The following is a 57,671-nucleotide window of genomic DNA, read 5'->3' as shown; positions in this document are numbered from 1 at the left end:
TGCAAAGCCCATTTCATGGGTGACACACATCATGGTCATACCTTCTTTAGCAAGCTGACTCATGACTTCGAGTACTTCACCTACCATTTCAGGGTCAAGTGCAGAAGTTGGTTCATCAAACAACATGCAAACAGGATCCATACATAAGCCACGTGCTATGGCTACACGCTGTTGTTGTCCACCTGAAAGTTGACCTGGGAACTTATCTTTATGTGCAGATAATCCGACACGATCTAGATATTGTAGTGCCTTCTTGCGTGCTTCTTCGGTAGAGCGTTTAAGGACTTTAATTTGACCAATGGTGAGGTTATCTAAAACAGTCATATGTGGAAATAATTCAAAGTGTTGAAAAACCATACCTACACGTGAACGGAACTTTGCTAGATCTGTTTTTGGATCTTTAAGAGCTGTTCCATCAACAATGATATTTCCTTTTTGAAATGGCTCTAGTGCATTGACTGTTTTAATAAGCGTCGATTTACCTGAACCTGAAGGTCCACAAACTACAACAACTTCACCTTTTTCGATAGAGGTCGTACAGTCAGTTAAGACCTGAAAATCTCCATACCATTTTGAGATGTCTTGAATTTCTATCATTGGCATATTGATTCTCCTTATCGAATAATGGCTATTTTTTGATGTAAACGCTTCACTAAACGAGATAGTGCGAAAGATATAACAAAATAAATGACTGCAACGAGCAGGTAGAATACAGCTTTAGTTTCAGAACCATAGGTGTTGGCGAGTGTGTTTGCATTACCTAAGAAGTCAGGTGCACTAATCACATAAACTAAAGATACGTCTTGAAAAAGAACAATAGACTGCGTCAAAATCACAGGAAGCATATTGCGGAATGCTTGTGGTAATACGACATTTGACATGGTTTGACCGTAGGTAAAACCAAGCGCATAGCCTGCATTCACTTGTCCTTTAGAAACCGATTGAATACCTGAACGTACAATTTCAGAAAAAAATGCGGCCTCAAAAATAGCGAATGTGACCACACTTGAAAATAGTGGGCCATAATAGGTGTGATATTGAAAATCAAAAAACTTTGGCAATAAGAAGTAGAAAATAAAAATGACTTGAATTAGTGGAACACCACGGAAGAAGTCAACGTAGAATTTGGCAAAACCACTTGCAAGTTTATTATTCGAAAGTCGCATCATTGCCAATGGGGTACCAATCAAAATACCACCGATGATCGAAAGTACAGTCACGGTAATGGTAAATTTGAAACCTTGAATCAGTGTGGTAATGACATCTTCATTTTGTAGAATACTAAAATCCATGCTTATTTACCTCCTGAGCCAAGACCGGGTACGGCCATACGTTTTTCGATCCAACCCATTAAGTATTTAATCGCATAAGTAATCACGAGATAAACTGGGGTGGAGAGGATTAAAATCACAATATCTTGTGAAGTTTCTTCTCGCATTGTTTTGGTATAAGCAAAGAAATTTAAAACGCTTAAAGCAAATAAGACGGCAGAGTTCTTAAATACATTCATTGCTTCAGAAGTCAGTGTCGGCCAAACAATACGGTAGGCAACAGGTAAAATGACATAACGATAGCTTTGGTTTTGAGTCAAGCCAATCGCAAAAGCAGCATTTTTTTGACCTTGTGAAACGGTACTAATCCCTGCGCGAACCTGTTCTGCGATACGTGCAGCGGTGTAAAGTCCTAATGCAAAAACACCAATAATCGCAGGATTATCATTAAGAATATTTTGCCACCAACCGCCTGCAACCATTTCTCCACTGCCTGTACTCATGCTGAGTGGTAAAAGTTGTGGGAATACAAATGCCCAGAAGAAGAGTTGAACGATGAGCGGGATATTTCGGAATAGTTCAACGTAGCATGTGCCTATAAAAGCCAAAGGCTTACTTGGCAGGGTACGTATGATTCCAATTAAAGAGCCAAGTAAAAAGGCAATTATAAATGCAGCAAATGCTGTCCACAGCATTGTCCATACACCAGAACCGAGTATTTGTAACCAAGTCGGTGCATCTGCAATAGGAGAATAACTTTCACCACCAATCGCTTTACAGATGGATTCAGCCCAAGCGGCTTTATCTTCCCCATATTCGTTTGATGCTAAACAATAAGCAGTCCAATTAAGTGAGCCAACTGACATGTGTGCTCCTTGAGTAAATTATTTTTTATCATTAAATAAGCCAAAGCATAGAAAATGCTTTGGCTCTATTGTTAAATTAAGAAAAGATTAATTAATCCCTTTATCGTTCGGTGCTGCTTTTAATTTATTGTAAGAGGTACTCATTGGCATATTGAGGTTGATATTTTTTGGTGGAATTGGAGATTGGAACCATTTTTTGTAAAGGGCTGCCATTTGACCATTTTTCCACATACCCGTCACGACTTTATCTGCAATCGCTTTGTATGCGGCATCGCCTTTAGGTAGCATAATGCCATAGGGTTCTGAAGACAGAACTGGACCAACAATTTTAAAGTCTTTTGGTTTTGAAGATTTTGCGATTAGTCCTGCAAGAATATTGTCATCCATGACAAAGGCAGCGGCACGACCAGAGGCGACCATTGCAAACGAGTCTGAGTGATCTTTACCATAAACATTGGTGACTTTAACTTGCTCGCCTTTAGCACCCATTTTGATGTATTTATCAGAAGTTGTACCTTGGGTTGTAGCAACGGCTTTCCCGTTTAAGTCACCTAAATCTTTGACAGTTGAATTGGCTTTAACCGCCATACGTACTTCAGTTGCATAGTAGTTGGTTGAGAAACTAACTTGTTGCTGACGTTGAATCGAGTTTGTGGTTGTACCACATTCCATATCGATATTACCTGCTAACATTTCAGGTATACGCGTTGATGAAGTAACGGCTTTATATTCAACTTTTAAGTTTGGAAGTTTTAAATCTTTTTTTAGTGTATTGGCGAAGTTATTACAAATATCAATCGCATAACCCATTGGTTTACCACCAACGATATAAGAGATTGGATCGGAAGATTCGCGATAACCAATGACAACTTTACCTGATTGCTTAATTTTAGCGATGGTATCTGCTTGAACTGTGGTAAATGCACCGCCTGCCAAAATAACACCTAGGGTAGAAGCAAGTACTTTGGTCGATAATTTTTTCATCATGAAATCTCCATTTCTAATACTGATGTATAACCGTGATTATTAAATTTTTCGCTTAATCTTTATTCAAAATTCATACCATATTCAAAAAAAGGTGTATATAAAATAACCCTATAGTTGTTTTATACCGTCCTTAAGAATAAGTAAAGCTAAAAAAAGACTGAGTGAATGCCATCCAATTGCATTCATAATTTCTTTATTCTGAATTTATTTTATTTGAAATCGTTCAATTGAACAGGGGATTTGGCATTTATTCATTTGATAATATTTTGAGATCTATTTTTAAAAATGATATGTGAACACGTTTAAATGGTGCTTCAAAAGATTGATAAATCAGAAAAACAAAAAATAATTTAAATTTTGTTAAATTAAAGTTATTGAAAATAATAAATATATTTCAGTTTTATTAAAAATATATATTTAAATAACTTCTTTTCAATATGGGGTAGTTATGTTATAAAAATATCAGGCACGTTTTTTGCTTAATAATTACACTGCTGAGGGGATGTTGTTTATGAAGTTATCGCTGGGACTTAAAGTATCGAATTCTTTGTCCTTAACCCCTCAATTGCAACAAGCGATTCGTCTATTACAGTTATCCAGTTTAGAGTTGGAACAAGAAGTTCAATTACAATTAGAAAGTAATCCGCTGCTTGAACAAGTAGAAGAAGAGACACCGACTCAAAGTCTTGAACAAATCATTGATCATCCAACAACAGATTTAACGCATGAACTAAATGCAGATCATCTACCGAATGAATTGCCTGTAGATACAGATTGGGATGACGTTTATACCCATCAATCCTCTGCAATGGAAATGCCTGAATTTGAAGAGCGAGAAGACAATCGACAAGGTCATACCAGTTTAAAGCAACATGTTTTAGAGCAAGTAAATTTACTCAATTTTTCCCAAATTGATCGTTTGATTGCGCACTGTATTGTAGATGCATTGGATGATAAGGGTTTTCTTGATGAGACTTTGGACGAGGTGCTTGAAGCAGTACAGCATCTTTTAGATCAAATGGATTATGAGGAAGAGGTTGAGTTAGATGAGGTTGCTGTTGTCTTGAAACACATCCAGCGCTTAGATCCTTTGGGTGTTGGAGCACGAAATTTGGTTGAATGTTTATATATTCAATTGGATGTACTGCCTCAACATACTTTTGCACGTCCAGAAGCGTTGATGTTGCTCAAACATTACGAACTGCTGATTGCGAATGATTTAAACAAGCTGATTAAACAAACTGGATTTAAATTGGAGCAGCTTAAATCAGGGATTGAACTTCTAAAGACTTTACAAGCTTATCCTGGTTTGGCATTTGAAGAAAAAGAATCTGATTATCAAATTCCAGATGTGGTTGTTTCGAAGAAAAATGAGTCATGGCATGTCCAACTTAACCCAGATATTTTGCCAAAATTAAGAATTAACTCTTTTTATTCAAATATGATTCGTCGTGCAGATCAAAGTGCTGATAATCAGTATTTGCGTAATCAAATGTTAGATGCGAAAAACTTTATTAAAAGCGTCGATGAGCGCCATAAAACATTATTAAAAGTTGCGACGTGTATTGTTGAAAATCAGCGTGAGTTTCTAGAAATCGGCGCGGAAGGCATGAAGCCACTGGTTCTTCGTGATGTTGCCGAGGAAGTTGAATTACATGAATCGACAGTTTCTCGTGTAACCACCAATAAATTTTTACTCACACCCCGTGGATTATTTGAGTTGAAATATTTCTTTTCAAGTCATGTGGGGACGACGACAGGTGGGGAAGCATCTTCAACAGCGATTCGTGCAAAAATTAAAAAATTGATCGCAGATGAAAATCCGCGTAAGCCATTGTCAGATAACTCATTAGCTAAAATGTTGAATGAAGATGGAATTGATGTTGCGCGTCGTACGGTGGCAAAGTACCGAGAATCGTTACATATTCCAGCATCTTCTGATCGAAAAGTCTTGATCTAAATTTTGAAGTGTGATTATTTTAGAGATTCATTATGACGAAATAATGAATCTTTTTTATTCTACTTTTTATTGTATGAGGCAAGTCGAAATGGTTTCATGAATGTAATGTAGCGCATCCCGAATTGATCGCTCTGTCATGTCATATTTCGACTTTGACTGGTTCACATCCTATAACGGAGAGGGAAAGACGTATGCAAATTACAATTCGCGGACATCATTTAAGTATCACTCCAGCTATTGAAGAGAGTATTCGAGGTAAATTTTCTGAAATGACCAAACACCTTGATCAGGTGAATAGTATGCAGGTGAAACTTACTAAAGATCATCAAGTGGATAAGCGCTCTAAAAAGGGTAGTGCGAATCATATTGCGGAAGCGATTGTGCGCTTACCGGGTGTGGAATTATTTGCCCAAGCCTCTGGTGATGATATGTATGCTTCAATTAAAAAGTTGACTGAAAAAATTAAAAAACAACTTACGCGCTATCGTAAAATGCAGATGGAATACCAACCATTAGCAGTTTGAGAATGAATCCTATAGAATTCTAAGGAAGAGGTTGATAAACCTCTTTTTTATTATTCAAATTTTATAAAAAAACGGATGTGTAGTTATGTTTGTTGAGGGGATTGTTAAAACCTACAATGTAGAAAAAGGTTTTGGTTTTATTAGTGTTGAAGGGGAAAATAAAGACATCTTTTTTCATATAACAAATTGTCCTAATAAGCATGTTGAACCGAAGCAAGGGGAGCGCTTCAAATTTAGAGTTATTAATGAAAATGGCAAGCCTAAAGCGGATAATATTATTCGATTGGATTTAAAGGTTGAAAGTGTAAGGCATACCCCACAAAGTCGTGCTTTATCTAGAGAGCAAGGATATCGTAAAAATAATGATGATAAAAGTAATTCAGGCAGTGGCTCTGGATTTATGATCCTTGGGCTGTTGGTAATCATTGGGTTGGTTTATGCTATTTATAATAAATATCAACGAGTAGATTTGGCAGGACAGGTCTCGAACCCTATTGAAACAATTGCAGAACTATCTACAAACTCTAATCCAAATGGATATCGCTGTGATGGTCGTGTTCATTGTTCAGAAATGAACTCAAGAGAGGAGGCTCGTTGGTTTGTTCGTAACTGTCCTGGAACAAAAATGGATGGGAACAATGATGGTGAGCCATGTGAAAGAGACTCTCGATGGTAGTAAATAAGTATTATTGGATATGATTAACCTCTTTTTTTATAGATTAATTGTATGTCCTAATGAATTAAATTACCGACTTATAGTAAAATAGGCGGTTTTTACACTAATGATCGTCCCATAAGAGGTCTTTGCAATGAATAGTGAACAGCTCACTGAAATTTTAACAGCTGCTTTCCCTGCTGCTGATGTTGCTGTAAGTGGACAAGGTGGGAAGTTTGACCTCCGTATTGTAGATGATCAGTTTGAAGGTAAGAGAACTGTTGCACGCCAACAGTCTGTATATGCTCCGCTGAATGAATATATTAAAAGTGGCGAAGTTCATGCAGTGACAATTCGCGCAATGACAAAAGAAGAATGGCGCAAAGCTAGTCTTTTCGGAGCTTAAGGTTTAATGGATAAGTTTTTAATTACTGGTGGTGCGAAGCTTGAAGGTGAAGTTCGTATTTCTGGGGCAAAGAATGCAGCACTTCCTTTACTCGCTGCAATGATCTTGGCTGATAGCCCGATTACACTGCGCAATGTACCAAATTTAAAAGATGTAAATACATTGGTGAAATTGATCAGTGGATTAGGCGTAACGATGACCTATGAAGGTGATACGGTAACGGCTGATGTATCTACTCTAGACAATCAATTTGCGCCTTACGAACTTGTAAAAACCATGCGTGCATCTATTTTGGTGCTTGGTCCATTATTAGCGCGCTATGGTAGTGCACAAGTATCACTTCCAGGTGGTTGTGCAATTGGTTCTCGCCCTGTAGATCAGCATTTAAAAGCTTTAGAAGCTTTGGGTGCACAGATTGAGGTCGAAGCGGGTTATGTACATGCTAAAGTCGACGGTCGTCTTAAAGGTGGCGAAGTTGTCTTTGATATGGTGACGGTTGGCGGTACAGAAAATATTCTGACTGCTGCAGTACTTGCAGATGGTGTAACCACAATTCGTAATGCAGCACGTGAACCTGAAATTACTGACCTTGCGCAAATGCTCATTAAAATGGGTGCGAAGATTGAAGGTTTAGATACAGATACACTCGTAGTAACGGGTGTTGAGAGTCTACATGGTTGTGAATATTCAGTTGTAGCAGATCGTATCGAAACAGGTTCATACTTAGCTGCTGCTGCGATTACGGGTGGTCGTGTAAAAACGACACATACAGACCCATTATTGATGGAAGCTGTACTTGATAAATTCGAAGAAATGGGCGCGGAAGTGACCCGTGGTGACGATTGGATCGAACTGGATATGATGGGCAAGCGTCCGAAAGCTGTGAGCTTTCAAACCCTTCCACATCCAGAGTTTCCAACAGATATGCAAGCTCAATTGATGGCAGTGAATGCGATTGGTCGTGGTTTTGCAACGATTTCTGAAACGATTTTTGAAAATCGTTTTATGCATGTACCTGAATTGTCACGTATGGGTGCGAACATTCAGGTTGAAGGTAATGATGCAGTGGTTACAGGCGTGGAAAAACTTTCTGCTGCACCTGTGATGGCGACAGATTTACGTGCTTCTTTCTCTTTAGTTCTAGCAGCATTAGCGGCTGATGGAGAAACTTTGATTGATCGTATTTATCACATCGATCGTGGTTATGAAGATATTGAAGCAAAATTACAAGGTATTGGTGCCCAAATTAAGCGAGTAAGTTCATGAGCGATATGAGAAACGATGATCCGAATTTTGATGTAATGGGAAATTTTGATCATGGTTTAACATTGGCTTTAAGTAAAGGTCGTATCTTAAAAGAAACACTTCCTCTACTTGAAACCGCTGGAATTAACTTACTGGAAGATCCAGATAAATCACGTAAGTTAATTTTTCCGACAACACACAAACACGTACGTATTTTGATTTTACGTGCATCTGATGTACCGACCTATGTGGAAAATGGTGCAGCGGATATTGGTGTTGCAGGTAAAGATGTGCTGATGGAACATGGCGCGCAAAATGTTTATGAGCCTTTAGACTTGAAAATTGCTGTATGTAAGTTGATGACAGCAGGTAAAGTTGGCATGGTTCGTCCGAAAGGTCGTTTAAAAATTGCCACTAAATACGTGAACTTAACCCGTCAATATTATGCAAGTTTAGGCGAGCAAGTAGATGTGATTAAGCTTTACGGTTCAATGGAACTTGCACCTCTAGTGGGTTTAGGTGATTACATTGTAGACGTTGTGGATACAGGTAATACCTTGCGTGCCAATGGTTTAGAACCGCTTGAAGAAATTTGCAAAGTGTCTTCACGTTTAATCGTGAACAAAGCGAGCTTTAAACGTAAGCAAGCTTTACTTAATCCGATTCTTGCTCAGCTTGAACAGGCTGTTGAAGATCGTGAAAATGCGAAAAAAGCTTAATCTGTATTAAGTTTTTATAAGCCGTCCGAAAGGGCGGTTTTTTTATCACTGTTTTAGGGTAATACAGTAAGATTGAATTTTGATGATTTGGGATGCTTGATTAAACTCGTAAATGTCACAAGCGGAGATCTTTGTGGTTTGATCACTAGATTGAAAGCTCGCTTGTCCTTGTATAATAATAAATGGATCTGTTAAATGAATCTGATCCAATTCAAAATGATGAGTAACACTTTGAAAATAACTTTCTATTTTTTGTGTTTGCTCTATTACAGCAAGCTTGCCTGAAAAAGTACTCTCTCCAATAACATTCCAGAGGATTTCATCATCTAGATATTGAAAAATTTGACTAAATTGACCTAAAGAGAAGTGCTTTGCGATGTCGATATTATTCATGATAATCACTTTTTATTGGAACTTTTGGAATTATTCTAGTGTGCTTACTAGTGAGTTTATCAATAAAATCAAAAGTAAATATTCATTAAACTAGCATGATTGAACGTTGAATCTTATCCACAATAGCAAGGAAACAAGGTAAACTAAAGCTACCCTTTATTATTCATTGTGGATAAATTGATGCGACGTTTATCGACTCAAGATCAAAATTTCAAACAAGTCTTTGCTGACTTATTGGCTTTTGAAACTGTGAGTGACCCAGAGCTTTTAAAAACCGTAGATCAAATCATTGCAGACGTACGTCAGCATGGTGATGCTCATGTTCTTAAACTTACTCAACAGTTCGATCGACATCCAGCGCATCAATTCTCAGACTTAGAGTTGACACAAGAGCAACTGAAAGCAGCATTTGAAGGATTAACCACGGAAGTGCGTGAAGCTTTGGAAATGGCTGCGAATCGTGTTCGTGAATTCCACCAAGCTCAAAAACAAGATGGCTGGACCTATGTCGATGCACTCGGCAATACACTAGGTCAAAAAGTAACGCCATTAGATCGTGTAGGTATTTATGTTCCGGGTGGTTTGGCTTCTTATCCATCTTCAGTTTTGATGAATGCCATTCCAGCTCATGTTGCCGGTGTGCCTGAAATTATCATGGTTGTACCGGCACCAAATGGTGATCTCAATCCATTGGTTTTAGCAGCAGCTCATTTAGCAGGTGTGAGTCGTGTCTTTACGATTGGTGGTGCGCAAGCAGTTGCGGCATTGGCTTATGGTACGGAAACGATTCCTTCAGTTGATAAAATCACAGGTCCGGGTAACCGTTTCGTTGCTGCGGCAAAACGTGCAGTGTTCGGTCAAGTCGGCATTGATATGATTGCTGGACCTTCTGAAATTTTAGTCTATGCGGAAGGTGACAATAATGCAGAATGGTTGGCAATGGATCTATTGTCACAAGCTGAGCATGATACTGTTGCACAAGCGGTATTCATTACACCTGATGAGCAACTGCTAAATGACGTTGCACAGTGGATTGAAAAGCATTTAGAAGCTTTACCAAAGGCAGATATCGCACGTACTTCAATTGAGAATCGTGGTGCATTGGTTTTAGTTAAAGATCGTGCGGAAGGTGTAGACTTAATTAACCAAGTTGCGCCTGAGCATTTGATGTTGTGTTTAGATGAAGCTGAAGCAATGTCAGAAGACATCCGCCATGCAGGTGCAATTTTCATGGGGCGTTTTACACCTGAAGCCATTGGTGATTATTGTGCAGGTCCAAACCATGTCTTGCCAACCTCGGGTACTGCACGCTTTTCATCTCCATTGGGTGTTTACGACTTCCAAAAACGTTCAAGCTTGATTATGTGTTCACAACAAGGTGTGAAAACACTTGCTAGAACAGCGGATATTTTGGCGCAACAAGAGAACTTAGATGCTCATGCGCGTTCAGCACGCTACCGTTATCAATAAGCATTCAACATGACACGAGGGCTGATTGATCAGCCCTTTTTTGAGACAAAATTTGAGCCAAAATTCGAGATAATAAAATGAATATTAGCACTGAACAGATGCGTTTTTGGAGTCCTGAAGTACGAGAATTAGACCCGTATACACCAGGCGAACAACCAAAAATTCAAAATATTTTAAAATTGAATACCAATGAAAATCCATATCCGCCGTCACCTAAAGTTGTAGCAGCGGTGCAAGCGGTTTTGGAAAATTCAGCAGATGTATTACGTTTATATCCAGATCCAGATGCGACTGAATTAAAACAAGCCATTGCAAAACAACAGCATGTTCCTGTGGAAAATGTCTTTGTTGGAAATGGATCAGATGAAGTATTAGCACATATCTTTAAAGCATTTTTTGTACAAGATAAGCCGATTCTTTATCCAGATATTACCTATAGTTTCTATCCTGTTTACAGCCAATTTTTTGGTCTAGTAACGAAGACTAAAATTATTCCATTGAATGATGATTTTGAAATTAATGTTGCGGATTATAAGCAACCAAATGGCGGAATTATTATTACCAATCCGAATGCGCCAACCAGTATTGCATTAGGATTATCTGCGATTGAGGAAGTACTTCAAGCGAATCCAGATTCAGTTGTGGTGATTGATGAGGCTTATGTTGATTTTGGTGCAGAATCAGCGGTGTCATTGGTTGAAAAATACGACAATTTAGTCGTGTGTCAAACAACGTCAAAATCACGTTCTTTAGCAGGGCTACGTGTTGGCTTTGCAATCGCACAACCACATTTGATTGCAGCCTTAGAAGCGGTGAAAAACAGCTTTAACTCATATCCAATTGATCGTTTTGCGATAGCCGCTGCCGTAGCTTCATTTGAAGATCAGGCTTATTTTGAAGCACAAAATAATAAGGTGATTGCTAGTCGTGAAAAGTTAGTGGCTCAACTGACTGAAATTGGTTTTAAAGTATTACCGTCGAGTGCAAATTTTATTTTTGCTTCATTGCTAAATAAAGATGCAGGTGAATTAGCCGCTCAATTACGTGAACATGGGATTATTGTGCGCTATTTCAATAAGCCACGTATTAATCAATTTTTAAGAATCACAATTGGTACTGATGAGCAAAACCAGCGTTTGGTTGATACCTTAAAAAATTCAATTTTAGCTTAATTTAGAGTCTAAAATACTGATAGTTAGGGTATCTCAAACCACTAACTCCTAAATTGTGATTTTGAGTTAATTATAAAAAAGCGAATCAAGAGATTCGCTTTTTTATTACACTGATAAAGTATCAATGCTATTGGGAGTTAGATGCATAATAGGTGTTGATTAAATCTAATAGTGCCGAAACTTTATCAAAGCATTCTTGGTATTCAGCTTCACACTCAGAGGAAATTGTAATTCCACCACCTGCCCAGATTGAAACATTGTCAGCTTGTTTTTGAATGGTACGAATCAAAATATTCCAAGAACCTGTTCCATCATAATTAAAATAACCCATTGAGCCACAATACGCACCTCTAGGTGAACCTTCTAGTTCTTGAATGATTTGCATGGCTCTGATTTTGGGTGCACCTGTGATTGATCCACCTGGTAAGGCAGACATGAGAACCTCAAATGGATGTGCTTCTTCTTTTAATGTCGCACGAACCTCACTGACCATATGATGAACTTGATTAAATGATTCAATATCAAAAAGTTTTGTAGTTTTAACAGAGCCAATCTCTGCATACACACTTAAGTCATTTCTGAGTAAATCCACGATCATCACATTTTCAGCTTGATCTTTTTTTGAGTCGATCAGTTTTTGCTTGGATATTTGATCTAGCACTGGATCTGCACAGCGAGGCATTGTGCCTTTGATGGGTTTAGTAATGATTTCGCGATTCGGCTTAAAATCAATAAACAGCTCAGGAGAACAACTCAGTACTTCAAAATCATCTAATTTTAAATAACCAGAATAGGGCGCGTTGGTTAATGCCCAAAATTGTTCTGCTGTTTCAATCAATAAGCCTTTTGCTTGCGCTCGAAATTCTTGAGTTAAATTAATTTGATAGCAGTCGCCTGCCAAAATATAGTCTTGAATTTTTTGAAAGGCGGTCTGATATTCTGTTTTTGACCAACGTGCTTCACATGGTGTGAGCATTTGAAATACTTGATGATCTGTTTTTGTACTAGAGTGAAGTAAGTCTATTATGAGCTCAAAAATTGATTCGGCATTTATCTCGTGACTAACAAAAATCCATGATGAATTTTCATATCGAATAAAACTGTCATATTGACCAAGATAAAATTGAGGTTGAGACTTTACTTCACTTTTCACTGATTGTTCAGCAGCATGGTTATAATCTACAAATCCAATGTACCCACCTTGAAATAGGTTTGATGATTGAATGGTTTCAGCTTGACGAAATTGAACAAAATGTTGAATCGAATTGATCGTTGAATTTTTATGATAATAGTGAAGTTCATCTCGTTTGAAACACGTTAATTCCGACTCACTCATCAACAAATATTGATGAGGTAAAAAAGCAATCACAGGATTTGAATCATTTTCTAGGTAAACCAGACCCAATAATGGACTTAATTTTTCTAAAATTTGTGCTTTAGAATAATGGTCTATTCTTAAGTTTTTTGAAAATAAATAAGAGCTTAGAGAGTGTGAGATGTTTTGCATTATCTCGGGAGATGCTACCATAAAGTTACTACCAAATCACATAATCGCCGTTTATCGGGAATGGGTCATATTTTAAAAAGAGTGGTTGAACATAAGATAGCATAAGGTTAATTTAATAATGCAAATCGGACTGCTCAAGGATAGAAGTTTCAGCTGTACAAAAAACAAAAAACAGTCGAAGCGCGGAGAGTGGTTAAAAATGAAAAAAAATGCTCTTGGGAGAGTACAAATGAAATTATTTACTAAACTTGCTTTGGTTTCATCTATCGCTGTTAGTGCAAATGCTATGGCTATGCAAGCAATGGATGATGCTTCTCTTAGTTCTACGACTGGTCAGGATGGTATCAATATTGGTATTAAACTTGATGGTGGTGAAATTACAGTTGATCAACTTTATATCCATGATAATGACGGTTTGGCTGCTGGTACCAATGGCGGTACGGGTTTAGCAGGTACGATTGTAGTGGGTAATGGTACTGGTCCAGGTGTAAAAATCACGCAAACTGATCCGAATACAAATTTATTGGATCTTGTGATTGACTCTGACGCTGGTACAGGTGCGAATGGTGCATTTATTAACGTTGCCGCAGCAATCACTGGATTAAAAGCTGAAATTGGTTCAATTGGCGTTGCTAAAGCTGGTGCTAAAAATGGTGTAGTTCGTGGTGTTGTTGAAGGTAGTACGAACGAAATTTTGACAGGTTTAACGTTAACACTGGGCTCAGTAGGTGCAAACATCCAACTAGGTGCTACACCTCAAGGCGCAATGATCGATCTTAAGTCTGAAATTGCCGGTGGTTTGCAGTTGTCTAATTTAGGTATTAAAGATAATGCAGGCGGCGGTACAATTCACTTAGGCGATATCCAATTAGTGACTACGGGTAAAACTTCTTTATCTGCTGATGCTAAAATTAGCGTAACACCTACTGGTCTAGCTATTAAACCTGCTGCTCAGAATATGAGTGCTTATATCACTGGTATTCATTTAGGTTCTAAAGATGTTGCTTCAATTGGTGATGTTGAGATTAAAGGCTTAAATATGGGTGGTTCTACCATTACTATTACTGGTCACTAAGATAGATTAAGTCAAAAAACGCGTGTTGATCACGCGTTTTTTTTTCAAAAAGATCAATAAATGGATTTAAATTACTGTATTTTTCTAGAAAAAACGGTATCTTATCAAATAATAAAAAATGCTTTTAAATGTTAAAGAAATACAACGCTAAACATTGGCAATGATTGCCTAAACTAGAAAAGTAAAAAAATATGATAGAAATTACTTTAGGCTCGGTAATTATGTACTACTTTGCCAGCCATGCACTCGATATAAAAGAGAAACCTGCTGAAGCAGTCTATTATTCTGAAATTGCCGATCCTAGAGAAAAATCATTCGGTAGATACCATCGTGAACCAGTCATGATTAAGCCAGCGTTAGAAGATCAATTTAGAGGAATTGTACGTCAAGCTTATGATTATAGTTGTGGGTCAGCTGCATTAACGACTGTTCTAAATGGACATGCTGGACTAAAGCTGACTGAGCAACAAACGATGGAAGGATTATTGCGTTTTGGCGAATATGAACGAATCGTTGAGCGACGTAGTTTTTCTTTACTCGATATGAAACGCTTTGTGACGGCTTTAGGGTATGAAAGCGGTGGTTATAAGGGTGAATTTGACGATCTGATTAAACAGAAACAGCCTGCGATCATTCCTATTCACTATGCAGGATTTAAGCATTTTGTTGTATATAAGGCTTTTAAAGATGGTCGTGTATATGTTGCAGATCCTGCATTGGGTAATATTAGTTTCGATCAAGAACGTTTTAAACAAATTTGGGAAAACAATACTTTATTCTTAATTAACGTTCCTACAGAACAACAACAAAATCTTTTGGCACTACAAGACTCGGATATGAGGCACGTTGAAGATGCCACAATCAACCGCTATGCCTTAGTAGATGCACAGTTTTCAACAGATTATATGAATCGTATTGCGGATAAAGCATCGACTATGCGTAAAGTAATTGACCGTGATCCTAATTCACCTACGTACAATCAGCCAATTACAACGTTTATGCGACTCTATTATAAACGTAAGTAGGAATCTAAAAATAATTCAAATAATAATGGGTAGGACCAAATGAATAATCAATGGATGAGAAAAACACTTTTAGCAGTTAGTATTAATGTGGTTATTGGTGGGGCTTATGCAGCTGAAACCATCGTTACAGACGTCAACGTTGAGGATACTACAGCAAGCGCTGCTGAAGAACTGAGCTCAACGGAAGTTACCGAAGCAGTAGCAAATACTGACGCAATACGTGAATCGGTAAGTAGTAGCACTGAAGTGAGCCCGACTGATGAAACTGCAAGCGATGAATCTAATCAAGTAGTGCAACCAGTATCGCCTAAGCAAGCTGAAGCTTCGATTAATAAAGATGAAACCCCTTCTTTAAAACCTCAAGGCGAAGGGCAGGCAGCCAATGCATTACAACAAAAAGAAGGTGATGCAACACAAGAAACCAACTTACAAGAAGTATTTACTTCAAATGAACGTCAATACTCACTGATTAAGAAGGGTGAAATCACGACTTTTTATGACCTTGATTATTCATATTATCGAGATTCTCAGATCAATGCCTCGATGGATGAAGGTCAGCTGTATCAACTGCGTGTTGATGAAGATGCAAGTCATACCATTACCAATACATTTACAGCGCAGTACGGTGTTCTAGATAACCTGACTCTGAGTGCCTCAGTACCTTTGGTAGCGAAGTCCGATAATCTTAAAGATGCAACGACGGCAGGGCTTGGGGATATTAACTTAGGTGCTCGGTGGGAACCCTTCCCACTAAAGGCCGGTCGTTTACCTCTCATTTTATTTGGTAGTGTTTCTACTAAAACAGGTGACAGTCCTTACGAAATTAATCCAGAAACAGATCTCTCTACAGGTAAAGGTTATTACTCTGTAGGGGTGGGGGCAAGTACACGTAAATATATCGATCCAGTTGTATTATTTGCCTCAGTATCTGCGAACTACGGTTTTAAAGAATCAGGTCTAAATCAAATTCGTGGTGGTGGTAATGGTCAGGGTGAAGGATTAACAGGTACAAATCGAATTTTAGATACATTTGAACCTGGTATTACCGGTGGTTTTTCTTTTGGTTTTGCATACTCGTTTAACTATGACGTTTCTCTCACAATGTCATATCAACAGTCTTTCAATACCAATACATCCTTTACCTATAACACGGGTGAAAAATACAAAGCAGCAGATCAAACCAGTTCAGTATTTGCGATTGCTCTGGGTGTTCGTGTAAATCCCGAAACGATTGTTAATGGAACACTAGGTATTGGTCTTACTGAAGATGCTCCAGATGTATCTCTAGGTTTGTCATTCCCACTCGATATTTTAGGTTTTGCAAAGAAAAAAGCGAATTAATGGAGTTGCGGTATGAAATACCATCGTATACATCCATTAGTTGCCGCAATTGTACTAACGGGATGTAGCACACAAGTTTTTGCTCAACTTGGGCAAAACTTATCAGTCGACGTTCGCTCACTATCTATGGGGAATGCTGTTACAGCAGATCCTCCTGGTATTAGTGCTGTGCATTTTAACCCTGCAGCTTTAACTAAGCTCAAGGGTTTACAGACTGATGTTCAAGGGTTGATTGCAAACTTTGATGTTCAGCGTGAGTTCTCTGCTCCAGGTGGATATGAGGTTTTTGGCTTCTCTGATGATCCTTTGGTTTGTAATGATTCACCAGACAATCCGTCAAGCTTGTGTACAGATTTTAAAGGAACTGTAAGTGGTGATGTGGAATATGCAAGTTTGTATATTCCGATACTGAAGAAGGTGGTTGATCTGGGAGAGGGCTTCCCTGTCGCTGCGCCTACTGCAGGTATTTCCTATAATCCTCCAGGTTCTAAGCTGACCTATGCAACTTCGGTTTATGCACCGATGGTTGCAGGATTTGGTTCAGAAGATGGTAATCCAGGGAACTACATGGGTCAGCAAGTGGCCATGGAGCGGATTACCTATTTATCACCGACTATTGCCTATGAAGTTAATGATGAGCTTTCAATCGGTGGTGGTGTGGGGATGTCATATCAAGCCATTGCACTAAAAACTGATTTACGAATGCCGAATGAGCTCATTGGTGTTTTGCGAATGGTCGATGAATCTGTTTGTGCGCCATTTCGTCAAAATTCAAATATTATTACTGACTTAATGCTTTTTGGTATGTGTAATGCTGATGAAGCCATGAACCCATTTAGTAGTTTTGGTAAAATGGAAGTAGCGCTTGAGCAAAGCTTGAGCCCGAGCTATAACTTGGGTGTTTTATGGGAGCCTACTGACGAGTTCGGATTAGGATTGGTTTACCAAAGCTCGGCAAAAATGCGTTTAAAAGGCAAATACAATATTCAAAATGCCAATGCGCCACGTGAGTTAATTAAAGGTTTAAACTCTTCAGCTACAGGTCAAATTCTTGCTGCTATTTTAGGCTTTCCAAGTTATATAGGTCCAAGCGAGTCGGGCTTATTATCCATGGATTTAGAATATCCCGCGCATTTTCAAGCAGGGATTAAATATAAAATTTTGCCCGATTTACAAGTCAATTTCGACGTTGGTTGGACTGATTTCGCAGCATGGGACAAGTTTAAGTTCGAATTTGATCGTCAAATTAATGCTTTAAAAATTGCTAAACTTTTATCAGCAGATGTAACAGATAAGAGTCTTTCTTTTCCGTTAGGCTTCCAGTCATCTTGGAACTGGGGCATAGGCTTTGAGTATTCAGCCAATGATCGATTAAAGCTTCGAGCTGGATATGAACCTCGAACCAGTGCTATTCCAAACGATAAGCGTAATACCATGGTCCCGATCAATAACGCACAATTGTTTGGTTTGGGTGTTGGATATCGTTTTGATGAAGATACTGATATAGATTTGTCGATTGCTTTTCTAAGAAGCCGTGACAATATTCCTGCTGGTTCGAGTTCGCTTGCAAATGATACGAGTATTAATAATTTACTCTATAACCCTTATGCAGGACTCAATGTATCAACCAATACAAAAGTCACCATTTTAGGCTTGAACTATAGAACGAGATGGTAATGGATAAAAGAAAAAGGATTTTTGCATATTGTTCATTTGTCTGCCTAAGCTTTGGAATTGTTCAGGTTTATGCTGCAGATTTTTATACGATCATTGGTCCAGATGGTCGTCCTATGATTGTTCAGCAAAAAGAAACTAAATCAACCCAAAAAGAATCACCTCGTACGAAGAAAACTGATCAAGCTTATTCTATTGTTGACCAAGATAAGCAGGTTAAGGTAATTGAAGGTAAAGAAAATGCTGAAGAAAAAAATCCAACAAATAGTGCTCAAAAATTAGAAAGTAAAAACGTATCTAAATCACAAATACTATCTAATCCTGCTTTATTAACACCGAAAGAATCCACCACTTATTCTCAAGTTAATACGGACAAGGTGAATCAAGAAAAAACGAATACAACTACTGATGTTAAAGAATCTATGAAAATTGCAGATCATCAGCTGAATCATACGACTCAACAGGAGACGAAAGATAAGCAATCTGAAATGAATTCTAAAAAAGAAAATTCAATAAAATTATCATCTCCGTCAATAAATAAAGATGCTGAAAAAGTTCGAGATCAAGGGACAAGCTCTAAGATTACAATAATTGATGGGATTGAATACGTTGATAACGAATATTTAGAAGATCGTGAATTTAACTTGGAAGGTAAGAAACGTTTTTATATCATGCCTGACTCAAGCGTCGGAGGTACTAGACGTTTTGAAACTGTTGAACGGGAGAAAGGGATATCTAAATCAATTTTTTCTAAATTTTCTAAAAATTCATCTTCAAAAATTGAACCTGTTGTATTGGCTTCAACCTACTACCGCTTGCCTAAGAGTGAAGTTGTACAATCATTAGAACAAACTTGTTTTCAAGGTAAAAAGCTTAACAAGGCTAAATTATTAAGTTTCGATAAGAATGAAATGGGTATTTGGCCAGTTCCTCCAATAAAAGAAAAATTTGTTTATGAAGTAATTAAATTAGATAGTCCAGTAGAGAATATTCATTTTACGTCTTACGCATCTTCACAAAAATCCCCAAGTTATTATTGGCCTTTGGTTGTATTTTTAGATCAGCAAGGATGTGTGATTGAAGGAGTGAGCGGATTTAAAAATGAAAATATTAATTCGACTTCTGTAAGCTATTCAGCTTTAGAAGGCGTGCTGAAGAAACCAGCAGATGCTATGTATTTATTTATGACGCCATTGTCAGAAGCAGTAGATGTTCAAAATGTTCAATTAACCAATAAAGGCCAAATAAAACTCAGTGTTTTACGATAGTTTAGAAGAGTAATAAAAATGATAAATAATTTAAAATTAAAAACAATAATTCCATTTTCATTGTCGGCAATGTGTTTGGCTTTGTCTGCATGTGGCGGTGAGAGTGCAACGATCAATGAAGATCCAAATGCAGGATTTAGTGTTGCCTCCAATGGTTGTAATTGGAATAGCTCACAATGCCAGCCTTTCGTTGTAGCATATCCTGTAGATGGTTTAAATTTTGACTGTAGCTCGGATAAAAATAACCATTTTGCAACCAAGTTTGAAACGAATGTATCTACAGGCGGTTGTAGAATTGGTGATAGCGTACAATTTTATATTAATGGTGTTGATACCAATAAACGAATAGAGCTAGGAGCTGTTAATCTTAGTGAGTTAATGCCTAATAAAGTAAGTCCTCATGCAGTTCAAATTAGTTTGATGGATATTGCAAAAGGCATGACAGGAAAGAGTATAACCAGTCAAAGTAGTACAGATAATACTTATAAGGTTTTATTAGGACTTATCACCATATTACAAGATATCAGTAAAGATGAAGGTACTGCCACGACTAAAACAGATATTCAACTTGTTAAATTAGATGATTTCTTGAAAAATTCAGGTTCATCATCCCAAGCCGTAAAAATTAAAAAAGATTTGGATAAATTAGCTGCTAATGTCACTGTAGCAGACTTTATCGATGGTACGTATATTTCTGATCTCGCAGTTTGGCGAAGTATCGACGCTAATGAGTCAGATGCGATTGTTGTAGCGACTCAATTGTTGAATATTAAAAATGCAGGAACCTATGTAGCTAACTTTTTTGCTTTTCCTACCCCACAAGGGTCATTAGAAGGTTTCAATGGTAAGGATACATCAAATTCGGATATAAAAACCGTCGCTAACCTATATGCGATTACTGATAGAAATGGCTATTCTTTGGGCTACACTATTCAATGGGTAGGTACACCAACAGATAAAGAAGGTTTTGGACGCCTTCAGTTACTTACACAAGTTTCACCGAATAAGCTAGACACGAATTTGAATGAAAGTGATTTAAGTGTTAAAGATTGGATTGATCCTTTAACGAATAAGATTACTAATCCTTTAAAATTTTATAGCGCAACAACTACTTCAGATTCACTAGATATTAATAAAGGCCAGTTATTTAACCAGTTAACAATCCCTGGAAATAAATTTGTTTATAACGGCGTGACTAATACAACGCATGATCCTAGTGATAGTGTATATGGAGCTTGGATCCAAAAAAATGGAACGAGAAACTATAGCGGATCGATTGATATTTCAAAGGTATCACCATTAACTTATCTTGATGGGCGTGTTTTTCAAGATAATGCTCAATATAAATTTCCATTATATTTAAATCTAACATTTGGATTTGATCATGTAGATTTGAAAAATGATAAAATCATATTGGGTATTGTGATTGATAAAAATGGAAATATAAAAACTAATCTTGCTAGCAATGCTAAGTTAGAAAAGAACAATATAGCCCCAAGTTGTCCAAATAACCCAGTTCCGCAATATCGCATTGGTACATTGGGAACTTCTAATCCAGACGATAACTCTATAACTGTTCGAATGATTCTTGCAAATAAAGTGTTTGGAGCACTTGATGGTGCAATTATTGGATTGAATACAGATTTACAGAATACTAGCGGTCTTACAACTCAGAATATGGCTTATAGTTCAGGTGTTAAGATCAATTTACCTAAATCTAGTAACGGTAATTTTACGATTACAGATTTTACCCAAGGGTCGACGCAAGCATCTTGGTTAAATATGTTTGCATCTGCCCAAGCTATTTATAATGCAGGTAAGAACAATACTACGCTTACTTCTGACCAATTGAATTTAGCTAAATTAAATTCAGGTAAAATTACAGCAATTGAAAAGCTAAACTGTTCTTAATCTATGAGTTTTAACTTTCTGTTCAAATAAAAAATCCCTCAAATGAGGGATTTTTTATTTGAACGAGTATTAACCTGTATGATCCAATCGTGTACCCAATGTTTCAAGATGATTTGGAAATGTATTGGTTTTACGATCTTCAAAATAATGCTTAAGTGTACGTTCAACGCTTGGGAATGCTAAATCATCCCATGGAATTTCGTGTTCTTCAAATAGTTTACTTTCAATGGTTTCATCACCAGCGCCAAATTGACCTTCGATTAATTTGGATTTGAATAATACGTAAATCTGACCGATACGAGGGATATTGTACATACAATAAAGTTGTTCAATCTCAACTTCTGCCTCTGCTTCTTCTCGTGTTTCACGAGCAGCACCTTGTTCCATGGTTTCAAACAATTCCATGTAGCCTGCTGGAAGTGTCCATAGACCATAACGTGGTTCGATTGCACGTCGGCAAAGCAACACTTTATCTTCCCAAATGGCCAAAGCACCACAAATCACTTTAGGATTAACATAGTGAATCGTTTTACATTGCGTACAGACTTGTCGAACTTTGTGATCGCCTAAAGGGATTTCTTCTTGGGTAGGTTGTCCGCAGGCAGTACAGAAACGCATAAGCTTCATTGAAATGATGAGATAACTCAGCATAGCTTAAAAAAATGAGTTACGCATCATTTATAGCCTTGTGTATAAAATTTCATATATGATGTTAAAACAACAAAAAAGAGATTTGAGTTATTGAGAATGACGGATCAACCTTTAACGCAACTTCTACAACAACGACTACGTTTTGCAAAACGTGTGCAAGATGCACATGCAGCTGTACTTATCGCGATTACCAACGAAGATGATCCTAAAATTTTGCTGACTCGCCGTTCGATTTACATGAATAATCATGCTGGAGAAGTATCTTTTCCAGGTGGAAAACGTGATCCGAACGATACCAGTAATATTGTCGTAGCTTTACGTGAGGCATGGGAAGAAACAGCACTTAATCCATTCGATGTGACCTTGTTGGGGGATCTTCCGATGGAGCGTTCAAAGACAGGTATTTTAGTTAAACCTGTAGTTGGACTGATTCCGCCTACCGTTAATTTAACAGCACAACCGAGTGAAATTGATCGGATCTTTTTTGCCTCACTCAAAGATATGATGTATGCCAATCCGATGCCTTATGAAGTACGTTTGGCTAAACAATCGATCTATTTCCCAAGTTTAAGAATTGAAAATGAAATCGTGTGGGGGCTTACCGCTCGTATTTTGATTTCGTTATTTCAATATGGATTGGATTACAAAAAGAGTTGGCCGTTTTTATTGAATTCGCCAAACTTTAAATCATCACTTTTTAAGCCAAAGTAAGATATTTGAAATTAACGTTTAAATATCAAAAAACGAATAATAAGCTAAATGGATAAAGCGGCGAGAGCCTATTTAAAATCATCATAAGGAAAAAAGAAAATGATGTACACCTTTCAAGGAATGTCACCAAAAGCCATGTATGAACCGTGGGATGGATGGGTTGCTGAGAATGCAACGGTGATTGGTCAAGTCGAACTTGGACAACAGGTGAGTATTTGGTTTGGTGCGGTAGTTAGAGCAGATAATTGTAAAATTAAAATCGGTGATTTTAGTAATGTCCAAGAAAATGCCGTACTGCATACTGATCATGGGATTGAACTCAATATTGGTGAATACGTGACGATTGGACATCAGGCGATGTTGCACGGTTGCACCATCGGAGATAACTCTCTGATTGGTATCAATGCTGTGGTACTGAATAAGGCAGTGATTGGTAAGAATTGTATCATTGGAGCCAATGCACTTATTCCCGAAGGGAAAGTAATTCCTGATAATTCTTTGGTGATGGGGTCTCCTGGGAAAGTCGTGAAGAGTTTAGATGAGTTTGCAGAAACCAAACTTAAGATGAGTGCATTGCATTATGCAGCACATTATAAAAATTTTATTCATCTCGAAAAATTTGAGTTTTAATCTCATCGCAGATAAATCTTATTTAAGCTAAATTTTTTCAGAGGGTTTGAAATATTTATAAATATCGTTTGTGGAAAATGCTGATTACTTTTTATTTCTAAGTGAATGAGAAGTGTAAATATCAGCATTTCGTCGAATAGAATCACTCGCTTGAACAAAATGAGTGGAGTATCATAGCGTCATTTTAACGATGTATAGGTTCATGCATGAAATTGCTTGCACTAGAAACTGCAAATGAGCAGTGTTCGGTTTCGTTAATAGATGATAGCCAAACATTATTTTTTCAGCATGATGCTCGTGCCAAAGCTCAGACTCAAACCATTCTCCCAATGATTGAGCAAGGTTTTAAAACAACTCAAATTTCTGTGTCTGATTTGACCGCAATTGCATTCAGCCGCGGACCGGGTTCATTTAGCGGTGTGCGAATTAATGCTGCTGTGACGCAGGCTTTGGCATGGTCAAATGATTTGCCTGTTATTCCTGTATCAACTTTGCAGGCTCTTGCACAAGCTGCCTATCGTGAGCAAGGATTGAATCAAGTCACCGCCGTAATTGATGCACGTATGCAAGAAGTGTATATCGCCAGTTTTAAATTGGACGATCAACAGATCATGCAAGCGGAAGATGAAGAAAAGCTTTTAAGCTACAGCGATGCAGAACAATATCAACAATATACGCTCATCGGTTCTGGTGCGACATTAGTGGATGCACAAGCGACTGAATATAAAAGTATTGCAGCATCGGCAGAAGATATTGCAACGATTGCAAGACAACATGCGCTGAAAGAAAATTGGGTCAGTGCTGAACTGGCTTTGCCAGTGTATTTACGAGATGATGCATGGAAAAAGATTGCGGATCAAAAGAAACAATAATTTGGTTTGTTTAATATGAGCCAAGCTCATTGATCCAATGATGATGAAGAAAAGTTAAAATCAAATAAGTGATAAAAAAGGGTATCTATGGATATTTTACTGCTGCTGAAAGCGGCGATTATGGGTATTGTTGAAGGTATAACCGAGTTTTTACCCATCTCAAGTACAGGTCACTTGATTCTTGCATCCGAGTTAATGAACTTCTGGACCAAGGACAAGAGCGATGTTTTTGTTATTGCGATTCAAATGGGCGCGATTGCAGCAGTAATTTATGAATATTGGTCTCGTCTTTGGGGCGCTGCGACTGGTATGTTTACAGGTGAAGAGCAGGGCAAAAGATTGGGCATTGGCTTGATCTTGGCATCGATTCCTATCGTTTTGGTGGGGTTAACTTTTGGTCAAACCGTTAAAGCATTTTTATTTAATGATGTTGCGATTGCGATTGGTTTAATCGTTGGTGGTTTGATCATTATCTGGATTGAAAAGAATCCACCTGTTGTTAAAGCCGAAGAAGTTGAAAATATGACTTATAAAGACATGATCTGGGTGGGTTTAATCCAAGTCCTGTCTTTGATTCCAGGAACTTCGCGCTCTGGTGCTACCATTATCGGTGCAATGTATTTAGGTGTTTCACGTAAAGCTGCGACAGAGTTTTCGTTCTTTTTGGGTATTCCTGTGATTATTGGTGCAGGTCTACTTGATTTATATCAAAGTTATGATGTGTTTGAAACGAGTCAAGATTGGGCGGTTTTAACAACCGGCTTAGTGGTGTCATTTGTTTCAGCATTGATTCTGATTCGCGTTTTAGTCGCGTATGTTGCGAAGCGTGATTTTATTATTTTTGCATGGTATCGCATCGTTTCTGGTTTGGTTATTTTATTGTTTGCATATACAGGTTGGAAGTTATGGTAAGCGAAATGCGCTTATTTGTAGAACAAGACTTTCAAGAGAAAGCACAGCAGTTTTCTGCTGTGCTTTCTTCTCGTGGGGTGTCTGTTAATTTAGAAGTTGTTGAAAAACTCAATGCACGTTTTTTTCGACTCAATCCTGAGTTAGCACTCTGTGTTGATCAAGATGGACTGTGGTTATGTGCCAATGGCATGAAAATGCAACCTGATTGGCAAGCAGAAGTAGGGCGTTTAAAACGTGCAAGTTTAAAATCTGAAATGATCGCACGCGCCTGCAATTTAGCTGAAAAGCCCAAGCTGATTGACGCAACAGCTGGATTGGGACATGACAGTTTATTAATGGCATATCTAGGCGCAGAAGTAACCTTAGTGGAGCGTCACCCGATTTTATTTACATTATTGGAATCGACCAAAAGCCAAGTTGAAAATGATCCTGTATTGGCAAGCACGGTTGCACGCATTCACTTAGTTTTTTCTGATTCAGCTGATTATTTAGAACATCAAATTGCACAGCAGCACGAAGTTGATGTGGTTTATCTCGATCCGATGTTCCCGCAACGTGATCAAAATCAAAATGCAATCAAGAAACAAGCTCAAGTCAAAAAACAAATGCAATTACTGCACATGTTATTACCAGAAGATGGTGAAATGGATTTGGGTGATAATTTACTTAAACTTGCACAACAAATGGCGAAGCGAGTCGTGGTTAAGCGCCCAAGGTTGGCGGTATTTTTAGATGATCAAAAGCCTGATCATCAGTGGCAGGGCGATGCGTGTCGATTTGATGCTTACTTTAAGACTAAAGTTTCTGAGTAGTTTGGTAAACGATCAAATAACAGACTTAAATCTGTTATATAGTTGAAATAGCATTGATAAAATTTTAACCAAGCATAAACTAAGCATGCTGATACAGGCACCTGCATAATAGATATCCATGATAGATCTAAAACCTTCAATCAATTTTTGGCATGATTTCAAAAGTAACCAACGTGCAGGGATGTGGTTATTCTTAGGCTCAAGGAAGTCTTTACAAATCGTACGCCCATCAATTCCACAACTGATTTTTTGGGGGATTTTAGGTGGTGTTGCCAATAGTTTATTTAGCTGGTTGATTGCAGGTGATCTGGGTGAATTTAATAAGCAAGGCTTAGTCAGTTACGCGCTTTGGCCATTTATTGCATTGATTGTTGGTATCTTTCTTTCTCAGCGAATTAACAATCCACGAATGATGTTGGTTCCAGCACTACTCTGGTTGGTTCTCGATACACATATCGCTATTCTACAAAGTTTTATTCAGTATTTAGGTATCCTAGATTGGTTGCCGAATTTTACTTATGATTATTTGCCCATTTTATTTATGGTGCTTTTTGTTTGGCAAAGTTTGGCCGTGGTTTGGGTATTTGCACGTGAGTTAAAGTGGCCGTGGTGGGAGCGAGCACTGATTATGCTCACTACATTATTTACACTTGTGGTTTGGCAGATGGCGGTGAAAGACCAACCAATTTGGAAAGTTGAAGCTGTACCACCTACCGTGTCTGAACAAGTGTTATATAGCCAACCCAAGTTACTGAGTAAAGCCTTAGATCAAATTCAATTTGGTGAATATGCTCAATCCCATTGGTATTTCATGGGAGTTGCAGGTGTCAGTTATCAAGATGTTTTTAAACTTGAAATCGAACGTATTAAAGAACAGTTTGATGCACGTTTTGGAACGTTTGGTCGTTCAATTGCACTGATTAATAATCCTGCAACAGGTACAGAATTTCCGATCGCATCTAAGACCAGTATGGAATTGGCATTACAGCGTATCGGTTCACAGATGAATCCTGAAAGTGATGTGCTATTTTTATATATGACGTCGCATGGTTTACCCAATCAGTTTGAGATCGAAAATAATCCGATAGATCTGGATGATGTCGATCCGAAATGGTTAAGAGAGAGTTTGGATAAATCTGGAGCTCGTTGGAAGGTCATTGTCATTTCGGCATGTTATTCAGGCAGTTTTGTTCCTGCATTGCAATCTCCAGATACCTTGATCATTACCGCCTCAGCAGCAGATCGTTCATCTTTCGGTTGTTCCAATGAAGCCGATTACACCTATTTTGGACGTGCTTTCTTTGATCAAGCCATGCGTGAAAAAAACAGTCTGAAAGCCGCGTTTGATGAGGCTTCGGCAACTGTAGCAACATGGGAACAAGCTCAAGGTTTTGAGCCTTCTGAGCCACAGTGGGTGATTGGTAAAAATATGGAATTGATGTTACCTCAGCTTGAAAAGCGTTTATTTCCACAAGCCCAGACTTTACCTAATACACAGACGCTAGGTGCTCAAAACATCCAACAAAATGATTTAAATCAATTGAACTTCAAGCCTGAAACAACAGTTCAAACTCACTAAGATATTAATGCGGGGATGCTATGCAACTGATTCAAAAAAATAAATGTTTTGAAGGTGAACAACGGACTTATCAGCTTGAATCTGAATGTTTGAAAGGTAATTCCAAGTTTTCTATTTTTTTGCCTCCCCAAGCTTTAGCGGGTCAATCATGTCCAGCGGTGTATTATTTGGCGGGATTGACCTGTACCGAAGAAACATTTGTGATAAAAGCACATGCGCAACGCTTAGCGGCACAGTTGGGCTTAATTCTTATATCTCCAGATACATCACCACGAGGTGATGATGTTGAGCAAGGCGATAGCTGGGATATCGGGCAAGGTGCAGGCTTTTATATCAATGCAACCCAAGTGCCGTGGCAGCAGCACTTTCAAATGGAACGTTATCTGATAAATGAGTTGTATCCATTGGTGTTAAAAGAATTTCCAATTCAAACGGATGCGATTGGAATATTTGGGCACAGTATGGGGGGGCACGGTGCGCTCACTTTAGCGTGGAAGTATCCTGACAAATTTAAATCCGTGTCAGCATTTGCACCGATTTGTACACCAATTGATTGCCCTTGGGGACAAAAAGCGTTTAGTCATTACTTAGGTGATGATCAAGCGCAATGGAAGGCACATGATGCGACCGAATTGGTACTTGCGAAAGGTGCATTATTTCCAGAGGTTTTGATTGACCAAGGCTTAGAAGATCAATTCTATAGCCAGTTAAATCCTGCAAAAATGAATCAAGTGTGTGAATCTGTGGGGCAAAAATTAAGCCTGCGAGAACATGCTGGCTATGATCATGGGTACTTCTTTATTCAAAGTTTCATGGATGATCATCTGCAATTTCATGCACTTCAATTGCAAAATTAATATATAAAAGTAGATATTGAGGCTTTCAATATCTACTTTTTTAGCTTTAAATATGTAGTGTAAAAAATATACATTCAGTGTTTACTTTTTTTGACGAATTTCGTCATGTTTAAATGTATTTTCCAAATATAAATTGAGAATAATAATGCAGCATCAACATTCTGATCTTCCACCGATTCCATCCAATTTTTCTGAAATTGATTCACCATTTTCGCCAACCAATGAAAGTGAACATCGTCCTGTATATATGGGGCGCGAGTTTCGTTTTAGATTCCATGGCAATGCTATGGAGTATTTTGGCATTTGGATTGTAAATATTTTACTGACGATTGCGACACTGAGCTTGTATGCACCATGGGCCAAAGTAAGACGCTTACGTTATTTTTATAACAACACCGAATTTTTTCATCGCTTTTTTGATTTTACAGGTGTACCGACGAAAATCCTGATTGGTCGAATTATCGCACTCAGTATTTGGGGATTGTTTGCTTTAGCCAGCTACATGGAAATGACTATTGCAGCTTTTGGTGGTTTATTTATTTACTTGGCTCTGCCGTGGCTTGTAAGAGCAACGATTCGATTTACGTCTAGAAATAGTAAGTTTGGCAACAGTCGATTCTATTTTGAAGGCACCAATAAAGAAGCCTATAAGCAGTTCTTTTTTGCCGCGCTGATCGTAATTTTTACTTTGGGTATTTTCACGCCTGTCGCAATTTGGCTGTATAAGCGTTATACCCTAAATCATCTTTATGCAGGACAGCTGAAGTTCAAGTTAAATGCGGATTGGCCAAGCTATATGGCGGCAATTTATATTCCTATTTTAATGTTTATGGGCGTGTTATTGGTCTGCGGGATCTTATTTGCCTTTGCCGTTCCTATGCAAGATTTATTGCTAGGCTCGTATATGTTGTATCTGGTTTTTATTATTTATCTAGGCGGGTTACTGTTTCTAGGACCACTCATGCAAGCACGTCTATTTATTACCACTTGGAACAACACCAGTTTAAGCAGTAGTCAATTTAAAACGGATTGTAATCAATGGCGCTATGCTTGGATCGTAGCGAGTAACTGGATTGTCAAAATTCTCAGTATTGGATTAATGTCTGCTTGGGCTGCTATTCGTTTATATCGCTACCAAATTGAAAATATGAGTTTGCATCTTCAGGACGATCCTAATTTAATGATGAACATCGCGCAGCAAGATCATAATGCGATTGCAGAAGAAATTAGCGATATTTTTGATCTCGATATTTCACTCTAAGTCTGGATAATAACGATGAAATCTATTCCGATTATTTATTATGATGGCGTTGTTTCTAAACCTCACCACGCGACTTTACATCCATTTGATCAAGAGTCTGTTGTGGTGCGCTACCATGATGTTGTTGAAAAAAGTCATCGTTATCATGAAGACCAGATGAATTTTATTGGTTCAATTGGACAACGTAATCCTGTGATTGAGTTGGAAAATGATGCACGAATCGAATTACAAAGTCGTGAAGTTCCAGATTGGATTCCTGTTGATCACACTAGTTTTCACTCTAAAGTGTGGAAACTAGAAAGAACGCCATCGCTGATTTTATTTAGTGTGGTGTTTATTCTTGTCCTTGGTTTCTCTGTGATTAAGTGGGGTATTCCTTCAGCGGCGAAAATGATCGCTTTTCAGTTACCTGAAAATACCTTGTCACGTATCGGAAGTCAGGCTGAAGAGTATGTGAATGGTTATACTAAGCCGACCAAATTATCAGCTGAACGACAAGAAAAAATCAAATCTGATTATCTTAAAATTGTTGCAGGCAATCAGCCTGCACATCTCAAGTTTAGAAAAGGTGAGGACTTGGGAGCGAATGCATTAGCATTGCCGAACAACACTATTATTCTGACAGATGAGTTGGTTGAAATGGCGCACAGTGATCAAGAGATCATTGGTGTCTTAGCACATGAACAGGCGCATTTATTAAAACGACATAGCTTGCAACAAGCGATCTCCAGTTTAGGTTTTAGCATTCTCTATGTTGCAATTACAGGGGATAGCTCTGATTTAGTTGCAACATTGCCGATTGCGGTTGTAGGAGCGGGATATTCTCGTGAGTTCGAACGTGAGTCGGATATTTATGCTTTGTATTTGATGAATGATAAGAATATTGAAACAGGGCACTTTGCCAATTTACTTCAACGAATGAGTGAAGAAGCGGGTGAAGACGTTTCTCAAGATGAAAAATCGAGTCAGTTTCCATCTGTTTTAGATGCGCTTTCAAGCCATCCTGCGACAGCTGAACGAGTGAAAACTGTTCGAGATTTCGAAGCTAAACACCAAACAAATCTTCAATAAATTTCCTTTTAGATAGGCTTTTATTCACCTCAATCATCATCTCCATGTGCATTAGAACGAGCATTACATTACTTATGGAGATGAATCGGCAACTTTTATCTTCAATTGTTTATCAATAAACAGCGATTAAAGTGTGTTAAAACTAAATTTTAATATTCTACAGTTTTAAATATTTTCATTTGAATGTTGCCACTCAACATCAAATTGTTGTTGCGCCATACGGTTTAAATGATCAATCACCACATTTTCAAGCATCATATAATCTTCACGTTCAGTGATAATGTCTACTTTTAAAGCATCTGTAAAAGCGTTTAATTTGACCGTAGCTTCAGGCATGAAGATTGAAAAAATAGTGTGTTCTTGCTGATCTTGAGATTCATTAACTTCAAATTTATGCTTCCAATGATTCAGTAATCGTTTTGCAATTCTATGAGCTTCATGAGTCGGAATATTAGTGGAACTTTTCATTAGGCTTAAACCATATTATTGAATAATTCTCATTATCATATCATTGATTAATTCATTCTAAAGTTTCATTCATAGAACGCTGTGTTGAATTTTATAAGTGAGTTTGATAAATGGCTAAATGAATCAGCTTTATTTGAAAAACGATAGAGAATCGAAATTATTCAGTCGGATTAGTTTGGTATAATTCATTATTAACTAATTTTTTGAGCCAGGTTCTCCCATGTCCAAGCCATATCTTATTGCTCCTTCAATTTTATCTGCTGATTTTGCGCGTTTAGGTGAAGAGGTTGAGAATGTTTTAGCGGCTGGTGCAGATGTCGTGCATTTTGATGTTATGGATAATCATTATGTACCTAACCTGACTTTTGGTGCTGGTGTATGTAAAGCATTGAAAAAATATGGTATTCAAGCGCCGATTGATGTGCATTTGATGGTTAAGCCTGTTGATCGCATGATTGGCGACTTCTTAGAAGCAGGTGCAGATATCATCACATTCCACCCTGAAGCCTCGGATCATATCGACCGTTCATTGCAATTGATCAAATCGGGGGGGGCTAAAGCAGGTTTAGTGTTTAACCCAGCAACACCATTGCATTATCTTGATTATGTTATGGATAAAGTTGACCAAGTTTTATTGATGAGCGTAAACCCAGGTTTTGGCGGTCAAAAATTTATTCCAATGACTTTAGATAAACTTCGCGAAGCGCGTAAGTTGATTGATGCTTCAGGTCGCGATATTCGTTTAGAAGTAGATGGTGGTGTGACACCTGCCAATATTCGTGAAATCGCGGAAGCAGGGGCGGATATGTTTGTTGCAGGTTCAGCAATTTTCGGGAAACCTGATTATAAAGCTGTGATTGATGAAATGCGTGCTGAATTAGCGAAAATTGGTACTGTCAGTCTATAAGAATTGTGTTTAAGTATTGATCGTATTGTGGATAAGTTTGTGGTTAACACTGTGAGTATCTATGTTGATAACAGGGTGGATATCTAGGCGAATTACTAAGCGATTGATACTAAAGAGATCAAGATTTAGACAATAAATGTATAAAAAGAATCCAGTTGGATTCTTTTTTACTTTAGAAAGATCTTTGAAAATAAAGAGAAGAATGTCTCAATAATAGAAAAATATGTTGTTTGATATTTAAACTTTTAAATATTATTTCATAGTTAATATTTTGAAGTTTAACTACGTATTTACTGTGAAGTAGAATGTGTATAACTTCGCTATGAAATTGAAAAATAGGTAGAGATTCTAATTAAACAAATCATTCAATTTTGATTGTTTTATCTATCAAGTTACCGAATTAATCTTAAAGATTGATAAGTATTAGCAAAGATACTTTTCTATTTTTGTGACATAGGTTGCTATCATCAATATCTTTATTACATCGCCAATCAAAAAAATCATTCTATAAAATTCAATACATGCCCATGCATTGTGTATGGGGGCAGGACAGCAAGGGCTTAGTTTTCATATATAGACTTCTATTGGATGTTGCAAATCATTCAGAAAATGCTCACTTTAAATGCAAAGTAAAGCGATAAAAACTCAAGAGCGTTTAATGAGATGGAAAACTTAGAATCATTCACAATCTATTCTTTTTTTCAGGGTTTGGTTTTTACCCATTTGAAAAATGTTTTTTTCTGTAATTTTTCATAATAGTTTCATGCAATCATAATATGAATGCGGGTTAATTATTGATCTTTAATTTTAATTTAATAAAGATTTAACTTTTTTGAATAATTCGGTTCTTTCATTTTGTAGATTTTAAGCATGAGATTTTTATCAGACAATAAAGTTCATTTATCATTTTGGATAGTTTTTCTTCTTATTCAGTCATTAATTTGGTTCAACTTTTATCAGCAAAATATTAGTCTAAATGCGGATGGTGTGATCACGCTGAGTATCTTCTTTACTGCAATCTGGTTGTGGGTATTTTCTAAAGTGGATGATACTTATATTGCACTGCTTGCTGTGATTTCGCTGGTTTTCATGGGCGTAATTGACGAGGCAATTATTTATCAGTCCTTAGGGCAAGATTTAATTTGGTTACTCATCGCAGCATTTATTTTAACCGCGGGCTTAACTCAGTCAGGACTTACAGCTAAATTTGCAGGTCGAATTGTGCAGTTTGCACATACACCTCGACAACTTTTTTATTATTCTAGTACTTTACTTATTCTCTCAGCATTCGTGATTCCAGCAACGTCTGGGCGCGCAGCATTTTCCTTACCTATATTTTTAGGGCTTGCGCTTGTATTAAAAAACTATCCGAGATTAGTCATTGGTTTAGGATTATTATTCCCTTCAGTCATTTTATTGTCCGCTGTAGGTTCTTATCTGGGAGCTGGCGCTCATCTGATTACCAACCAAATTTTGTCACAAGCGAATCATGCTACTTTTTCTTTCTTGCAATGGTTTTTATTCGGATTTCCATTTGCTGTTGTTTCAAGTCTTCTATGCACGGAACTGATTTTACGAGTGTTTACCACACATTCAGATCGTAATATAAAAATTAATATACTGCCTCAGGCTATTCCTGATTCATCACAAGCTTTATCCCATACTCACAGTAATCAGCAAGAAAACCAGCAAAGAAACCAGCAAAGAAATTGCCTATTGATTTTTGGTTTCGTGCTGATGTTATGGTTTACCGAAACGTGGCATGGAATTTCTACCGCCTTGGTTGCACTATTCGGTGCTTTACTTATGACCATGCCTCGTGTTGGCGCTGTAAAATTTTCCGCGGCAATTAAAACTGTTCCATGGTCTCTGCTGTTGTTTATGGCGGCGACTTTGGGGATGGGTGTTGCACTAATACAGACTCAAGCAATGGAGTGGGTATCTGGTCATGTGTTTAATCATCTTGATAAAAATAGTGCGTATTTAAGTGTTACTTTTATTGTTATTATTATTTTAATTTCACTGTTGTCTCATTTATTTATTCAGTCCCGTTCAGCTAGGTCTGCTGTACTCATTCCCATAGTGATTGCATCCGCTTCTGAATTTGGAGTCTCACCCTCTACAACCGCTTTTATTTCAACTGCAGCTGCAGGTTTTTGTCATACATTAACCTCCTCAGCTAAACCGCTGGCGATGTTTAATAAAGTAGACGGAATCACCATATTTTCTCCACAAGATCTTCTTAAGCTAAGCATGTATTTAGCACCATTGTTGTTTGTTTTGCTATGCATATTTAGCTTTGTTGTTTGGCCATTTATGGGCTTGGAAATATTAGAAGATTAGTTAGGGAGTATCAGAAATGAAAACACATTTACCGCAAAGAATTTTAATTTTGCCGAGTGGTTTTAAAGAATCTATAGGTGCAATTCAAGTCGCACAATGCATTAGAAATGGTGTAAAAAGGGTGCTTCCATACTGTCAAATTCAAGCATCTGCGATACCCGATGGTGGTGAAGATACCGCTTTGATTCTATCGAGTGTCACAGGTGGATACCTAGTCAATAAAATGGTGACAGGGCCTATTGGTCATAAAGTGAATGCTCACTTTGCGATGTTAGGGGGAGATTATTCCTCGACTGCCGTCGTTGAAATTGCCACCGCAGCAGGATTAAAACTTGTTCCCTCCAATGCACGAAATCCAATGAAAACGACCAGCTATGGCGTAGGTGAGTTAATCATTGGTGCAATAAAACGTGGAGCCAAAGAGATCATTGTCGGCTGTGGTGATTCAGGTATTTGTGATGGGGGAATAGGTGCATTACAAGCACTCGGGGCACAGGTTCTCGATCAAAATGGACATCAAGTTCCTTTCGGTGGAGAATCATTAAAGAACATTGAGCGGATTGATTTTTCCAACTTGCACCCAGCAATTTTAAACAAAGAAGTAAAAATTACATTAGCTTTAAATATGTTTAATGTTCTCACAGGACAGCAGGGCGTTGCTAAGGTATTTGGTCCTCAAAAAGGTGCGAGCTCTGAACAAGTAGAAGAACTATCCTTAGGTTTAGAGCATTGGGCAAACATTTTGACCAAGTTTAGTCTTCATGATGATAAAGCTTTTGATTTTGCATGTGGAAGTGGTACAGGAGCTTCAGGTGGCTTAGGTGCTGCTATGGCAGCGATTGGTGCCAATTTAGCATCACGTTTTGAAATCTTTATGGATACCAATTTGCTTGGATTTGATCTCGATGCTGCATTGCAACACTGTGATTTGGTGATTACTGCTGAAGGAGCAATTGATTATCAAACACCAAGAGGAAAAATTCCTGCTGAAGTGGCTAGACGTGCTTCACAATACGATGTTCCAGTGATTGCTTTAGCAGGGACTTTAGGGGCGGGTGCTGAGCAAGTCTACGATATCGGGATCGAAGCAATGGGATCTATTGTCCCAGTTCCGATGACGTTATCTGAAGCATTATCATCAGGTGAAAGTTTACTCACGGATGCGACAGAGCGAATCATGCGCGCATTGGTACTTGGAGCGAATATTGCACGTCATAAAATTGCATAGCGTTAAGCATGTTTTCTAAATGAATAATGAAAATAAACAGCCTTATTTAATCATTCAGTCTTTAATAGAACTGTTGAATACAAATATTGAATAGAGATGATTTGAATGAATAAGGCTTTTAGGTGGATTTTCACCTCTTTCCATATTTAAAAAAAAGATTTCAATTAGGTTATGTTTTGATTAAAAAACGATTGCAGTATTTCTTATTATTTTTCATCAATGATGTCGGTTCAAAAAGACGGATTTTTCGAACTTTGTTACTTAGTTCAGTATTACTCAGTTTAGTTGGACTCAATCAATCCGTATTCGCTGCTGATTCATTATCTAAACCTGTGCAATTTCATTTGGATGAAGATGAAAGTGCTGATGTGAGGACTGATGTGAGAGAGAGTACTTTGGGTTCTGAAATGAAACCAACAGCATTTTCAGTGAAAAGCAAAAGTGTTTGGCTTATTGATAAAAAAGGTCGTGGTACTTGGGAATCTGAAGTCGAAACGAAAGTAACAAAAGATCGACTTGGATTTGAACTTAATTTTGAATTAGAAAAAGAAGAGTCGAAGAAAGTTGAATATCAGTTAGATGCTTTGGCAAGCGCTCAGTTGTCTCAGGATGCTTATGTCAAAATGGGTACGATATATGAGTTTGATGGCAATTATGATATTCACAACCAGCGAACGAATGCAGTCATTGGTTTGGAGCTAACATCAAAATCTAAAATCAAAGTGGAACACTATCTATACTCAAATTTTGATGATTACAGTATGGTCAGTTTAGATCTGCAACGAAATTTTAAACTAAACAACCAAGTTACTTTAAAACCCTATATAGAGGCTGATTTTATTTTAAAAGATAGCTCTTACTATGCAGAACAAACAGGTTTGAATCAATTACAAATCGGCATGGAAGGGCGTTACGCGCTGACCAATCATATTGTCCCGTTTATTGATATTGCTTATGACTACAATAAGGGTAAAGCGAAAACGTTGAATCAAAATGCGGAAAACTCGAGTAAAGACTGGTCTGCGGACATCGGTATTGAAATCAAATTTTAAAATGATTTGAATCAGTATGACTCATATCATTGAAAGCATCATTTTGGTCAAAAAATGTAATCCAATTAGAAATTGATATTTTGATTTGATATGATTTAATCCATACAGAGGGGGAACGACCTCCCTTGAAAATATAAAAATTTGTTTCAATTACAGATTTTATTTTCAAGAAAAAACGTCAGGACGGCCTGACTTCATTTAAACAAGATAAGTGGAGAAGTCATCATGGCTTGGGTTGTTCTCATTTTTGCAGGTCTTTTTGAAATTGTATGGGCATATTCGATGAAACTATCAGAAGGTTTCACGAAACTAACGCCTAGTCTTATTACCTTATTCTTCATGATTTTAAGTTTCGGTTTATTGGCTTATGCCATGAAAACTTTACCGCTTGGCACTGCTTATACTATTTGGACAGGCATTGGTGCGATCGGTTCTTTCCTTGTCGGTATTTTCATATTAGGTGAGCCTGCAACAGCGATGCGCATGCTAGCTGCGGTGCTGATTATTTCTGGCTTAGTATTGATGAAACTTTCATCATCATAAATTAATTTTTGTAATGATTCATGTTCAAGCTTCCACAAAGAGGGGGCTTGGACTTTTTGTTTTTGGGAGATGAATGTTGGCTTGGGTGTTATTAATTATTGCGGGTTTATTTGAAGTCGTTTGGGCTTATTTTATGAAGGTCTCAAATGGTTTCACTCAACTCGTACCAAGCATTTTAACGATTTTGTTTATGATCATGAGCTTTGGTTTGTTGTCCTATGCCATGAAAACGCTACCGTTGGGAACTGCTTATACGGTGTGGACGGGCATTGGTGCGATCGGTTCATTTACAGTGGGTATTTTCATCTTAGGTGAACCTGCGAGTGCAATGCGTATGTTGGCAGCTGTTCTTATTATTTCAGGTTTGGTTTTAATGAAGTTATCCTCATAACATTCGGATAGATGGTCTGATCTAGGAGTTGTCATGCAACTGTATTTTAAAGAAATAGAAACACCTGTAGGTAGACTTAAATTGGTTGCTCATGATCAGGCATTGGTTGCTGTGCTTTGGGAAAATGAAAGTCCGAATCGCGTTAGAGTCGCAACGTTAATTGAAGATCAGAACCATCCTGTTCTTTTAAACACTCAGCAGCAGCTCACAGAATATTTTAACCATCAGCGCACAGTTTTTGATTTGGCTTTAGATTTCCAAGGAACGGACTTTCAAAAGAAAGTTTGGCAAGCTTTGTTGACGATTCCCTTTGGTGAAACGCGTAGCTATAAACAAATTGCGGAGCAGATTGGGAATGTGAAAGCTGTTCGAGCTGTTGGTGCAGCTAATGGTAAAAATCCGATTTCGATTATTGCGCCATGTCATCGTGTGGTGGGGGCAAATGGAAAATTGGTGGGCTTTGCAGGTGGTTTAGAAAATAAAGAGATTTTATTAAAGATTGAAAAATAATCATATTGGATTCTATGTTATTGTTTATATAAATATTATTAGCTTTAAAATATGATTGATATCTCTGCTGCATTAGGACCACTGTTCTCTCAACTTTGGTGGATGATTCCATTGTTTTTAATCGTTGCGGCAATTAAGGCATTTAAGCCCATTTTAAAAGGAAAGTTTGGCGAGTTTGCAGTGAAGACGCACGTCAAACTTTATCTCAAAGAGCATTATATTTTACTGAATGATTGCACCCTACCAGATGGTCAGGGTGGCACGACTCAAATTGATCATATTCTGTTGAGTCCTTTTGGCATCTTTATTATCGAAACGAAAAATTATAAAGGTTGGATTTTTGGCACTGAACGCCAGAAAACATGGACGCAAAAAATCTATAAAAATTCTTATAAGTTCCAGAATCCATTGCATCAAAACTATAAACATCAAAAGGTTTTAGAACAGATTTTAGCTGATATCGTTGAGCCTGAATATTTACACGCATTGGTTGTCTTTATGCCTGATTGTGAATTTAAGACAGAGATGCCAACAAATGTATTTAAGGGCGCAAAATGGACATATTACGTTGAGACTTTCAAAGAGCCTGTGATTTCAGAGATAAAACTTAAACGGATCCAACGTAGGATCGAAAAAGAGGTTTTAGACAAATCATGGAAAACCAATCGCGAGCATGTGGAATATCTGAAGAATAATAAAGAGTTCTTTTAAGATTGAAATAATGTAGTCCTCATTTTGAAATTTAATAAAATCCAAAAGAATTTTTCATCACGAGCTCAGGTTATTTTGAGAATCCCCGTTTGAAGAGATTTTTCCTTTTTAAAAGGATTTTTAGAATTACGATTTTTTGATAAGAGGTGAGCGATACTTTTTTGAGTATTGAATACTCCCAGTCATAACCTACACACTCTTAATACAGATTTCTTATATCAACAAATTGTATGAATCAGTTTCCTATTTTTAGTTCAATTTGGCTCAAAAATGATCTTACTAAAGATGAACAAAACGTCTAACTTAAGAGTGCTCTTAAATAACATAATTTAATCGTTTCATTTTTCATTATTTCTAATAAAGCGGAATTGATCCGAAACCTTTAATAATTCATAGCAATGATAAGGATAAGACATGGCAACACAAAAAGTTTCAGACATTATGATCGAAGTGCTTGAACAAGCAGGTGTTCAACACTGTTACGGCATTGTGGGTGATACCCTGAATCATTTTACAGACTCATTGTCTAAAAGTTCGATAGAGTGGGTACATGTTCGCCATGAAGAAGTCGGTGCGTTTGCAGCAGGTGCAGATTCGCTGATGAGCGGAAATTTGACAGTGTGTGCGGGTTCTTGTGGCCCGGGAAGTCTACATTTTATTAATGGACTATATGAGTCACATCGAAATAGAGCGCCAGTGGTGCTGATTGCGAGTCAGCTTTCTACAGAACAAGCAGGCTATCTTGATTTTCCACAGTACGTCGATTTTAAGCCGATTTATCAGAGTTGTTCAGTTTATTGTGAAGAGATTAAAGCTGCGAGCCAAGTGCGTCATATCATGACCTTGGCATGTCAGGCTGCGATTAATCAACGTGGTGTTGCTGTGGTGATCATGCCGACCAATATCAGTGAGCAGTATGTCGATGCAGGATTACCATTCAAAGTACATCATCCAAAACCTGAAATGATCCCTTCACAGCAAGAATTGAATGAAATTAAAGAGCTGATTAATTGTAATCAGAAAGTAACCATTTATGCAGGTGTGGGAAGCCAAGATGCACATGATCAGGTTGTGGAACTGGCTAAAAAACTTAAAGCACCCGTTGTGCATACCTCTCGTGCCAAAGATTTTATTGAACATAACAACCCTTATAATTTGGGTATGAATGGTATGTATGGCAATAAATCTGCAATTCATGGGATTACGCACAGTGAAGTGTTATTGCTGTTGGGGACTGATTTTGCTTGGCCTCAATTTTATCCTAAACATGCCAAAATTATTCAAATTGATGTCGATGCTACGCATCTAGGACGCCGTTATCCTGTCGAAGTTGGTGCGGTTGGGCATATTGCACCGACCTTAAAAGCCTTGTTGCCTTTGGTCAATGAAAAGCAAGACGCTTCATTCTTAGATGAATGTTTAAAACTGAAAAAAGTCGCGGATGAAGTTCGTCGTAAAGAAGAACGTATCGGAAAAGATGGTTTAATCCACCCTCAATATGTGGCAGCGTTAATCAATAAATATGCTGATGATGATGCTTTCTTTACAGGTGATGCAGGGTCTTCAAAATTATGGATGCTTCGTCATATTGATACCAATGGAAAGCGCCGTACCTTGTGTAGCTTGTTGCATGGCACGATGGCAAACTCAATGCCACAAGCATTGGGGATCAAAAAAGCATTTCCAGATCGTCAAGTGATTGCATTGTGTGGCGATGGTGGTTTGGCGATGTTATTGGGCGATTTGCTCACCATTGTTCAAGAAAAACTACCGATTAAGATTGTGGTGATCAATAATCATTCTTTGAATTTTGTTGAATTGGAACAAAAAATTGATGGTCTATTGGATAACTATACGCACCTGCTTAATCCTGATTTTGGTAAAGTTGCTGAGTCGATGGGTATCTTTGGCATGACTCAAAAAACAGGAGAGGGTTTGGAAGAAGCCATTCAAAAGTTCCTTGCCCATGACGGACCTGCACTGATTGATATTTATACCAATCCTGTGGAATTGGTGATGCCACCTGAAACCAGTTTTGAGCAGGTAAAATCAACGTCAATTTATGCCATGAAAGCAATTCTTGCTGGACGTGTAGATGATGTTAAAGATTTGATTGTGAATAATTTTGTGAAGTAATCGCTTTAATAGAAAATTTGAGTAAGAGCCTATCAACCGTGATGGGCTTTTTATGCGAATGACTATTTATAACAGGTAGCAGGCATGTAGGTTTCCATTTAATTGTTTATAACAGACCCAGTTGTTTTTCTTTGGTTGATTCATCACTTTATTCGTTTTCAAACTTCTATAATAAATTTTTGCATCTAGCATGTTTGTCACATCTGATCCGAATGATAATTTACATCTATCTTCGTTTTCACACATGGTTGACTCTTTTACATGGTAGTTTTGTTTTCCAATCTGAAATGAAGTGTACATTCCTCCTGCTCCGCCTCCAGATGAAATAATGCATGAATGTATTTGATTTGGTTTTTCTGGTACAAAACATTTACTTTTAATTTGCGGATTGTCGTAACTCCAAGCATTGCTTGATAGAGCTATGAATAAGGTAATCAGAATTTTTTTCATTATTGTCTCTATATATTGTTAGAGTTTTTTATGAGTAAAGGATTATAAATTTAAGTCATGTTGCTAAATAAAATTACGTCAAACGAGTCATTAACCCTCTCCTTAAAGGAGAGGGTATTGTCTAAAAAGATTTAAAAACGCTTCGGAATTCGTTGACCACCTTCCACTGGAATTTCAGCTTTCTTTAATACGCCAAATAACCATGTTTCAGCATAATGAACCGCAGTTTCTAATGCATCGCCTTGTGCTAACCGTCCTGCAATAAAACTCGCCAAAGAACAACCTGAACCGTGATATTCACCTTCTAAGCGAGGATACTTGGTTTCTGAAATGAGTTCAGCATTTTCATATAAAGCATTACGGATATATTCAGGTGTATCCTCATGACCACCTTTAACCAGTACCGCTTTAGCACCCATTTCAAATAATTTCTGTGTTGCACGCTCTAAGTCTTGTTCGCCAGTTAAGGCACGTAGTTCAACCGTATTTGGCGTCACTAAGTTTGCAAGTGGAATCAGTTCAACAAAGGCTTTCACTAAAGTTTCTTGATTTCCCAAAGAGCCACCACTGTTCGCGACCAATACAGGGTCGAGTACGTATAGGTAATCAGGATGCTGTCTTAAAAACTCTGCAAGTGCTGCAATATTATCGGTTGTCCCAAGCATGCCAGATTTTACTGCTTTAATTGGCAAATCACCGACGACAGCATTGGCTTGGGCTAATAGTAATTCTTTTGATGTCGCTTCAAATCCAAAAACTTGTTGTGAGTTTTGAACTGTTAAAGCAGTACATGCAATCGCAGCATGCGCACCACTTTGTCCAATGGCTTCGATATCTGCCTGTAAGCCAGCACCACCCGATGGATCAAGTCCTGAAAAGCATAATACTGTTGGGCGCACACCAAAGTCCTTAAATCATAAAATTTGCGTTAGTATAGGCAAAATTGAGCCAAGTCTCGATAGCTATATTTTGTAATTGTTGTGTATTTGATGGGTAGATAGGACAGGCTGTGATTAAGAACTTATTAATTGATTTAGATGGAACACTTACCGACCCAAAAGTGGGGATTACCACCTCAGCACGTTATGGTTTAAATAAAGTAGGTCATCCGATTCCTGATAATGAAAATATAGATTGGATTATTGGACCTCCACTCAAAGCCTCTTTGGCAAAACTACTCAATGTCGATGTGAATGATATTTTAGCTGAACAAGCGCTTCTTGGATATCGTGAGCGTTTTGCCGTAACAGGTTTGTTTGAAAATCATTTATTTGAAGATGTTGCTGCGACTTTGGCAGAACTTAGACAACGTGGTTATAAGTTATTTTTAGCCACAGCAAAACCTGAAGTCTATGCGAAACAAATTTTAGAACATTTTAATTTAATTCAATATTTTGACTATCCTTATGGAAGTGAGCTGAATGGTGATCGCACCAATAAAGGTGATTTGATCGCTTATATTTTAGAAAAAGAACAGTTGCAACCTGAAGAGTGTTTAATGGTCGGTGATCGTGAGCATGATGTCTTGGGTGCGAGACGCAATGGTGTTGAAACCATCGCTGTTGAATATGGCTATGGTTCAGATCAGGAGTTAACGGAATGTCAGCCTAAAGCACGTATCACTCAATTTTCAGATTTATTGAATTTTATCGCTTAAGTCCTTAGAGCGTTTGATCTTATGGCTTTTAAAATGCCCAATATATTGGGCATTTTTTATTTTAAAGATGTGATATTTAAAACACTCTTTATTTTAAAAGGAGATATTAGGATAAATTAGAGCGATAACGTTCTTTTAATTTCATGGACAATATTTTGCACAGATGCCAAATGATGTGGAATAGTCATGCTTTTAAAACCGTCGCCACGGAAGGTACGATCGACTTCCAGTAATACGTGTGTCTGATGTGCTTCTGCCACAAAGGATACTTCGACTTCATTGATGCCGCTAAACATCGCATTGGGTTTAAATTCCAACTCTTGATAACAACCAATCGTAGACTGAAAACCATTGCCACGAAGTTGACCTTTTTCAACATCTACCGTGGCTAAGTTAAAACCACATTGTTGCATTGCGACTAAAAAGTTTTGCATGCAAGCTGTCGGTAGGATATTGAGAAAATCTTTATCAGTTGCATCTATACCCCAATCAATATCTAAATGCGTATGCAACCAAACACGTGTGCTATTACGACGACATTGAACGTCTGTGATTGGTGTTTCGAAAGGAAGTTGTAGGTGAATAGGAAATTGGTGTACCTGATTGGCTTTGAGTTCAAATGCACCACTGATATGCCATTGAACAATACAAAGTGACTGGTTAAATTCGCTATCACCAGATTCAACTTCTGCACTGGTCATAAGTTGTAGGTAGATACCCTTAATCGATTTATCACTATTTGAACCTTTAAAATGAATTTCACCTGAAAGGTTTTGACCTGCCTGTAATTGCTGAGTATGTAAAATGGTATCAACTTGTACGCCTTGGATACCAATGCTTGAGAGTAATTTATTCAGCATGAGTCTGAGATCTCTTTATTTCAATATTTAAAAATTTGCGCTATTCAAAAGTGAAATAGAATCGATGTCAATGCTATGATTGTGTTGTTAATTCTTCGAATAATAAAAAATGTATAAGGTTTTTAAAAAGACTTTTAATCTAGAGTGATATAAAGCGTTTCTTTGACTTCTTCCATGACGATATAACTGTGTGAAGATGCTGAAGACGGAAGTTTCTTTAATAAGTCACCGAGTAATTTTCGATAAGCACTCATTTCTTTTAAACGGGCTTTCACCAAATAATCAAACTCGCCTGAGATCAAATGGCATTCCATTACTTCAGGTATTTCAACCAAATCACGAGCAACTTGATCAAATACATCGCCAGATTTTGCTGAAAGTTTGATTTCTAAAAAAACCAAAAGATTACGTTCTAAAAGTTCAGGGCTGAGTCGGGCATAGTAGCCCATGATGACTCCATCACGCTCTAATCGTTTCACACGTTCCGAACAAGGTGTGGTCGAAAGATTGACCTTAGATGCAAGTTCGCTGATCGCAATTCGACCGTCCTTTTGTAGAATTTCTAAAATCATCCGGTCTGTACGGTCTAATTTACGCATCCATTATTTCCTTATTTTTTAAATTATTCAGGATAAATCCATTCCATTACCTAGATTATAACGCTCAAATCAGTCAAAAAAACTATCGAAGCGAAAATATACTAGTGAAATAAACTAAATGGTGCACGAGGGATTTGAAATGCGCGTAATTGTTTTAGGTAGTGGTGTCATCGGTGTTGCAAGTGCGTATTACCTAGCGCAGCAAGGAGCAACCGTTACAGTTTTAGACCGTCAATCGGGTCCAGCCGAAGAAACCAGCTTTGGTAACGCAGGACAAATCTCTCCAGGATATTCTACGCCGTGGGCTGCACCAGGCATTCCATTTAAAGCCGTCAAATGGATGTTTCAGCATCATGCACCCTTAGCCATCAATGTGGATGGTAGCATGTGGCAATTACAGTGGATGGCGCAAATGCTGAAGAACTGTAATCCACAAAGTTATGCGATTAATAAAGAGCGTATGACGCGCGTTGCTGAATATAGCCGTGATTGTTTACGTGAATTACGTAAAGAAACAGGTATTAGCTACGAAAACCGTTCGAAAGGGACATTACAAGTTTTCCGCAAAGACGCTCAATTAGAAGCGGTGCAACGTGATATTGAAGTGCTTAAAGAATGTGGCGTGAGCTATGAACTACTAAACCAAAATGATTTAGCTCGAATTGAGCCTGCGCTTGAGCATGCCAAAGACAAATTGGTTGGCGGTTTACATTTACCCAATGATGAAACAGGTGATTGCTACCTATTTACCAATGCCTTAGCGAATTTAGCAAAAGGGATGGGTGTTGATTTCAAATTCAACCAAAACGTAGAACGGTTAGTGGTTGAAGGTGATGAAATCAAAGGTGCTGTGGTTAATGGTGAAGTACTTACAGCAGATCGATATGTTCTTGCCTTTGGTAGTTATTCACGCGACTTCCTAAAACCTTTGGAATTAAATTTACCTGTGTATCCAGTCAAAGGTTATTCACTGACTATTCCGATTGTGGATGCAAATTTTGCACCGCAATCTACGGTACTTGATGAAACCTACAAAATTGCAATCACACGTTTTGATCAGCGTATCCGTGTTGGTGGAATGGCGGAGTTAAGTGGATTCAATCATGGTTTAAACGAAGATCGCCGTGCAACTTTGCAAATGGTCACTCAAGATTTGTTCCCAGGTGGTGATATGGCGAATGCGTCTTTTTGGACAGGCTTGCGTCCAATGACACCAGACAGTACACCGATCATTGGTGCAACTCGCTTTAAAAATCTGTTCTTGAATACAGGTCACGGCACATTAGGTTGGACCATGGCATGTGGTTCAGGAAAGCTGATTAGTGACTTAGTCATGAACCATGACACCGATATTAGTACCGAAGGTCTATCTATCCAACGTTATCCTCATGCAGCTTAAGGCTGCATGAGTTTTTTGGTTTTTATAGAGTAAAACAATAATTTTGAGCCTAAATATATTCAAGGAATGAATAGCATGTCACGCCCAATTAAAGCGGTGATTCACAGCGCATCATTACAACATAACTTAGCCATCGCAAGGCAGTATGCGCCGAATAGTGAAGTTTTTGCTGTGGTCAAAGCCAATGCTTATGGCCATGGTATAGAGCGGGTCTATGATGCGTTTAAGTCAGCTGATGGTTTTGCATTATTGGATATTGCTGAGGCGAAACGAATTCGAGCATTGGGTTGGCAAGGCAAAATTTTACTGCTTGAAGGTATTTTTAGCGCAGATGATTTAAATGACTGTGCTGAATTTAACTTGAGTTTTACAGTACATAGCACCTACCAAGTTGCTTGGTTAGAACAGTTTTCTAAACTTCATGCCGATTCGATCAAGTTTGATATTTTCCTGAAAATGAACAGCGGTATGAACCGATTAGGCTTTCAATCCGATGAGTATCAAGATGTTTGGCAGAAGCTGAAAGTACTTGAATGTATCGAATCTATCACGCATATGACCCATTTTTCAGATGCAGATGGTGAGCGTTTAGGGCAGTCAGGTGTGGAATATCAAATCGCACTTTTTAATACGACTATTCAGGGTTTAGCAGGTGCATGTTCTGTGAGTAACAGTGCTGCAATTCTGAGGCATTCAAAACAATTACACTCAGACGTGGTTCGTAGTGGAATCATGCTATATGGCAGCTCACCTGACTATCCAACACATAGTATCCACGGCTGGAATCTCAAACCAACCATGTCTTTACGTAGTGAAATTATTGCCATTCAGCATATAAAAACACAACAGACAGTAGGTTATGGTTCACGTTTTACTGCATCTAAAGATATGGTCATTGGCATAGTGGCGTGTGGTTATGCAGATGGGTATCAACGAATTACTGAAACAGGAACGCCAGTATTGGTGGATTCACAAAGGACTCAAATTCTCGGGCGGATAAGTATGGATATGCTGGCTGTCGACTTAACGGATTTAACACAGACTCAAATTGGTAGCGAGGTGGTGTTGTGGGGCATGTCTTCACAAGGTGTAACTTTACCGATTGATGAGGTTGCAGCAGGTTCAGGCACGGTAGGTTATGAGTTGATGTGTGCTGTCACCGCCCGTGTTCAGTTTGAAATAGAAAACTAAAATTTAATACCTAATGAATAGATTGTAATCAAGCTTCAAATTTTTAAATAAGGAAATTCAAATGTCTCAACATGATATTCAAAAAATCAACAGCACTGAAGTAATGAGTGCAATCACGATTTTCAACCAAGTGGTTTATCTATCTGGGCAAGTACCAAAAACTACTGAAGATGATATTGAAGCTCAAACCAAAGACGTCTTGGCAACCATTGATGCTTTATTGGCTCAGGCGGGTACGGATAAATCAAGACTCTTGTCTGCTCAATTGTTTGTTAAACATTTGGATGATTTTCCAAAAGTGAACGCACTTTGGGTCGAGTGGATGAAGGGTTCAGTACCGCCGTCGCGTGCAACCATTCAAGCAGATTTGGTTAATCCAAAGTGGTTAATTGAAATTGCAGTGGTCGCGGCACAATAATTTTTGAGGCTAAATCAGTTTTCTAACTCTAGTTTGATGTTCGAATTTAGTCCTTTGAAAATTTATGGGTTCATCAAGATTTAGGGCAACGCTTTATCATTAAGGCGTGAATTGAAACACAGCTTGGTAAAGATAAGCAGAGGAATGCTGTATTCACGAGCTGTGTGGTTTAAACGCTTTTATAAGGAAGTTTAAAAATGACAACAACAAATAATCTAGATGAACATTCATCTCCCAATGAGTTACAACGGAAGCTATCTAATCGTCACCTACAATTGATTGCAATTGGTGGTGCGATTGGGACAGGGCTATTCATGGGTTCTGGCAAAACCATTTCACTTGCAGGACCATCCATCATCATTATTTATATGATTATTGGTGCGATGTTCTTTTTCCTCATGCGTGCTTTGGGTGAGATTTTACTCTCCAATCTGCATTACAAATCCTTTATCGATATGGCTCATGATTTGATTGGGCCGGGGGCGGGTTATTACATTGGTTGGTCATATTGGCTCGGTTGGGTCTTGGTGGGTATTGCAGATTTAGCAGCCATTATCAACTACTTAAGTTTTTGGTTACCACCTGATCAGATGTTTACCCCGATGGGACAAGCCGCCATCAGTGCAGGGTGTGTCCTGTTTATCTTGGCGATCAATTTAGTCACTGTAAAACTATTTGGAGAAATTGAGTTTTGGTTTGCGCTGATTAAAATTTTAGCCATTGTTGGGCTGATTTGTATTGGTATATTCATGGTGTTCACTGGTTTCCAAGCACCGAATGGATCAGTGGCGAGTTTCAGTAATATTTGGTCGCATGGCGGTATGTTCCCTAAAGGTGGGATGGGCTTCTTAGCAGGCTTCCAGATTGCAATGTTCGCTTTTGTTGGTGTTGAATTACTCGGTACGATGGCTGCGGAGACCAAAGACCCTGAGAAAAATTTACCAAAAGCTGTGAATGCAATTCCAACGCGTATTATTATTTTCTATGTATTGTCACTGGTGATGATTATGTCAGTGACCCCTTGGAACTTAATTCCAGCAGATAAAAGTCCATTTGTTAGCCTCTTCCTATTTGCAGGGATTGGCGGTGCAGCATTGATTATGAATTTAGTGGTTTTATCTTCAGTGATGTCATCCATGAACAGTGGAGTATTCTCAACCAGCCGTATGCTGTTTGGTTTGGCGCGGAGTGGTCAAGCACCTCAGGCTTTGGCTGAATTATCGAGTCGTGCTGTACCTGCTAAAGGGCTATTTTTCTCTTGTGCATTTATTATGGTCGGTGCTGCATTTCAGTATTTCGTACCAAACACAATGGAAGCCTTTACTTTAGCAAGTTCGCTCTGTGTGATTTTGTTTATTAGTATTTGGGCAATTATTATGGTGTGTTATATCCGCTATCGTAAACTACGTCCTGAATTACATGCAAAATCTAACTTTAAAATGCCGGGTGGCGTAGGGATGTCTTATGTGGTTTTAGCATTCTTGTTATTTGCTTTGGTAATTTTGAGCTTAGAACCCGATACTTTGAAAGCGTTAATGATTAGTCCCTTATGGCTGATTCTCTTAGCGATAACTTATCGAATACTCTATATCCCACGGATGAAAAAGCTAGGTAAAAAATAAAATACAAACATAAAAAATCCCCGAAATATCGGGGATTTTTTGATTTTAGAAGGTAGGTTTAACCACCACTAAAATGACTACAGCGAATAGAAGTAGGGTTGGCATTTCATTGAAATAACGCCAAAATTTATGCGATTTATAATGTGCATCAGTCATAAGTTTTTTACGGTAATAACCGCAGACCAAATGATAGATCACCAATAAACCCACTAAGCCTACTTTCAGATAAAACCACAATGCTTCATGGTAATGTTGCGTTGCATCACCCCAATCCACTAAGAAGTGTGCTGTGATGAGGGTGGCAATCATTGCTGGCCACATAATGCCACGATATAGCTTACGCTCCATGACTTGGAAGCGTTCATGGCTAATCGCATCATCACTCATAGCATGGTAGACATAAAGTCGTGGAAGATAGAACAAGGCTGCGAACCAACATACCACAGCAATTATATGTAATGCTTTCACCCAAAGGAAAGCATCTGAAGGAGCGTCCATCTATTCACCCTATGATGGGCGGTGTGGAAAGGTTGATCTCTCTATTTAGAGATCAACCAGTTTTAAATTAGCTTTCCCATTTTTTGAAAACGAGACAAGCATTTACACCGCCAAAACCGAAACTGTTACTCATCACAGTATTCAATTTTGCATCACGTTTTTCAAGTACGATGTCATAACCTTTTGTGCCTTCATCAAGTTCAGTCACGTTGATGTTTGGTGCAATGAAGTCATTTTGCATCATTAATACAGAGTAAATCGCTTCTTGAACACCTGCAGCACCCAAGCTATGACCTGTCATTGATTTTGTCGAGCTCAGTGGAGGAACATTGCCTTCACCAAAAGCGCGACCCATTGCTTGAAGTTCTGTCACGTCACCCGCTGGAGTAGAAGTACCATGTGTATTGACATAATCCACTTGATCCACGCCATGCTGTTTTGCTTCTTCTAATGCCATGAGGATACAACGTGTTGCACCTTCGCCAGATGGAGCAACCATATCAGCGCCATCAGAGTTTGCAGCATAGCCAACCACTTCAGCCAGAATGTTTGCACCACGCGCTTGAGCATGTTCAAGTGATTCAAGTACAACGAAACCACCACCGCCAGCAATCACAAAACCATCACGGTCAGCAGAGTAAGGGCGAGATGCAGTTTCAGGCGCATCATTGTATTTAGAACATAAAGCACCCATTGCATCAAACAATAAGCTTTGAGACCAATGATCTTCTTCACCACCACCAGCAAGCATTAAATCTTGTTTGCCCAATTGGATCAGGTTGTATGCATAACCGATGGCATCAGCAGAAGTAGCACATGCACTTGTAATAGAGTGAGCAACACCTTGTAGTTTGAATGCTACGCCTACGTTTGCAGTAATCGTATTTGACATATTACGTGGAACGAAGAAAGGACCGACTTTACGTGCGCCTTTCGTTTGCAATAGTTCATTCATTTCAATCACAGAAGCAGTAGAACCACCACCTGAACCACCAGCGATACCGTAACGTGGATTACCAGCCAATTGTTCAGCTGTAAGACCTGCATGCTCAACAGCAGCAACAGCTGAGTTGTATGCATACATTGCACACACGCCCATGAAACGTTTTAATTTACGATCAATTCCATCGAAGTTTTGTTCAGCAGCAGCGCTGACATGACTTTTGAAATTTAATTCTTCATAAGTAGGGTTAAAACGTGTCCCTGAAATGCCATTTTTTAAAGAATGAGTCACATCTTCTAATGTATTACCGATGCATGAGTTAATGCCCATACCCGTGATTACAACACGTTTCATTTAAAGTTCCCTATTATGGTGATGATTGGAGTAATGACTGTGATTGCTTAAGATGAGAGTTCTGATTTAAGCAATAATGAATGACATTACTTTTGTCAAAAATTAGCGTAATAATAGCAGAAAGTGTTTTAAAAGCTTATGGCAAATCTATGTCGTTGCTTGAAAATAGGGGGTGGCATAAATGTTCACTAAGCGACAACCAATTGAAACACTTTAAAGTTGAGTTAAATCACGACTCCACATAGTATTTTAGACCAAAGAGAATATGACTCAAGGTGGCTGATAAATGGCAAATTCTAATAAGAACAAACCAGCAGGATTGATTTCTCAAGCCTTTGGAGTGGCTAAAAAGCTCAGTACAACAGGCTTGGACTTGCTCAACCATGTTGCTCCTGGTTCTGTTTCAAAACTCGACAAAGCGCCATCAGCTTCATCTATTCTAGATATAAATACCGAAACAGCGGTTGCACCCACTGAATTAACACATACACATCAAACTAAAAGTGAGAAGAATATGTCAGATAAAAAGAGCTATGAAAATCCACAAGCGCTATTCCGCTCACATGTTCCGAAAGTGACGCAGCAGTTGTTAGGTCGTCATTTTAATAAAGTGAATAATGTTGCTTCATTCATTTCTCCAGATATTAATAACAAAATTTCTGATTTCTTCTTTGATAAGTTAAATGGATTTGTTTCTGAGCAAAGCTCGGTAGATCATGTACTCAAAGAAGTGGGCGCTAAAAACTTGTCTGAGTTGGCTGAAAATCCAGATCGCGCAAATCGTATTGGTGCAGCACTCGCAAACCAGAATAAGACCATCGCAGCAGTTGTTGGTGCTGTTTCTGGTGCTTCAGGTGTGATTGGCTCTGCAATTGATATTCCTTTATCGCTGGCTTTAACCTTGAAAATGATTTACCAATCAGGTCGTGCACACGGTTTTGAGTTGGATCATAAAAGTGAACAGCAGGTGGTGGAATATGTATTTAGAGAAGTCGATTTTGGATCAATTGCTGAAAAGCAAACATTACTTGTTGCGTTAAGAGCATTCTCGAACTTATTGGAAACTCAAGATACACAACAACTCCAAAAAATGTTGGGTTCAAGTAATGATTTTAATGCTTTGAAAAATTGGTTGAGCAACAGAGATGGCACATTGAAATGGTCATGGTTAAATAAAGTGCCGCAAGTTTCAATTTTGGCAAAATTAACACCGCTTGCAGGGGCTGGTATTGGAGCTGTATATAGCTGGAAACTCATTGATGATGCGAATTTGAAAGCTCAACAAATATTTTCAGGGGCTCAACATTATTTAATTCAACATCCAGATGAAAAAATAGATTTACTCACAGCGTATGAAAAATCTGTTGCCTTAACCATCCAAGCAACACCTTTATTATCAGCTGAATCAGAACATAATCAAATCCAAAAAACTGATCAATCAACAACACCTGTTGAAAATGAAGTGATTAAGAAAGTTGAGATTAAACTTAAAGGTGAAGAGCCTACTGTTAAAGCTGAGCCAGTTGAAGTTGGCTTGCAAAAACTTGTAGATGAATATGTTGAACCAGTCGAAGAACATACGACACAAAAGTCTCTGGCAGATAAGGGTGGGGATGAACTCATTCAGGCATTGGATGAGGATGATCAAGAATATCCTGTTGAGAGTTCAAGTAAAGGCGAAGTAATAACAGAAACTGAGCCTAAGTCTGTAAAGCCTGAGAAAGTAGAAACGCAAACAAAAACAGCAGTAAAAAAGCGCGTAACGAAAGCGACAACACCAAAAGCAAGCCCTAAAAATTAAAGTTGTTATTGGCTTAGATGTAAAAGTAGGTCATGTACAGATTTTATATCTGAAAAATTGATATGAGATAGTTCAATGTCGGGTCGCTGAATGTTGACCAATTTTACATCTTGGCATACAATTGCATGCCCTCAAAAAGTAGTATTTTTTGGGGCTTTTAATTAACGGGAGAATTGCCAAATGGCAACAACAAATCAGTTGATCCGTAAGGGTCGTACAACTTTGATTGAAAAGTCAAAAGTTCCTGCGTTGAAGGCTTGTCCACAACGTCGTGGTGTTTGTACACGTGTTTACACAACTACACCTAAAAAACCTAACTCAGCAATGCGTAAAGTTTGCCGTGTTCGCTTAACTTCTGGTTTTGAAGTTTCTAGCTACATCGGTGGTGAAGGCCATAACCTACAAGAGCACAGTGTTGTTCTTATCCGTGGTGGTCGTGTTAAAGACTTACCAGGTGTACGTTACCATACCGTTCGTGGTTCATTAGATTGTGCTGGCGTTAAAGATCGTAACCAGTCACGTTCTAAATACGGTACTAAACGTCCTAAGAAATAATTTTTAAGAATTAATTTTTTAAAAATTGCTCTTAAGAACGTAATACCGCAATCCTTTATCGTCTCGCTTGTCTGATTTCTGCATTTAATTTTGTGAAATTCAAGCGACGTGTAGTAAGGCCAGCGAATGGTGCATGACACTTTGCACTGATGCTGGATAAACCTGAAGTGTCAATTTTATTAGGTGTATTAAAATGCCAAGACGTCGCGTAGTCGCTGCCCGTGAAATCCTTCCGGATCCTAAGTTCGGCAGCCAAACAATCGCTAAATTCATGAACCACGTAATGCAAGATGGTAAAAAATCTATTGCTGAAAGTATCGTTTACGGTGCTTTAGATCGCGTTCAAGAAAAAAACAAAGTAGACCCAGTTGACTTCTTCGAGACTACTCTTGAAAAAGTTCGCCCAATGGTCGAAGTTAAAGCACGCCGTGTTGGTGGTGCTACATACCAGGTACCTATGGAAGTGCGCCCATCCCGTCGTACTGCTCTAGCTATGCGTTGGTTAGTAGATGCTGCTGCTAAGCGTTCTGAAAAAACTATGGCTTTACGTCTTGCTGGTGAGTTGCTTGATGCAGCTGAAGGTAAGGGTTCAGCGATTAAGAAACGTGAAGACGTGCATCGTATGGCTGAAGCCAACAAAGCATTCTCTCACTACCGTTTCTAATAGGTTAAGAGACCTTAATCAGGATGAAGATAGATCAGTTTCACTGAACTGTCGTCAAAGCGCTTTAAGCTGTTTCGCAGCTTAAAGCGTCCTGTTTTAAACAACAAATTTAGGAATGCAAGAAATCATGGCTCGTCAAACCCCAATTTCTCGTTACCGTAACATTGGTATTTCTGCTCACATCGATGCTGGTAAAACGACCACTTCAGAACGTATTTTGTTCTACACAGGTGAGAGCCACAAGCTAGGTGAGACTCATGAAGGTTCAGCTACGACTGACTGGATGGAGCAAGAGCAAGAACGTGGTATTACTATTACCTCAGCAGCTGTAACATGCTTCTGGAAAGGTATGGGTAACCAGTTTGAGCAACACCGTATTAACGTTATTGACACACCGGGACACGTAGACTTCACAATCGAAGTTGAACGTTCTATGCGTGTTCTTGACGGTGCGTGCATGGTTTACTGTGCTGTAGGTGGTGTTCAACCTCAGTCTGAAACTGTATGGCGTCAAGCAAATAAATATAAAGTTCCACGTATTGCGTTCGTTAACAAAATGGACCGTACTGGCGCTAACTTCTTCCGTGCTGTAGAGCAAGTTAAAACACGTCTTGGCGGTAACCCTGTGCCAATCGTTGTTCCAATCGGTGCTGAAGAAAACTTCCAAGGTGTTGTTGACCTAATCGAAATGAAAGCAATCATTTGGGACGAAGCGTCTCAAGGTATGCAGTTCGAATATGGCGAAATCCCTGCTGACTTAGTTGAATTGGCTAACGAATGGCGTACTAACATGATCGAAGCTGCTGCGGAAGCATCAGAAGAGCTCATGGACAAGTACCTTGAAGAAGGCGAGTTGACTAAAGAAGAAATCGTTTTTGGTATCCGTTCACGTACATTGTTGAATGAAATTCAACCAATGCTTTGTGGTTCTGCGTTCAAAAACAAAGGTGTTCAACGTATGTTGGATGCTGTAATTGAATTCTTACCTGCGCCGACTGACGTTGAAGCGATCAAGGGTATCCTTGATGACAAAGACGAAACTGAAGGTTCACGTGAAGCGTCTGACGAAGCACCATTTGCTGCGTTAGCATTCAAAATCATGAACGATAAATTCGTTGGTAACTTAACGTTCGTACGTGTTTACTCTGGTGTTCTTAAAGCGGGTAGCCCGTGTTATAACCCAGTTAAAATGAAGCGTGAGCGTGTTGGCCGTATCGTACAGATGCATGCGAATGACCGTAAAGATATCGAAGAAATTCGTGCGGGCGACATCGCGGCGTGTGTAGGTCTTAAAGATACGACTACTGGTGATACACTTTGTGACGAAAACAATGTGATCACACTTGAGCGTATGGAATTCCCTGAGCCAGTAATTGCACTTGCAGTTGAACCTAAAACTAAAGCTGACCAAGAAAAAATGTCAGTTGCTTTAGGTCGTTTGGCAAAAGAAGATCCATCATTCCGCGTACGTACTGATGAAGAATCAGGTCAAACAATTATTGCTGGTATGGGTGAACTTCACCTTGACATCATTGTTGACCGTATGAAGCGTGAATTTGGTGTTGAAGCGAACATTGGTAAACCAATGGTTTCTTACCGCGAAACGATTAAAAAATCTGTTGAGCAAGAAGGTAAGTTCGTACGTCAAACTGGTGGTAAAGGTAAATTCGGTCACGTATACGTACGTCTTGAGCCAATGCCAGAAGATTCTGACAAAGACTACCAATTCGTTGAAGAAGTTGTAGGTGGTGTTGTACCTAAAGAATTCTTCGGCGCGGTTGACAAAGGTATCCAAGAACGTATGAAGAATGGTGTACTTGCTGGTTATCCAGTAGTGGGCATCAAAGCTACATTGTTCGACGGTTCTTACCATGATGTCGATTCTGACGAATTATCGTTCAAAATGGCGGGTTCTTACGCATTCCGTGATGGTTTCATGAAAGCAGATCCAATCTTGCTTGAGCCTATCATGAAAGTTGAAGTAGAAACTCCAGAAGACTACATGGGCGATATCATGGGTGACTTAAACCGTCGTCGTGGTATGGTTCAAGGTATGGACGATTTACCTGGTGGTACTAAAGCAATTCGTGCTGAAGTTCCATTGGCTGAGATGTTTGGTTACGCAACTCATATGCGTTCTATGTCTCAAGGTCGTGCGACTTACTCTATGGAATTTGCTAAATATGCTGAAACTCCACGTAACGTGGCTGAAGGCATCATTTCTAAATTCCAGTCTGGCGGTAAAAAAGGTGACGACGAGTAATCTTTAGATTACTATAAGCACCAAACTAATTCATAGTTACAACCAAATGCTCATGAGCTAACCCTCATGAGTTATTTAAAAAGGAAGATCTCATGGCTAAGGCTAAGTTTGAACGTAATAAGCCACACGTTAACGTGGGCACAATTGGTCACGTCGACCATGGTAAAACAACTTTAACAGCTGCGATTGCAACTGTTTGTGCTAAACAATTCGGTGGCGAAGCGAAAGACTACGCTGCAATTGACTCTGCACCTGAAGAAAAAGCACGTGGTATTACAATTAATACTTCACACGTTGAGTATGACTCAGTTATTCGTCACTACGCACACGTAGACTGCCCAGGTCACGCCGATTATGTTAAAAACATGATTACTGGTGCTGCTCAGATGGATGGTGCGATCCTTGTATGTGCTGCGACTGATGGTCCAATGCCACAAACTCGTGAACACATCCTTCTTTCTCGTCAGGTAGGTGTACCTTACATCGTTGTATTCTTAAACAAATGCGACCTTGTTGATGACGAAGAGCTTCTTGAATTAGTAGAAATGGAAGTTCGTGAGCTTCTTTCTACTTATGATTTCCCAGGTGATGATACTCCAGTTATCCGTGGTTCTGCTCTTCTTGCACTTAACGGTGACCAAGGTCAGTACGGCGAGCCAGCTGTAGTTGCTCTTGTTGAAGCGCTTGACTCTTACATTCCAGAGCCAGAGCGTGCTATCGATAAAGCATTCCTTATGCCAATCGAAGACGTATTCTCTATCTCAGGTCGTGGTACAGTAGTAACTGGCCGTGTTGAGTCTGGTATCGTTAAAGTAGGCGAATCAGTTGAAATCGTTGGTATCCGTGATACACAAGTAACTACAGTTACTGGTGTTGAAATGTTCCGTAAATTGCTTGACGAAGGTCGTGCTGGCGAGAACTGTGGTGTACTTCTACGTGGTACTAAGCGTGAAGACGTTCAACGTGGTCAAGTATTGACTAAACCAGGTGCGATCAAACCGCATACTAAATTCGATGCAGAAGTATACGTACTTTCTAAAGAAGAAGGTGGTCGTCATACTCCATTCCTTAACGGTTACCGTCCACAGTTCTACTTCCGTACAACTGACGTAACTGGCGCTATCGCTCTTCAAGATGGCGTTGAAATGGTTATGCCTGGTGACAACGTAGAAATGTCAGTAGAATTAATCCACCCAATCGCAATGGACCCAGGTCTACGTTTTGCGATCCGTGAAGGTGGTCGTACAGTTGGTGCTGGTGTTGTTGCTAAAGTAACTGCATAA

56 protein-coding genes (1 of these 56 running past the window's edge) are annotated in these 57,671 nt (G+C 38.5%); 42 read left to right on the top strand and 14 right to left on the bottom strand.

The features are described 5' to 3' along the window. The 4 genes from AC5YDM_RS13995 to AC5YDM_RS13980 all read right to left on the bottom strand — a co-directional run. Window positions 1-603, bottom strand: partial view of an amino acid ABC transporter ATP-binding protein gene (locus AC5YDM_RS13995; protein WP_496152689.1) — the 5' portion only. 141 nt of this gene lie to the left of the window's left edge; 603 of the gene's 744 nt are visible here — the first part of the coding sequence; it begins with the start codon at window positions 601-603; its stop codon lies beyond the left edge, outside the window. Between the two features lie 11 nt (window positions 604-614). After that, window positions 615-1,292, bottom strand: coding sequence for an amino acid ABC transporter permease (locus AC5YDM_RS13990; RefSeq protein WP_496152688.1), 678 nt, complete (start codon window positions 1,290-1,292; stop codon window positions 615-617). Window positions 1,293-1,294: 2 nt separating this feature from the next. Next, on the bottom strand, window positions 1,295-2,137 hold the full coding sequence (locus tag AC5YDM_RS13985) for an amino acid ABC transporter permease (RefSeq protein ID WP_496152687.1): 843 nt from the start codon (window positions 2,135-2,137) through the stop codon (window positions 1,295-1,297). Between the two features lie 87 nt (window positions 2,138-2,224). Beyond that, window positions 2,225-3,121, bottom strand: a complete 897-nt coding sequence (locus tag AC5YDM_RS13980) for an amino acid ABC transporter substrate-binding protein (protein WP_496152693.1) — start codon at window positions 3,119-3,121, stop codon at window positions 2,225-2,227. A gap of 514 nt (window positions 3,122-3,635) precedes the next feature. Between AC5YDM_RS13980 and AC5YDM_RS13975 the strand changes: the two genes are divergently transcribed. From AC5YDM_RS13975 to hisG, 6 genes are all read left to right on the top strand, one after another. Beyond that, window positions 3,636-5,084 carry an RNA polymerase factor sigma-54 gene (locus AC5YDM_RS13975; protein WP_496152686.1) on the top strand — a complete coding sequence of 483 codons (1,449 nt, stop codon included), beginning with the start codon at window positions 3,636-3,638 and terminating at the stop codon, window positions 5,082-5,084. A 191-nt stretch (window positions 5,085-5,275) separates the two neighbouring features. Next, on the top strand, window positions 5,276-5,608 hold the full coding sequence (gene hpf, locus AC5YDM_RS13970; RefSeq protein ID WP_496152685.1) for a ribosome hibernation-promoting factor, HPF/YfiA family: 333 nt from the start codon (window positions 5,276-5,278) through the stop codon (window positions 5,606-5,608). Window positions 5,609-5,693: 85 nt separating this feature from the next. Next, on the top strand, window positions 5,694-6,284 hold the full coding sequence (locus AC5YDM_RS13965; RefSeq protein ID WP_496152684.1) for a cold shock domain-containing protein: 591 nt from the start codon (window positions 5,694-5,696) through the stop codon (window positions 6,282-6,284). Window positions 6,285-6,417: 133 nt separating this feature from the next. Beyond that, window positions 6,418-6,669 carry a BolA family iron metabolism protein IbaG gene (gene ibaG, locus AC5YDM_RS13960; RefSeq protein WP_496126533.1) on the top strand — a complete coding sequence of 84 codons (252 nt, stop codon included), beginning with the start codon at window positions 6,418-6,420 and terminating at the stop codon, window positions 6,667-6,669. A gap of 6 nt (window positions 6,670-6,675) precedes the next feature. Beyond that, entirely contained in the window at window positions 6,676-7,935 is a 1,260-nt protein-coding gene (gene murA / locus AC5YDM_RS13955) for a UDP-N-acetylglucosamine 1-carboxyvinyltransferase (protein WP_496152683.1), read from the top strand. After that, window positions 7,932-8,633: an ATP phosphoribosyltransferase gene (hisG, locus tag AC5YDM_RS13950; RefSeq protein ID WP_496152682.1), complete on the top strand. Its 702-nt coding sequence runs from the start codon at window positions 7,932-7,934 to the stop codon at window positions 8,631-8,633. The genes murA and hisG overlap by 4 nt, the downstream gene beginning before the upstream one ends. 45 nt (window positions 8,634-8,678) lie before the next feature. Here hisG and AC5YDM_RS13945 read toward each other — a convergent pair whose 3' ends face one another. Continuing rightward, complete coding sequence (locus AC5YDM_RS13945; RefSeq protein WP_496152681.1) at window positions 8,679-9,026, bottom strand: nuclear transport factor 2 family protein; 348 nt, start codon at window positions 9,024-9,026, stop codon at window positions 8,679-8,681. A 168-nt stretch (window positions 9,027-9,194) separates the two neighbouring features. On the opposite strand from AC5YDM_RS13945, the gene hisD reads away from it, so the two are divergent. Next, window positions 9,195-10,496 (top strand): histidinol dehydrogenase, encoded by a 1,302-nt coding sequence (hisD, locus tag AC5YDM_RS13940; RefSeq protein ID WP_496152680.1) that lies wholly within the window; start codon window positions 9,195-9,197, stop codon window positions 10,494-10,496. Between the two features lie 77 nt (window positions 10,497-10,573). Further along, entirely contained in the window at window positions 10,574-11,668 is a 1,095-nt protein-coding gene (hisC, locus tag AC5YDM_RS13935) for a histidinol-phosphate transaminase (protein WP_496152679.1), read from the top strand. A 127-nt stretch (window positions 11,669-11,795) separates the two neighbouring features. Here the strand turns inward: hisC and AC5YDM_RS13930 are convergent, their stop codons facing one another. Continuing rightward, window positions 11,796-13,175: an anthranilate synthase component I family protein gene (locus AC5YDM_RS13930; protein ID WP_496152678.1), complete on the bottom strand. Its 1,380-nt coding sequence runs from the start codon at window positions 13,173-13,175 to the stop codon at window positions 11,796-11,798. Window positions 13,176-13,404: 229 nt separating this feature from the next. Here AC5YDM_RS13930 and filA point away from each other — a divergent pair, with 229 nt between their 5' ends. The 6 genes from filA to filF all read left to right on the top strand — a co-directional run bounded on the left by filA (window position 13,405) and on the right by filF (window position 21,469). Beyond that, the gene (filA, locus tag AC5YDM_RS13925; protein WP_496152677.1) at window positions 13,405-14,250 is read left to right on the top strand and encodes a putative pilus system protein FilA; all 846 of its coding nucleotides are present in this window, start codon (window positions 13,405-13,407) and stop codon (window positions 14,248-14,250) included. 191 nt (window positions 14,251-14,441) lie between these two features. Continuing rightward, window positions 14,442-15,275, top strand: coding sequence for a putative pilus system C39 family peptidase FilB (filB, locus tag AC5YDM_RS13920; protein WP_496152676.1), 834 nt, complete (start codon window positions 14,442-14,444; stop codon window positions 15,273-15,275). A gap of 39 nt (window positions 15,276-15,314) precedes the next feature. Then, window positions 15,315-16,616: a putative pilus system protein FilC gene (gene filC, locus AC5YDM_RS13915; protein WP_496152675.1), complete on the top strand. Its 1,302-nt coding sequence runs from the start codon at window positions 15,315-15,317 to the stop codon at window positions 16,614-16,616. A gap of 12 nt (window positions 16,617-16,628) precedes the next feature. After that, the gene (filD, locus tag AC5YDM_RS13910; RefSeq protein WP_496152674.1) at window positions 16,629-18,293 is read left to right on the top strand and encodes a putative pilus system OmpP1/FadL family transporter FilD; all 1,665 of its coding nucleotides are present in this window, start codon (window positions 16,629-16,631) and stop codon (window positions 18,291-18,293) included. After that, entirely contained in the window at window positions 18,293-19,558 is a 1,266-nt protein-coding gene (filE, locus tag AC5YDM_RS13905; RefSeq protein WP_496152673.1) for a putative pilus assembly protein FilE, read from the top strand. Before filD ends, filE begins: the two co-directional genes overlap by 1 nt. An 18-nt stretch (window positions 19,559-19,576) precedes the next feature. Further along, complete coding sequence (gene filF / locus AC5YDM_RS13900; protein ID WP_496152672.1) at window positions 19,577-21,469, top strand: putative pilus system protein FilF; 1,893 nt, start codon at window positions 19,577-19,579, stop codon at window positions 21,467-21,469. A gap of 69 nt (window positions 21,470-21,538) precedes the next feature. On the opposite strand, the gene AC5YDM_RS13895 is transcribed toward filF, so the two are convergent. Next, complete coding sequence (locus tag AC5YDM_RS13895; protein ID WP_496152671.1) at window positions 21,539-22,087, bottom strand: NUDIX hydrolase; 549 nt, start codon at window positions 22,085-22,087, stop codon at window positions 21,539-21,541. 129 nt (window positions 22,088-22,216) lie between these two features. On the opposite strand from AC5YDM_RS13895, the gene AC5YDM_RS13890 reads away from it, so the two are divergent. The 9 genes from AC5YDM_RS13890 to AC5YDM_RS13850 all read left to right on the top strand — a co-directional run bounded on the left by AC5YDM_RS13890 (window position 22,217) and on the right by AC5YDM_RS13850 (window position 30,825). Further along, the gene (locus AC5YDM_RS13890; RefSeq protein ID WP_496152670.1) at window positions 22,217-22,831 is read left to right on the top strand and encodes a CoA pyrophosphatase; all 615 of its coding nucleotides are present in this window, start codon (window positions 22,217-22,219) and stop codon (window positions 22,829-22,831) included. Window positions 22,832-22,930: 99 nt separating this feature from the next. Continuing rightward, window positions 22,931-23,461 carry a gamma carbonic anhydrase family protein gene (locus AC5YDM_RS13885; protein ID WP_496152669.1) on the top strand — a complete coding sequence of 177 codons (531 nt, stop codon included), beginning with the start codon at window positions 22,931-22,933 and terminating at the stop codon, window positions 23,459-23,461. Between the two features lie 206 nt (window positions 23,462-23,667). Next, window positions 23,668-24,333: a tRNA (adenosine(37)-N6)-threonylcarbamoyltransferase complex dimerization subunit type 1 TsaB gene (tsaB, locus tag AC5YDM_RS13880; protein ID WP_496152668.1), complete on the top strand. Its 666-nt coding sequence runs from the start codon at window positions 23,668-23,670 to the stop codon at window positions 24,331-24,333. 87 nt (window positions 24,334-24,420) lie between these two features. Further along, a complete protein-coding gene (locus tag AC5YDM_RS13875; RefSeq protein ID WP_496152667.1) occupies window positions 24,421-25,245 on the top strand; it encodes an undecaprenyl-diphosphate phosphatase in 825 nt (274 codons plus the stop codon). After that, a complete protein-coding gene (locus tag AC5YDM_RS13870) occupies window positions 25,239-26,057 on the top strand; it encodes a class I SAM-dependent methyltransferase (RefSeq protein ID WP_496152666.1) in 819 nt (272 codons plus the stop codon). The genes AC5YDM_RS13875 and AC5YDM_RS13870 overlap by 7 nt, the downstream gene beginning before the upstream one ends. Window positions 26,058-26,175: 118 nt before the next feature. Next, window positions 26,176-27,636 carry a C13 family peptidase gene (locus AC5YDM_RS13865; RefSeq protein ID WP_496152665.1) on the top strand — a complete coding sequence of 487 codons (1,461 nt, stop codon included), beginning with the start codon at window positions 26,176-26,178 and terminating at the stop codon, window positions 27,634-27,636. 20 nt (window positions 27,637-27,656) lie between these two features. Continuing rightward, window positions 27,657-28,493, top strand: a complete 837-nt coding sequence (gene fghA, locus AC5YDM_RS13860; RefSeq protein ID WP_496152664.1) for an S-formylglutathione hydrolase — start codon at window positions 27,657-27,659, stop codon at window positions 28,491-28,493. Between the two features lie 247 nt (window positions 28,494-28,740). Continuing rightward, window positions 28,741-29,754, top strand: coding sequence for a YjgN family protein (locus AC5YDM_RS13855; RefSeq protein WP_496152692.1), 1,014 nt, complete (start codon window positions 28,741-28,743; stop codon window positions 29,752-29,754). Window positions 29,755-29,769: 15 nt separating this feature from the next. Further along, window positions 29,770-30,825 carry a M48 family metallopeptidase gene (locus AC5YDM_RS13850; protein WP_496152663.1) on the top strand — a complete coding sequence of 352 codons (1,056 nt, stop codon included), beginning with the start codon at window positions 29,770-29,772 and terminating at the stop codon, window positions 30,823-30,825. Window positions 30,826-30,990: 165 nt separating this feature from the next. On the opposite strand, the gene AC5YDM_RS13845 is transcribed toward AC5YDM_RS13850, so the two are convergent. Further along, complete coding sequence (locus AC5YDM_RS13845; RefSeq protein WP_496152661.1) at window positions 30,991-31,293, bottom strand: DUF2218 domain-containing protein; 303 nt, start codon at window positions 31,291-31,293, stop codon at window positions 30,991-30,993. Between the two features lie 220 nt (window positions 31,294-31,513). On the opposite strand from AC5YDM_RS13845, the gene rpe reads away from it, so the two are divergent. The 9 genes from rpe (at window position 31,514) to AC5YDM_RS13800 (ending at window position 41,114) form a co-directional block, all read left to right on the top strand. Further along, window positions 31,514-32,200 (top strand): ribulose-phosphate 3-epimerase, encoded by a 687-nt coding sequence (gene rpe / locus AC5YDM_RS13840; RefSeq protein ID WP_496152660.1) that lies wholly within the window; start codon window positions 31,514-31,516, stop codon window positions 32,198-32,200. 870 nt (window positions 32,201-33,070) lie between these two features. Next, window positions 33,071-34,543 (top strand): SLC13 family permease, encoded by a 1,473-nt coding sequence (locus AC5YDM_RS13835; RefSeq protein WP_496152658.1) that lies wholly within the window; start codon window positions 33,071-33,073, stop codon window positions 34,541-34,543. 16 nt (window positions 34,544-34,559) lie between these two features. Further along, entirely contained in the window at window positions 34,560-35,771 is a 1,212-nt protein-coding gene (locus AC5YDM_RS13830; RefSeq protein WP_496152657.1) for a glycerate kinase family protein, read from the top strand. 176 nt (window positions 35,772-35,947) lie between these two features. Continuing rightward, window positions 35,948-36,823, top strand: coding sequence for a copper resistance protein B (locus tag AC5YDM_RS13825; protein WP_496152656.1), 876 nt, complete (start codon window positions 35,948-35,950; stop codon window positions 36,821-36,823). A gap of 225 nt (window positions 36,824-37,048) precedes the next feature. Then, on the top strand, window positions 37,049-37,366 hold the full coding sequence (gene sugE, locus AC5YDM_RS13820; protein WP_496152655.1) for a quaternary ammonium compound efflux SMR transporter SugE: 318 nt from the start codon (window positions 37,049-37,051) through the stop codon (window positions 37,364-37,366). A gap of 76 nt (window positions 37,367-37,442) precedes the next feature. Next, window positions 37,443-37,757, top strand: coding sequence for a DMT family transporter (locus tag AC5YDM_RS13815; RefSeq protein WP_496152691.1), 315 nt, complete (start codon window positions 37,443-37,445; stop codon window positions 37,755-37,757). Between the two features lie 33 nt (window positions 37,758-37,790). Then, complete coding sequence (locus AC5YDM_RS13810) at window positions 37,791-38,267, top strand: methylated-DNA--[protein]-cysteine S-methyltransferase (RefSeq protein ID WP_496152654.1); 477 nt, start codon at window positions 37,791-37,793, stop codon at window positions 38,265-38,267. Window positions 38,268-38,318: 51 nt separating this feature from the next. Continuing rightward, a complete protein-coding gene (locus AC5YDM_RS13805; protein WP_496152653.1) occupies window positions 38,319-38,978 on the top strand; it encodes a nuclease-related domain-containing protein in 660 nt (219 codons plus the stop codon). Window positions 38,979-39,392: 414 nt separating this feature from the next. Next, window positions 39,393-41,114, top strand: a complete 1,722-nt coding sequence (locus tag AC5YDM_RS13800; RefSeq protein ID WP_496152652.1) for a thiamine pyrophosphate-dependent enzyme — start codon at window positions 39,393-39,395, stop codon at window positions 41,112-41,114. A 66-nt stretch (window positions 41,115-41,180) separates the two neighbouring features. On the opposite strand, the gene AC5YDM_RS13795 is transcribed toward AC5YDM_RS13800, so the two are convergent. Beyond that, entirely contained in the window at window positions 41,181-41,564 is a 384-nt protein-coding gene (locus AC5YDM_RS13795; protein ID WP_496152651.1) for a hypothetical protein, read from the bottom strand. 131 nt (window positions 41,565-41,695) lie between these two features. Continuing rightward, on the bottom strand, window positions 41,696-42,463 hold the full coding sequence (locus AC5YDM_RS13790) for a hydroxymethylpyrimidine/phosphomethylpyrimidine kinase (RefSeq protein ID WP_496152650.1): 768 nt from the start codon (window positions 42,461-42,463) through the stop codon (window positions 41,696-41,698). Between the two features lie 110 nt (window positions 42,464-42,573). On the opposite strand from AC5YDM_RS13790, the gene AC5YDM_RS13785 reads away from it, so the two are divergent. Further along, a complete protein-coding gene (locus AC5YDM_RS13785; RefSeq protein WP_496152649.1) occupies window positions 42,574-43,221 on the top strand; it encodes an HAD-IA family hydrolase in 648 nt (215 codons plus the stop codon). 116 nt (window positions 43,222-43,337) lie between these two features. Here AC5YDM_RS13785 and AC5YDM_RS13780 read toward each other — a convergent pair whose 3' ends face one another. Together AC5YDM_RS13780 and AC5YDM_RS13775 are read right to left on the bottom strand one after the other, a co-directional pair. Continuing rightward, window positions 43,338-44,081 carry a sporulation protein gene (locus AC5YDM_RS13780; protein WP_496152648.1) on the bottom strand — a complete coding sequence of 248 codons (744 nt, stop codon included), beginning with the start codon at window positions 44,079-44,081 and terminating at the stop codon, window positions 43,338-43,340. A 134-nt stretch (window positions 44,082-44,215) separates the two neighbouring features. Then, window positions 44,216-44,680, bottom strand: a complete 465-nt coding sequence (locus AC5YDM_RS13775) for an Lrp/AsnC ligand binding domain-containing protein (RefSeq protein WP_496152647.1) — start codon at window positions 44,678-44,680, stop codon at window positions 44,216-44,218. 139 nt (window positions 44,681-44,819) lie between these two features. Here AC5YDM_RS13775 and AC5YDM_RS13770 point away from each other — a divergent pair, with 139 nt between their 5' ends. From AC5YDM_RS13770 to AC5YDM_RS13755, 4 genes are all read left to right on the top strand, one after another. After that, window positions 44,820-46,079, top strand: coding sequence for a D-amino acid dehydrogenase (locus tag AC5YDM_RS13770; protein ID WP_496152646.1), 1,260 nt, complete (start codon window positions 44,820-44,822; stop codon window positions 46,077-46,079). A gap of 75 nt (window positions 46,080-46,154) precedes the next feature. Next, window positions 46,155-47,270 (top strand): alanine racemase, encoded by a 1,116-nt coding sequence (alr, locus tag AC5YDM_RS13765; protein WP_496152645.1) that lies wholly within the window; start codon window positions 46,155-46,157, stop codon window positions 47,268-47,270. 61 nt (window positions 47,271-47,331) lie between these two features. Then, window positions 47,332-47,688: a RidA family protein gene (locus AC5YDM_RS13760; RefSeq protein WP_496152644.1), complete on the top strand. Its 357-nt coding sequence runs from the start codon at window positions 47,332-47,334 to the stop codon at window positions 47,686-47,688. A gap of 197 nt (window positions 47,689-47,885) precedes the next feature. After that, window positions 47,886-49,310 (top strand): amino acid permease, encoded by a 1,425-nt coding sequence (locus tag AC5YDM_RS13755; RefSeq protein WP_496152643.1) that lies wholly within the window; start codon window positions 47,886-47,888, stop codon window positions 49,308-49,310. A gap of 45 nt (window positions 49,311-49,355) precedes the next feature. On the opposite strand, the gene hemJ is transcribed toward AC5YDM_RS13755, so the two are convergent. Continuing rightward, on the bottom strand, window positions 49,356-49,808 hold the full coding sequence (hemJ, locus tag AC5YDM_RS13750) for a protoporphyrinogen oxidase HemJ (protein WP_496152642.1): 453 nt from the start codon (window positions 49,806-49,808) through the stop codon (window positions 49,356-49,358). Window positions 49,809-49,875: 67 nt separating this feature from the next. Continuing rightward, window positions 49,876-51,105 (bottom strand): beta-ketoacyl synthase N-terminal-like domain-containing protein, encoded by a 1,230-nt coding sequence (locus tag AC5YDM_RS13745; protein WP_496152641.1) that lies wholly within the window; start codon window positions 51,103-51,105, stop codon window positions 49,876-49,878. A 286-nt stretch (window positions 51,106-51,391) separates the two neighbouring features. On the opposite strand from AC5YDM_RS13745, the gene AC5YDM_RS13740 reads away from it, so the two are divergent. The 5 genes from AC5YDM_RS13740 to tuf all read left to right on the top strand — a co-directional run bounded on the left by AC5YDM_RS13740 (window position 51,392) and on the right by tuf (window position 57,671). Next, window positions 51,392-52,906 carry an EcsC family protein gene (locus tag AC5YDM_RS13740; RefSeq protein ID WP_496152640.1) on the top strand — a complete coding sequence of 505 codons (1,515 nt, stop codon included), beginning with the start codon at window positions 51,392-51,394 and terminating at the stop codon, window positions 52,904-52,906. 180 nt (window positions 52,907-53,086) lie between these two features. Continuing rightward, window positions 53,087-53,461, top strand: a complete 375-nt coding sequence (rpsL, locus tag AC5YDM_RS13735; RefSeq protein ID WP_004648013.1) for a 30S ribosomal protein S12 — start codon at window positions 53,087-53,089, stop codon at window positions 53,459-53,461. A 193-nt stretch (window positions 53,462-53,654) separates the two neighbouring features. Further along, on the top strand, window positions 53,655-54,125 hold the full coding sequence (gene rpsG, locus AC5YDM_RS13730) for a 30S ribosomal protein S7 (protein ID WP_196423482.1): 471 nt from the start codon (window positions 53,655-53,657) through the stop codon (window positions 54,123-54,125). 127 nt (window positions 54,126-54,252) lie between these two features. Then, entirely contained in the window at window positions 54,253-56,388 is a 2,136-nt protein-coding gene (fusA, locus tag AC5YDM_RS13725) for an elongation factor G (RefSeq protein ID WP_496152639.1), read from the top strand. Window positions 56,389-56,480: 92 nt separating this feature from the next. Beyond that, the gene (tuf, locus tag AC5YDM_RS13720) at window positions 56,481-57,671 is read left to right on the top strand and encodes an elongation factor Tu (RefSeq protein ID WP_496151238.1); all 1,191 of its coding nucleotides are present in this window, start codon (window positions 56,481-56,483) and stop codon (window positions 57,669-57,671) included.

This window comes from Acinetobacter sp. CY81 (assembly GCF_059515925.1).
This window is presented reverse-complemented; position numbering and strand designations above follow the sequence as displayed.

Coding starts and splice junctions, on each gene's coding strand:
- murA (WP_496152683.1), top strand. CDS start 6,676: ATGGATAAGTTTTTAATTACTGGTGGTGCGAAGCTTGAAGGTGAAGTT.
- AC5YDM_RS13855 (WP_496152692.1), top strand. CDS start 28,741: ATGGGGCGCGAGTTTCGTTTTAGATTCCATGGCAATGCTATGGAGTAT.
- AC5YDM_RS13830 (WP_496152657.1), top strand. CDS start 34,560: ATGAAAACACATTTACCGCAAAGAATTTTAATTTTGCCGAGTGGTTTT.
- AC5YDM_RS13740 (WP_496152640.1), top strand. CDS start 51,392: ATGGCAAATTCTAATAAGAACAAACCAGCAGGATTGATTTCTCAAGCC.
- ibaG (WP_496126533.1), top strand. CDS start 6,418: ATGAATAGTGAACAGCTCACTGAAATTTTAACAGCTGCTTTCCCTGCT.
- AC5YDM_RS13795 (WP_496152651.1), bottom strand. CDS start 41,564: ATGAAAAAAATTCTGATTACCTTATTCATAGCTCTATCAAGCAATGCT.
- AC5YDM_RS13805 (WP_496152653.1), top strand. CDS start 38,319: ATGATTGATATCTCTGCTGCATTAGGACCACTGTTCTCTCAACTTTGG.
- alr (WP_496152645.1), top strand. CDS start 46,155: ATGTCACGCCCAATTAAAGCGGTGATTCACAGCGCATCATTACAACAT.
- rpsG (WP_196423482.1), top strand. CDS start 53,655: ATGCCAAGACGTCGCGTAGTCGCTGCCCGTGAAATCCTTCCGGATCCT.
- AC5YDM_RS13865 (WP_496152665.1), top strand. CDS start 26,176: ATGATAGATCTAAAACCTTCAATCAATTTTTGGCATGATTTCAAAAGT.
- AC5YDM_RS13800 (WP_496152652.1), top strand. CDS start 39,393: ATGGCAACACAAAAAGTTTCAGACATTATGATCGAAGTGCTTGAACAA.
- filB (WP_496152676.1), top strand. CDS start 14,442: ATGATAGAAATTACTTTAGGCTCGGTAATTATGTACTACTTTGCCAGC.
- filA (WP_496152677.1), top strand. CDS start 13,405: ATGAAATTATTTACTAAACTTGCTTTGGTTTCATCTATCGCTGTTAGT.
- AC5YDM_RS13985 (WP_496152687.1), bottom strand. CDS start 2,137: ATGTCAGTTGGCTCACTTAATTGGACTGCTTATTGTTTAGCATCAAAC.
- filF (WP_496152672.1), top strand. CDS start 19,577: ATGATAAATAATTTAAAATTAAAAACAATAATTCCATTTTCATTGTCG.
- sugE (WP_496152655.1), top strand. CDS start 37,049: ATGGCTTGGGTTGTTCTCATTTTTGCAGGTCTTTTTGAAATTGTATGG.
- filC (WP_496152675.1), top strand. CDS start 15,315: ATGAATAATCAATGGATGAGAAAAACACTTTTAGCAGTTAGTATTAAT.
- fusA (WP_496152639.1), top strand. CDS start 54,253: ATGGCTCGTCAAACCCCAATTTCTCGTTACCGTAACATTGGTATTTCT.
- AC5YDM_RS13810 (WP_496152654.1), top strand. CDS start 37,791: ATGCAACTGTATTTTAAAGAAATAGAAACACCTGTAGGTAGACTTAAA.
- AC5YDM_RS13770 (WP_496152646.1), top strand. CDS start 44,820: ATGCGCGTAATTGTTTTAGGTAGTGGTGTCATCGGTGTTGCAAGTGCG.
- hpf (WP_496152685.1), top strand. CDS start 5,276: ATGCAAATTACAATTCGCGGACATCATTTAAGTATCACTCCAGCTATT.
- filE (WP_496152673.1), top strand. CDS start 18,293: ATGGATAAAAGAAAAAGGATTTTTGCATATTGTTCATTTGTCTGCCTA.
- AC5YDM_RS13890 (WP_496152670.1), top strand. CDS start 22,217: ATGACGGATCAACCTTTAACGCAACTTCTACAACAACGACTACGTTTT.
- AC5YDM_RS13885 (WP_496152669.1), top strand. CDS start 22,931: ATGATGTACACCTTTCAAGGAATGTCACCAAAAGCCATGTATGAACCG.
- AC5YDM_RS13875 (WP_496152667.1), top strand. CDS start 24,421: ATGGATATTTTACTGCTGCTGAAAGCGGCGATTATGGGTATTGTTGAA.
- AC5YDM_RS13835 (WP_496152658.1), top strand. CDS start 33,071: ATGAGATTTTTATCAGACAATAAAGTTCATTTATCATTTTGGATAGTT.
- AC5YDM_RS13975 (WP_496152686.1), top strand. CDS start 3,636: ATGAAGTTATCGCTGGGACTTAAAGTATCGAATTCTTTGTCCTTAACC.
- AC5YDM_RS13870 (WP_496152666.1), top strand. CDS start 25,239: ATGGTAAGCGAAATGCGCTTATTTGTAGAACAAGACTTTCAAGAGAAA.
- AC5YDM_RS13780 (WP_496152648.1), bottom strand. CDS start 44,081: ATGCTGAATAAATTACTCTCAAGCATTGGTATCCAAGGCGTACAAGTT.
- hemJ (WP_496152642.1), bottom strand. CDS start 49,808: ATGGACGCTCCTTCAGATGCTTTCCTTTGGGTGAAAGCATTACATATA.
- AC5YDM_RS13755 (WP_496152643.1), top strand. CDS start 47,886: ATGACAACAACAAATAATCTAGATGAACATTCATCTCCCAATGAGTTA.
- AC5YDM_RS13745 (WP_496152641.1), bottom strand. CDS start 51,105: ATGAAACGTGTTGTAATCACGGGTATGGGCATTAACTCATGCATCGGT.
- tuf (WP_496151238.1), top strand. CDS start 56,481: ATGGCTAAGGCTAAGTTTGAACGTAATAAGCCACACGTTAACGTGGGC.
- hisC (WP_496152679.1), top strand. CDS start 10,574: ATGAATATTAGCACTGAACAGATGCGTTTTTGGAGTCCTGAAGTACGA.
- AC5YDM_RS13965 (WP_496152684.1), top strand. CDS start 5,694: ATGTTTGTTGAGGGGATTGTTAAAACCTACAATGTAGAAAAAGGTTTT.
- AC5YDM_RS13930 (WP_496152678.1), bottom strand. CDS start 13,175: ATGCAAAACATCTCACACTCTCTAAGCTCTTATTTATTTTCAAAAAAC.
- rpsL (WP_004648013.1), top strand. CDS start 53,087: ATGGCAACAACAAATCAGTTGATCCGTAAGGGTCGTACAACTTTGATT.
- tsaB (WP_496152668.1), top strand. CDS start 23,668: ATGAAATTGCTTGCACTAGAAACTGCAAATGAGCAGTGTTCGGTTTCG.
- AC5YDM_RS13980 (WP_496152693.1), bottom strand. CDS start 3,121: ATGAAAAAATTATCGACCAAAGTACTTGCTTCTACCCTAGGTGTTATT.
- AC5YDM_RS13845 (WP_496152661.1), bottom strand. CDS start 31,293: ATGAAAAGTTCCACTAATATTCCGACTCATGAAGCTCATAGAATTGCA.
- rpe (WP_496152660.1), top strand. CDS start 31,514: ATGTCCAAGCCATATCTTATTGCTCCTTCAATTTTATCTGCTGATTTT.
- hisG (WP_496152682.1), top strand. CDS start 7,932: ATGAGCGATATGAGAAACGATGATCCGAATTTTGATGTAATGGGAAAT.
- AC5YDM_RS13990 (WP_496152688.1), bottom strand. CDS start 1,292: ATGGATTTTAGTATTCTACAAAATGAAGATGTCATTACCACACTGATT.
- filD (WP_496152674.1), top strand. CDS start 16,629: ATGAAATACCATCGTATACATCCATTAGTTGCCGCAATTGTACTAACG.
- AC5YDM_RS13945 (WP_496152681.1), bottom strand. CDS start 9,026: ATGAATAATATCGACATCGCAAAGCACTTCTCTTTAGGTCAATTTAGT.
- AC5YDM_RS13760 (WP_496152644.1), top strand. CDS start 47,332: ATGTCTCAACATGATATTCAAAAAATCAACAGCACTGAAGTAATGAGT.
- AC5YDM_RS13775 (WP_496152647.1), bottom strand. CDS start 44,680: ATGCGTAAATTAGACCGTACAGACCGGATGATTTTAGAAATTCTACAA.
- AC5YDM_RS13895 (WP_496152671.1), bottom strand. CDS start 22,087: ATGCGTTTCTGTACTGCCTGCGGACAACCTACCCAAGAAGAAATCCCT.
- AC5YDM_RS13850 (WP_496152663.1), top strand. CDS start 29,770: ATGAAATCTATTCCGATTATTTATTATGATGGCGTTGTTTCTAAACCT.
- fghA (WP_496152664.1), top strand. CDS start 27,657: ATGCAACTGATTCAAAAAAATAAATGTTTTGAAGGTGAACAACGGACT.